This is a genomic window from Clostridioides sp. GD02377 (assembly GCF_045899875.1).
GTDB lineage: Bacteria > Bacillota > Clostridia > Peptostreptococcales > Peptostreptococcaceae > Clostridioides > Clostridioides difficile_A.
In genome coordinates this window covers 1-57,671 of record NZ_JBJODA010000016.1, presented here as the reverse complement: position 1 = coordinate 57,671, position 57,671 = coordinate 1, and the positions used below count along the sequence as shown (strand labels likewise).

49 protein-coding genes and 2 riboswitches (1 of these 51 running past the window's edge) are annotated in these 57,671 nt (G+C 29.4%); of the genes, 10 read left to right on the top strand and 39 right to left on the bottom strand.

What is annotated here, in order from left to right:
* The 9 genes from Q3304_RS14560 to Q3304_RS14520 all read right to left on the bottom strand — a co-directional run.
* Nucleotides 1-30, bottom strand: partial view of a TIGR04086 family membrane protein gene (locus tag Q3304_RS14560; protein ID WP_054271374.1) — the start only. 333 nt of this gene lie to the left of the window's left edge; only the first 30 of its 363 coding nucleotides appear in the window; it begins with the start codon at nucleotides 28-30; the stop codon falls past the left edge of the window.
* Nucleotides 31-88: 58 nt separating this feature from the next.
* Nucleotides 89-382 carry a preprotein translocase subunit YajC gene (yajC, locus tag Q3304_RS14555; protein WP_219672888.1) on the bottom strand — a complete coding sequence of 98 codons (294 nt, stop codon included), beginning with the start codon at nucleotides 380-382 and terminating at the stop codon, nucleotides 89-91.
* Nucleotides 383-514: 132 nt separating this feature from the next.
* Nucleotides 515-1,636: a tRNA guanosine(34) transglycosylase Tgt gene (tgt, locus tag Q3304_RS14550; RefSeq protein ID WP_054271376.1), complete on the bottom strand. Its 1,122-nt coding sequence runs from the start codon at nucleotides 1,634-1,636 to the stop codon at nucleotides 515-517.
* 78 nt (nucleotides 1,637-1,714) lie between these two features.
* Nucleotides 1,715-2,200 carry a phosphate-starvation-inducible PsiE family protein gene (locus Q3304_RS14545; protein ID WP_407811441.1) on the bottom strand — a complete coding sequence of 162 codons (486 nt, stop codon included), beginning with the start codon at nucleotides 2,198-2,200 and terminating at the stop codon, nucleotides 1,715-1,717.
* An 11-nt stretch (nucleotides 2,201-2,211) separates the two neighbouring features.
* Nucleotides 2,212-3,237 (bottom strand): tRNA preQ1(34) S-adenosylmethionine ribosyltransferase-isomerase QueA, encoded by a 1,026-nt coding sequence (gene queA / locus Q3304_RS14540; protein ID WP_219672886.1) that lies wholly within the window; start codon nucleotides 3,235-3,237, stop codon nucleotides 2,212-2,214.
* Nucleotides 3,238-3,554: 317 nt separating this feature from the next.
* Nucleotides 3,555-4,574, bottom strand: coding sequence for a Holliday junction branch migration DNA helicase RuvB (gene ruvB, locus Q3304_RS14535; protein WP_054277388.1), 1,020 nt, complete (start codon nucleotides 4,572-4,574; stop codon nucleotides 3,555-3,557).
* A gap of 89 nt (nucleotides 4,575-4,663) precedes the next feature.
* On the bottom strand, nucleotides 4,664-5,266 hold the full coding sequence (gene ruvA / locus Q3304_RS14530) for a Holliday junction branch migration protein RuvA (RefSeq protein ID WP_284182296.1): 603 nt from the start codon (nucleotides 5,264-5,266) through the stop codon (nucleotides 4,664-4,666).
* Nucleotides 5,259-5,768: a crossover junction endodeoxyribonuclease RuvC gene (gene ruvC, locus Q3304_RS14525; RefSeq protein WP_021385741.1), complete on the bottom strand. Its 510-nt coding sequence runs from the start codon at nucleotides 5,766-5,768 to the stop codon at nucleotides 5,259-5,261. The genes ruvA and ruvC overlap by 8 nt, the downstream gene beginning before the upstream one ends.
* Before the next feature lie 252 nt (nucleotides 5,769-6,020).
* Nucleotides 6,021-6,650, bottom strand: a complete 630-nt coding sequence (locus tag Q3304_RS14520) for a hypothetical protein (RefSeq protein WP_054271380.1) — start codon at nucleotides 6,648-6,650, stop codon at nucleotides 6,021-6,023.
* Between the two features lie 202 nt (nucleotides 6,651-6,852).
* On the opposite strand from Q3304_RS14520, the gene Q3304_RS14515 reads away from it, so the two are divergent.
* Together Q3304_RS14515 and Q3304_RS14510 are read left to right on the top strand one after the other, a co-directional pair.
* Complete coding sequence (locus tag Q3304_RS14515) at nucleotides 6,853-7,176, top strand: DUF1540 domain-containing protein (RefSeq protein WP_054271381.1); 324 nt, start codon at nucleotides 6,853-6,855, stop codon at nucleotides 7,174-7,176.
* A 271-nt stretch (nucleotides 7,177-7,447) separates the two neighbouring features.
* Nucleotides 7,448-8,302, top strand: a complete 855-nt coding sequence (locus tag Q3304_RS14510) for a putative ABC transporter permease (protein WP_407814246.1) — start codon at nucleotides 7,448-7,450, stop codon at nucleotides 8,300-8,302.
* Nucleotides 8,303-8,398: 96 nt separating this feature from the next.
* On the opposite strand, the gene Q3304_RS14505 is transcribed toward Q3304_RS14510, so the two are convergent.
* The 3 genes from Q3304_RS14505 to garR form a co-directional block, all read right to left on the bottom strand.
* Nucleotides 8,399-9,835 (bottom strand): four-carbon acid sugar kinase family protein, encoded by a 1,437-nt coding sequence (locus tag Q3304_RS14505; RefSeq protein ID WP_407814247.1) that lies wholly within the window; start codon nucleotides 9,833-9,835, stop codon nucleotides 8,399-8,401.
* A gap of 71 nt (nucleotides 9,836-9,906) precedes the next feature.
* On the bottom strand, nucleotides 9,907-11,289 hold the full coding sequence (locus tag Q3304_RS14500) for a GntP family permease (protein ID WP_054277391.1): 1,383 nt from the start codon (nucleotides 11,287-11,289) through the stop codon (nucleotides 9,907-9,909).
* A 137-nt stretch (nucleotides 11,290-11,426) separates the two neighbouring features.
* On the bottom strand, nucleotides 11,427-12,317 hold the full coding sequence (gene garR / locus Q3304_RS14495) for a 2-hydroxy-3-oxopropionate reductase (protein ID WP_407814248.1): 891 nt from the start codon (nucleotides 12,315-12,317) through the stop codon (nucleotides 11,427-11,429).
* A gap of 391 nt (nucleotides 12,318-12,708) precedes the next feature.
* Here garR and Q3304_RS14490 point away from each other — a divergent pair, with 391 nt between their 5' ends.
* The 3 genes from Q3304_RS14490 to Q3304_RS14480 all read left to right on the top strand — a co-directional run bounded on the left by Q3304_RS14490 (nucleotide 12,709) and on the right by Q3304_RS14480 (nucleotide 14,593).
* Nucleotides 12,709-13,380: a GntR family transcriptional regulator gene (locus tag Q3304_RS14490; RefSeq protein WP_407814249.1), complete on the top strand. Its 672-nt coding sequence runs from the start codon at nucleotides 12,709-12,711 to the stop codon at nucleotides 13,378-13,380.
* Nucleotides 13,381-13,474: 94 nt separating this feature from the next.
* Complete coding sequence (locus Q3304_RS14485) at nucleotides 13,475-14,023, top strand: hypothetical protein (RefSeq protein ID WP_176702559.1); 549 nt, start codon at nucleotides 13,475-13,477, stop codon at nucleotides 14,021-14,023.
* A 261-nt stretch (nucleotides 14,024-14,284) separates the two neighbouring features.
* Nucleotides 14,285-14,593: a hypothetical protein gene (locus tag Q3304_RS14480; RefSeq protein ID WP_021385744.1), complete on the top strand. Its 309-nt coding sequence runs from the start codon at nucleotides 14,285-14,287 to the stop codon at nucleotides 14,591-14,593.
* 145 nt (nucleotides 14,594-14,738) lie between these two features.
* On the opposite strand, the gene Q3304_RS14475 is transcribed toward Q3304_RS14480, so the two are convergent.
* The 3 genes from Q3304_RS14475 to Q3304_RS14465 all read right to left on the bottom strand — a co-directional run bounded on the left by Q3304_RS14475 (nucleotide 14,739) and on the right by Q3304_RS14465 (nucleotide 19,040).
* Entirely contained in the window at nucleotides 14,739-16,529 is a 1,791-nt protein-coding gene (locus tag Q3304_RS14475) for an ABC transporter ATP-binding protein (RefSeq protein ID WP_407814250.1), read from the bottom strand.
* Nucleotides 16,529-18,256 (bottom strand): ABC transporter ATP-binding protein, encoded by a 1,728-nt coding sequence (locus tag Q3304_RS14470; protein ID WP_054271389.1) that lies wholly within the window; start codon nucleotides 18,254-18,256, stop codon nucleotides 16,529-16,531. Before Q3304_RS14470 ends, Q3304_RS14475 begins: the two co-directional genes overlap by 1 nt.
* Nucleotides 18,257-18,506: 250 nt before the next feature.
* Nucleotides 18,507-19,040: a dihydrofolate reductase family protein gene (locus tag Q3304_RS14465; RefSeq protein WP_054271390.1), complete on the bottom strand. Its 534-nt coding sequence runs from the start codon at nucleotides 19,038-19,040 to the stop codon at nucleotides 18,507-18,509.
* 315 nt (nucleotides 19,041-19,355) lie between these two features.
* Here Q3304_RS14465 and Q3304_RS14460 point away from each other — a divergent pair, with 315 nt between their 5' ends.
* Nucleotides 19,356-20,468, top strand: coding sequence for an alanine racemase (locus Q3304_RS14460; protein WP_407814251.1), 1,113 nt, complete (start codon nucleotides 19,356-19,358; stop codon nucleotides 20,466-20,468).
* Between the two features lie 221 nt (nucleotides 20,469-20,689).
* Here Q3304_RS14460 and Q3304_RS14455 read toward each other — a convergent pair whose 3' ends face one another.
* Genes Q3304_RS14455 through Q3304_RS14445 form a run of 3 tightly spaced genes read right to left on the bottom strand, consistent with a single transcriptional unit; the run spans nucleotide 20,690 to nucleotide 23,034 of the window.
* Nucleotides 20,690-21,199, bottom strand: coding sequence for a nucleoside recognition domain-containing protein (locus tag Q3304_RS14455; protein ID WP_054271392.1), 510 nt, complete (start codon nucleotides 21,197-21,199; stop codon nucleotides 20,690-20,692).
* 1 nt (nucleotide 21,200) lies between these two features.
* A complete protein-coding gene (locus Q3304_RS14450; RefSeq protein ID WP_407814252.1) occupies nucleotides 21,201-21,848 on the bottom strand; it encodes a nucleoside recognition domain-containing protein in 648 nt (215 codons plus the stop codon).
* 13 nt (nucleotides 21,849-21,861) lie between these two features.
* Nucleotides 21,862-23,034, bottom strand: coding sequence for a M20 family metallopeptidase (locus tag Q3304_RS14445; RefSeq protein WP_407814253.1), 1,173 nt, complete (start codon nucleotides 23,032-23,034; stop codon nucleotides 21,862-21,864).
* A 261-nt stretch (nucleotides 23,035-23,295) separates the two neighbouring features.
* On the opposite strand from Q3304_RS14445, the gene Q3304_RS14440 reads away from it, so the two are divergent.
* Entirely contained in the window at nucleotides 23,296-24,657 is a 1,362-nt protein-coding gene (locus tag Q3304_RS14440) for a hypothetical protein (protein ID WP_219672881.1), read from the top strand.
* A 92-nt stretch (nucleotides 24,658-24,749) separates the two neighbouring features.
* Here Q3304_RS14440 and Q3304_RS14435 read toward each other — a convergent pair whose 3' ends face one another.
* The 4 genes from Q3304_RS14435 to bilQ all read right to left on the bottom strand — a co-directional run bounded on the left by Q3304_RS14435 (nucleotide 24,750) and on the right by bilQ (nucleotide 28,052).
* Nucleotides 24,750-25,583: a MerR family transcriptional regulator gene (locus tag Q3304_RS14435; protein WP_407814254.1), complete on the bottom strand. Its 834-nt coding sequence runs from the start codon at nucleotides 25,581-25,583 to the stop codon at nucleotides 24,750-24,752.
* Nucleotides 25,584-25,885: 302 nt separating this feature from the next.
* A complete protein-coding gene (gene bilS / locus Q3304_RS14430) occupies nucleotides 25,886-26,419 on the bottom strand; it encodes a flavodoxin family protein BilS (RefSeq protein ID WP_074180145.1) in 534 nt (177 codons plus the stop codon).
* Nucleotides 26,420-26,509: 90 nt separating this feature from the next.
* Nucleotides 26,510-27,604 carry a bilirubin reductase gene (bilR, locus tag Q3304_RS14425; protein ID WP_074180144.1) on the bottom strand — a complete coding sequence of 365 codons (1,095 nt, stop codon included), beginning with the start codon at nucleotides 27,602-27,604 and terminating at the stop codon, nucleotides 26,510-26,512.
* Between the two features lies 1 nt (nucleotide 27,605).
* Nucleotides 27,606-28,052: a bilirubin utilization transcriptional regulator BilQ gene (bilQ, locus tag Q3304_RS14420; RefSeq protein WP_054271398.1), complete on the bottom strand. Its 447-nt coding sequence runs from the start codon at nucleotides 28,050-28,052 to the stop codon at nucleotides 27,606-27,608.
* Between the two features lie 304 nt (nucleotides 28,053-28,356).
* On the opposite strand from bilQ, the gene Q3304_RS14415 reads away from it, so the two are divergent.
* On the top strand, nucleotides 28,357-29,547 hold the full coding sequence (locus tag Q3304_RS14415; protein ID WP_167639998.1) for a pyridoxal phosphate-dependent aminotransferase: 1,191 nt from the start codon (nucleotides 28,357-28,359) through the stop codon (nucleotides 29,545-29,547).
* A 166-nt stretch (nucleotides 29,548-29,713) separates the two neighbouring features.
* Nucleotides 29,714-30,676: a DMT family transporter gene (locus tag Q3304_RS14410; RefSeq protein WP_054277403.1), complete on the top strand. Its 963-nt coding sequence runs from the start codon at nucleotides 29,714-29,716 to the stop codon at nucleotides 30,674-30,676.
* A gap of 120 nt (nucleotides 30,677-30,796) precedes the next feature.
* On the opposite strand, the gene Q3304_RS14405 is transcribed toward Q3304_RS14410, so the two are convergent.
* The 5 genes from Q3304_RS14405 to Q3304_RS14385 all read right to left on the bottom strand — a co-directional run bounded on the left by Q3304_RS14405 (nucleotide 30,797) and on the right by Q3304_RS14385 (nucleotide 39,202).
* Nucleotides 30,797-31,459: an anthrax toxin lethal factor-related metalloendopeptidase gene (locus Q3304_RS14405; RefSeq protein ID WP_054271401.1), complete on the bottom strand. Its 663-nt coding sequence runs from the start codon at nucleotides 31,457-31,459 to the stop codon at nucleotides 30,797-30,799.
* Between the two features lie 99 nt (nucleotides 31,460-31,558).
* Nucleotides 31,559-31,644: riboswitch (cyclic di-GMP riboswitch) on the bottom strand.
* A gap of 184 nt (nucleotides 31,645-31,828) precedes the next feature.
* A complete protein-coding gene (locus Q3304_RS14400) occupies nucleotides 31,829-34,684 on the bottom strand; it encodes an SrtB-anchored collagen-binding adhesin (RefSeq protein WP_407814255.1) in 2,856 nt (951 codons plus the stop codon).
* 112 nt (nucleotides 34,685-34,796) lie between these two features.
* A riboswitch (cyclic di-GMP riboswitch) is annotated at nucleotides 34,797-34,882 on the bottom strand.
* A 125-nt stretch (nucleotides 34,883-35,007) separates the two neighbouring features.
* Nucleotides 35,008-36,186, bottom strand: a complete 1,179-nt coding sequence (locus Q3304_RS14395; protein WP_054271403.1) for a cation diffusion facilitator family transporter — start codon at nucleotides 36,184-36,186, stop codon at nucleotides 35,008-35,010.
* 223 nt (nucleotides 36,187-36,409) lie between these two features.
* Entirely contained in the window at nucleotides 36,410-38,029 is a 1,620-nt protein-coding gene (locus Q3304_RS14390; protein WP_407814256.1) for an alpha/beta hydrolase family protein, read from the bottom strand.
* Nucleotides 38,030-38,056: 27 nt separating this feature from the next.
* Complete coding sequence (locus Q3304_RS14385) at nucleotides 38,057-39,202, bottom strand: polysaccharide deacetylase family protein (RefSeq protein WP_407814257.1); 1,146 nt, start codon at nucleotides 39,200-39,202, stop codon at nucleotides 38,057-38,059.
* A 545-nt stretch (nucleotides 39,203-39,747) separates the two neighbouring features.
* Here Q3304_RS14385 and Q3304_RS14380 point away from each other — a divergent pair.
* The gene (locus Q3304_RS14380) at nucleotides 39,748-40,287 is read left to right on the top strand and encodes a prolyl-tRNA synthetase associated domain-containing protein (protein ID WP_167640007.1); all 540 of its coding nucleotides are present in this window, start codon (nucleotides 39,748-39,750) and stop codon (nucleotides 40,285-40,287) included.
* Between the two features lie 84 nt (nucleotides 40,288-40,371).
* Here Q3304_RS14380 and Q3304_RS14375 read toward each other — a convergent pair whose 3' ends face one another.
* The 12 genes from Q3304_RS14375 to Q3304_RS14320 all read right to left on the bottom strand — a co-directional run bounded on the left by Q3304_RS14375 (nucleotide 40,372) and on the right by Q3304_RS14320 (nucleotide 57,318).
* Complete coding sequence (locus tag Q3304_RS14375) at nucleotides 40,372-43,146, bottom strand: calcium-translocating P-type ATPase, PMCA-type (protein ID WP_054271407.1); 2,775 nt, start codon at nucleotides 43,144-43,146, stop codon at nucleotides 40,372-40,374.
* Between the two features lie 180 nt (nucleotides 43,147-43,326).
* Nucleotides 43,327-44,286, bottom strand: a complete 960-nt coding sequence (locus Q3304_RS14370; RefSeq protein WP_407814258.1) for an ABC transporter ATP-binding protein — start codon at nucleotides 44,284-44,286, stop codon at nucleotides 43,327-43,329.
* Nucleotides 44,270-45,274 carry an ABC transporter ATP-binding protein gene (locus tag Q3304_RS14365; protein ID WP_407814259.1) on the bottom strand — a complete coding sequence of 335 codons (1,005 nt, stop codon included), beginning with the start codon at nucleotides 45,272-45,274 and terminating at the stop codon, nucleotides 44,270-44,272. Before Q3304_RS14365 ends, Q3304_RS14370 begins: the two co-directional genes overlap by 17 nt.
* Entirely contained in the window at nucleotides 45,252-46,247 is a 996-nt protein-coding gene (locus tag Q3304_RS14360) for an ABC transporter permease (protein ID WP_407814260.1), read from the bottom strand. The genes Q3304_RS14365 and Q3304_RS14360 overlap by 23 nt, the downstream gene beginning before the upstream one ends.
* Nucleotides 46,231-47,175 carry an ABC transporter permease gene (locus tag Q3304_RS14355; protein WP_065388493.1) on the bottom strand — a complete coding sequence of 315 codons (945 nt, stop codon included), beginning with the start codon at nucleotides 47,173-47,175 and terminating at the stop codon, nucleotides 46,231-46,233. Before Q3304_RS14355 ends, Q3304_RS14360 begins: the two co-directional genes overlap by 17 nt.
* Before the next feature lie 35 nt (nucleotides 47,176-47,210).
* Nucleotides 47,211-48,857 carry a peptide ABC transporter substrate-binding protein gene (locus tag Q3304_RS14350; RefSeq protein WP_407814262.1) on the bottom strand — a complete coding sequence of 549 codons (1,647 nt, stop codon included), beginning with the start codon at nucleotides 48,855-48,857 and terminating at the stop codon, nucleotides 47,211-47,213.
* A gap of 49 nt (nucleotides 48,858-48,906) precedes the next feature.
* Nucleotides 48,907-50,175 carry an EAL domain-containing protein gene (locus Q3304_RS14345; protein WP_407814263.1) on the bottom strand — a complete coding sequence of 423 codons (1,269 nt, stop codon included), beginning with the start codon at nucleotides 50,173-50,175 and terminating at the stop codon, nucleotides 48,907-48,909.
* Nucleotides 50,176-50,180: 5 nt separating this feature from the next.
* Nucleotides 50,181-51,764 carry a tetratricopeptide repeat-containing diguanylate cyclase gene (locus Q3304_RS14340; RefSeq protein WP_407814264.1) on the bottom strand — a complete coding sequence of 528 codons (1,584 nt, stop codon included), beginning with the start codon at nucleotides 51,762-51,764 and terminating at the stop codon, nucleotides 50,181-50,183.
* Complete coding sequence (locus Q3304_RS14335; RefSeq protein ID WP_407814265.1) at nucleotides 51,757-53,358, bottom strand: GGDEF domain-containing protein; 1,602 nt, start codon at nucleotides 53,356-53,358, stop codon at nucleotides 51,757-51,759. Before Q3304_RS14335 ends, Q3304_RS14340 begins: the two co-directional genes overlap by 8 nt.
* Before the next feature lie 452 nt (nucleotides 53,359-53,810).
* Complete coding sequence (glyA, locus tag Q3304_RS14330; RefSeq protein ID WP_407814266.1) at nucleotides 53,811-55,067, bottom strand: serine hydroxymethyltransferase; 1,257 nt, start codon at nucleotides 55,065-55,067, stop codon at nucleotides 53,811-53,813.
* A gap of 183 nt (nucleotides 55,068-55,250) precedes the next feature.
* Nucleotides 55,251-56,339, bottom strand: coding sequence for a hypothetical protein (locus tag Q3304_RS14325; protein WP_054277418.1), 1,089 nt, complete (start codon nucleotides 56,337-56,339; stop codon nucleotides 55,251-55,253).
* A 280-nt stretch (nucleotides 56,340-56,619) separates the two neighbouring features.
* Complete coding sequence (locus tag Q3304_RS14320) at nucleotides 56,620-57,318, bottom strand: response regulator (protein ID WP_074180128.1); 699 nt, start codon at nucleotides 57,316-57,318, stop codon at nucleotides 56,620-56,622.
* Between the last annotated feature and the right edge of the window lie 353 nt (nucleotides 57,319-57,671).

Genomic DNA, 57,671 nt, shown 5'->3' with positions numbered 1-57,671 from the left:
ACCTTTAAAAATATAATTAGATTTTCCCATAAAAAAAACCTCCTCTCAAATTAATATATATTCGAGAAAAGGCTTTTAAATTACTAATTTACTCTTCTTCTATTTCTTCTTTTTTAGATTTAACTGTACCTATAGCCCATTTTTCAAATGGAACTTTAGTTCTATTTGGTCCTAACTCTAGTATTACAACATCATCTTCAACTTTAGCTACATTAGCTACTATTCCACCTATTGTAACGACCTTGTCTCCTACACTTAGGCTACCTCTCATTTCTTTTAATTGTTTGTCTTTTTTCTTTTGAGGTCTAATCATTAGGAAATAAAAGATTGCTATTACTACTACCCATAGACCTATACTCATCATTATTTGTTGCTGTGGCATTAATTTTTCACTCCTTCATAAATTATACTCTTTTGTAAAACACTGTAAATATCTATATAAGTATTTACTTTTTTAGTTTTGAGTACTATTGAATATTATATATTAAAATGATTATAATTAATAGTCCAAACTCTATATTTCATAGCCATATTTTGCAAAAAATTCATTTCTAAAATCCAGTAATCTATCTTCCATTATCGCTTGTCTTATTTGCTTCATTAAATTTAGTAAAAAATGAAGATTATGAGTAGTTATTAATCTAGCTCCTAATATTTCATTTGCTTTTATAAGATGTCTTATATAAGCTCTTGAATAGTTTTTACAAGCATAACAATCACACTCTGGGTCAAGTGGTGTAAAGTCTTCAGCATAAGTTGCATTTCTTACTACTACTTTACCTTGACTAGTCATTGCAGTCCCATTTCTAGCTATACGAGTAGGTAAAACACAATCAAACATGTCTACTCCTCTTATAACACCTTCCACTAAATCATCTGGGCTACCAACTCCCATTAGATATCTTGGTTTATCTTTTGGCATAAATGGAGTTGTATGTTCTAGTACATCATACATAAGTGGCTTTGGCTCTCCAACACTAAGTCCACCAATAGCATATCCTGGTAAATCAATGCTAGTTATCTCTTTTGCTGATTGCTCTCTTAAATCTTTATACATTCCACCTTGTATTATACCAAATAAAGCTTGCTTATCTGTATTATTATGGGCATCTTTACATCTTTTTAACCATCTTGTTGTTCTTTCTAACGAATTTTTTACATATTCTCTATCTGCTGGGTATGGTGCGCACTCATCAAATGCCATCATTATATCTGACCCCAACGCATTTTGTATTTCCATAGCCTTTTCTGGAGTTAGAAAATGTTTTGAACCATCTAAATGTGACCTAAATTCTACCCCTTCTTCTTTTATCTTTCTTAGAGGCCCTAAACTAAATACTTGGAACCCACCACTATCTGTAAGTATTGGCTTATCCCAGTTCATAAACTTATGAAGTCCACCTGCTCTTTTTATAAGCTCATGACCTGGTCTCATATATAAATGGTATGTGTTACTAAGTATTATTTGTGAGCCAATCTCTTTTAGTTCTTCTGGTGTCATAGATTTGACAGTTGCTTGAGTCCCAACTGGCATAAATATTGGTGTTTCTATTATTCCATGTGGAGTGTGTAATCTTCCTAACCTTGCACCACTCTGTTTGCAAGTTTTTATCAATTCGTATCTTACTGCGTACATAAAGTTCTCCTTAGTAATATTTATTTCTCATTATTTTTTAATATATTCTTGTAATAATCTATTTATCTAGTACATTTTCTAAATAGATTTATCTTTATCCTCTTTTTCTTGTTGTTCTTTAATTGCTTCTTCGTCATGTATACTCGTTATATTAAGAGCACTCTTGTCTTTTGTTACTAAAAACTTTTTTATAGCAAAAAGTCCTGCAATAGCTATAACACCTATTAAAACATCTATCATTCCTTCATTTTTAGGAAGTAACAACATTTTTCTAGCTATAGCATAAAGTAGTGCCTCAATAAATGCTCCTGGTATATGAAGTGATAGCATTACTACAAGTTCAACACCTATCACTAAAAGTAATATTTGTGCTAAGAAGTCATTAAGCTGACTGTATTGTACCGGATTTTGAAAGTCAACTATATATGCTCCCCACATAAGTCTTAATACATCTACAGTCCCTAGAAATACAGCTATTAAAACTACCACTGCTAACACACGTTCAAATATAAAAGCAATCTTTAATATAGGGTTATTCTTTTTTTGTTTTTGTAAACTATGCATCAATTACCTCCCTACTTTATAATCATAGCATCTCCAAAACTGAAGAATCTATATCTTTCTTTTACTGCCTCATTATATGCATTTAAAACATTATCTTTTCCACAAATAGCACTTACTAGCATTATCAATGTAGACTCTGGCAAATGAAAATTAGTAATAAGCTTATCTAGAACTTTAAACTTATAACCTGGATATATAAATATCTCTGTCCATCCACTAGTTTCTTCCATCTTTCCATCTTCATTACAGGCTGACTCTATAGTTCTACAACTAGTAGTTCCAACACAGATTACATTATTTCCATTTTCTTTTGCTCTATTTATTTTGTCAGCTGCTTCCTGACTAACCATATAATATTCTGAATGCATCTTATGATTTAAAACATCATCTACTTTTACTGGTCTAAAAGTACCTAAACCAACATGTAAAGTTACAAAGGCTATATCCACACCTTTTTCTTTTATTTTGCTTAATAGTTCTTCTGTAAAGTGTAATCCTGCTGTAGGTGCTGCTGCTGAACCATTATGTTTTGAATAAACAGTTTGATATCTCTCTTTTTCATCCAATCTAGCAGTTATATATGGAGGTAGTGGCATGTTTCCAAGTTCATCCAAGATTTCTTCAAAAATCCCATCATAATGGAACTTTATAATTCTTGAGCCTTCATCTGATAAATCCACAACTTCTCCAATTAACTTTCCATTTCCAAAAGAAAACTTAGTACCTACTTTTGCTCTTTTCCCTGGTTTTACTAGAGCTTGCCAAGTATCTTCCTCAGTCCTTTTTAATAATAGAAACTCAATTTTTCCTCCAGTTTCAAGCTTCTCACCTATCAATCTAGCTGGTATAACTCTAGTATTATTTAGAACTAAACAATCCCCTGGATTTAAATATTCTATTACATCTCTAAAGACTTTATGCTCAATATCTCCTGTCTCTTTATCCAGTACCATCAATCTTGAACTAGCTCTATCTTCTATAGGAACTTGAGCTATAAGTTCCTGTGGTAAGTCAAATTTAAAATCACTTGTTTTCAATGTTAAACTTCCTCTCTTAAAATTTCTCTAGCTACAATAATATCAAAAAAACAACTTATTTTCCACAATATTACCATAATCTATCAAGAAATTACTCTTTTTAGCATACATTATATCCACAATATATAGATATTTTTCCACGATATACACGTCTTATCCACAATATATAGATGCAGTACACACAATTTTCAGTGTATTTATCCACAGTATCTACAGGTGTAATTACCATTTTGTGGATATGTTTGAATTTTTACCCATTTTAGAAATATTTAAATTTAATGACTATTCTATTTTATAAGTATTTATATAATCTATTTTTATTTTTCATTAGGATATGGAATTTTTAGGTGTTCATATGCTAATGGCATAGCTACTCTCCCTCTAGGCCCTCTATTTATAAAGCCCAGCTGAAGCAAATATGGCTCATATACATCTTCTATAGTATTTCTATCTTCACCAATAGAAGCTGCTAATGTATCAAGACCAACTGGTCCCCCTCTAAATTTTTCTATTATAGTCATAAGAAGCTTCTCATCTACAAAATCAAGCCCTAAATTATCAACACCTAAAAGTTCTAGTGCATCTTTTGCTACCTCATCAGTTATTTTTCCATCAGCTCTAACTTGTGCAAAATCCCTAACTCTTTTTAATAATCTATTTGCTATTCTTGGAGTCCCTCTTGAACGTTTTGCAAGCTCTAAAGCACCATTAGATTGTATTTCTGCATCTAAGATATGTGATGACCTAAGGACTATTTTTGAAAGCTCATCAACTGTATAGTAATCCAATTTACAAATAACACCAAATCTATCTCTAAGTGGATTTGTAAGCATACCAGCTCTTGTTGTAGCCCCAATAAGCGTGAATTTAGGAAGGTCAAGCCTTATACTCCTTGCAGATGGCCCTTTTCCTATTATTATATCTAAACAAAAGTCTTCCATCGCTGGATACAAAACTTCTTCAACACTTCTGTTGATTCTGTGTATCTCATCTATAAATAAGACATCATTTTCATTTAAGTTTGTAAGTATGGCTGCCAAATCTCCAGCTCTTTCTATTGCAGGACCTGATGTAATCCTTAAATTTACACCCATCTCATTAGCTATTATGCTAGCTAGAGTAGTCTTTCCAAGACCTGGTGGTCCATATAAAAGCACATGGTCTAACTGCTCATTTCTTGATTTAGCTGCCTCTATAAATATGCTAAGTTGCTCTTTGGATTTTTCTTGACCTAAATAATCTTCTAGAGTCTTTGGTCTTAGACTATTTTCTATATCTATATCTTCTGTCTTCATTGTAGAAGTTATTATTCTATTTTCATCTTCAAAACCTTGCATTTATACCCCTCCTCTCGTACTTTTGGAAATCTACTTCGATATTTTGAAATCTACATGCATACTTTAAATATTATTTTAAGATGTAAATGTTATTTCAAAGATTTACTCATTATATATGTAAGTGCTTTCTTTATAATGGCTTCTGTATCCATGCCATCCTTTTTACACTTTTGAACTGCATCTTTTGACTCTGATAATGTATAACCTAAGGCTACAAGTGCATCCACAGACTCATCTTGAGATATTAAGGTAGGTTTTTGTGATAATAATGTTGGTTCAAATTCTATGTTGTTTTTGTCTACCTTGTCTTTAAGTTCTAAGACAATTCTTTCTGCTGTCTTTTTCCCAACACCAGGAGCTTTGGATAATTTTCCAATATCTTCACTTAAAATATACGCTCCTAACTGTGCTGGTGATGCAAATGATAGTATTGAAAGTGCCACCTTAGGCCCTATCTTAGATACAGATGTAAGTAACTCAAACATCTTAAGTTCCTCCCTACTTACAAAACCACAAAGGCTCATATCATCTTCTCTCACAATTAGTTTAGTATATATTTTTGCAGCTTCTCCCACTTGTAAATTCATGATTGTATTGGATGATACATTTACCTTATATCCTATACCATTATTTTCAATAACTATATTATCTATATAAATCTCTTCTATTGTACCTTTTATATAACTATACATATTTACCACCTATATTCTTTAGAGTTTTTTCAAGCTTATTTGAATGAGCATGGCAAATAGCCACAGCTAAGGCATCTGCAACATCATCTGGTTTTGGAACCTTTTTTAAACTCAAAAATGAAGTTACCATCTGTTGAACTTGTGCCTTATCTGCTCTTCCATATCCAACTACACCTTGTTTTACTTGAAGTGGAGTGTATTCATACACTGGCTTCCCATTATGAGCACATGCAAGCATAGTAACACCTCTAGCTTGTGCAACTGTTATAGCTGTTTTTACATTCTTGTTAAAGAATAATTCTTCCATTCCAACTTCATCTATATTGTAATTCTTTACGATTGTATCAATTCCTTTATATACAAGTTCCAATCTTCTCGATATATTCATGTGTGCAGGTGTTGTCACTGCTCCATAATCTATTACCTTAAACTTGCTATTTTTGTATTCAACTATACCATATCCAACTATAGCTATACCTGGGTCAATCCCCAATATTATCATTTTTTTAAATTCCCCCTAAAAATAAAAGAAATACCAAAATGTATTTCTCATAAAAACTTATGTTCTAAATTATTATACCATAAATAATATTAACAAATCATAAAATGGTATATGTAAAATATAAAATAAAATAAAAAAGTCATACCAAAGCAAGATTTTACTTCAGTATAACTTTTATATTTAGTACAAATAAATTATGGTATTTTATAGGAATTAAATGTGACTACAATTTTAATATTAACTTACTTAGTATTAACTTGCAAAGTCTTCTAATCTTGAATAAGCATCTTCTTCAGTATCCATAACTACTCCTTTTTTGATTTCATCTTGAACTGTCTTAGGAAGTGAATCTATTCTTATTTTTGTTTTTTCTACTAAGGTTTTATTTCCACTATTATCATATTTATATAATGCTATATTTCCATTATCATTTTCAATCGTATATTTACCTTTTATAGTGGCATTCATTGCTTGTACATCTTTAGTGTCACTATATTTAGATTCTACTAGTACGATTTCATTTTTATCCATACTCTTTATTTCTTTACTTGGATACTCTTTTTTAAAATATGATACTATTTCTGATTTTGTCTTATCTAATAATGATTCTGGAACTATCCCAGCCATTGTAAGTGTTCTCTTATAATTAGTTTCATTTTCGCCTTCACTTTGAAGCCAAACTTCACAATTTTTATTTAATCCAAAAGCTTCTTTTGACTTTTCATTCATATTCGCACTAGTACTTACAACTTCACCAGTTTGAACTCCATTATGTTTTAATCTTGTCCCTATATAAACTCCACTACTTAATACAAATACTCCTACTAGTATTAAGGCAGATATTTTCCAAGGAAATAATTCTTTTTTCTTCTTTTCAAACATTGATTACGCCTCCTTTTTCTATTATTTTCTCCAAGCTGTAAGTTTTTATACAATTTAGGTAAATTTTAGAAGAAAATATATTTACATTTCAAACTACTCTAAGAATAGATATTTTATAAAAGAGAGTTTTCTCTTAAAGGTTATATTCTTGTAATTATATGGACATAATTTATAATAAATAATCGTTTAGGAGGTAATAACTTTGGAAAGAATAAATTGTAATGTAACTAACTGCTCACATAATAATAGCCATATATGTTATGCAGATAAAATTTTTATAAATGGTGAAAAAGCTCACAATGATAGACATACTTGTTGTAGTTCATTTTTAGATGAGTCTATTTATAGCAATCTATCAAGTAATGTTAATAATAGAAATTGTGAAGAATTAGTTTGTAGTGTAAAAAACTGTGAATACAATAAAGATGGTAGTTTATGTACACTTGACAATATATTGGTTGCTCCTGAAACTGATAGAGTAAATCTTTATGTTGAAACATGTTGTTCTAGCTTTAAATGTAAATAATCACAATATAAATAAATATAAGGGTGTCAAATATGACTAAACTAACATAGTGTAGAGTATCTACAACTATTAGTTTGATTATACTTGACACCCTTATTTATTTTGAATAAAATCTCATTATTATAATCATATATAATATTATAACTGTAATTAAATTTGATAAATTTCTATAAATTGGTATAATCAATATGTAAATTGAATTTTAAATAAATTAGTCATAAAAATAAAATATCGAGTATATAGTGTTATATTAACTAGAAATGAGGTGCTTATGAGTATATTTTACATTCAATTTCTTTATTTTGTAATTTATAGTTTTATAGGATGGTGTTGTGAGACTACATATTGTTCAATTTTACAAAAGCAATTTGTAAATAGAGGTTTTTTAAATGGACCATTTTGTCCTATATACGGCTTTGGAGCATTAGCGATAGTTGCTACATTAACTCCTTTTGTACACAATATTCCCTTGTTGTTTTTATTTAGTATAATTATAACTAGTATAATGGAATATCTTACAAGCTTTACATTAGAAAAAATATTTAATATGACCTGGTGGGATTATTCTAAGCACAAATTTAATATTCATGGCAGAGTTTGTCTAGAAAATTCACTTATGTTTGGTGTATTATCATTAATTGTAATGCTTATAGTACATCCTATTGTAGTTGATTTAATTAACTCTATCCCTAAAAATATACTATTTATACTGGCTATATGTATAGAAGTTTACTTTATTTTAGATTTAGTAATTACAGTACATACAATCTTACAATTAAATGGCAAATTAAAACAAATCAATCTTATAATTAAAGAATTAAAAGATAAAAAAGAATACTACAAACTTATTACACAGGAAACTATTGAAAACAAACTTGAGTCTTTGATTGAAAATAGACTTGAGACTTTAGAAGATAGATTTGAAATACTTAAGGAAAAAGAAAACTATCGTTATGTTAGAAACCGTATTGATGAGCTTAAAAATAAACTTAATAATTTATTGTCTAACCACAAATTACTTCATAGACGTATTATCAAAGCATTCCCTAATATTAGATCTAATAAACATAAAGATATTTTGAATAAAATCAAAGAAGACATTAAATCAATAAAAAAAGATAAATAGTTTAATAAACATAATATAAATTCAATAATAAAAATATTAATACATAATAGTAAGGATTAGAGTATTTTTTATAAAATACTCTAATCCATTGATATTCTAATCCATCAGTATCTCAACAGATTCTTTAAGTGTACTAACCTCTCCAACATTACCAGGGAAAATTATATATGGCATATTAGGAAATTTACTTTCTTTACCTGTCATCCATACTGGTATACCAGGTTTTATTTGCCCCATTACTGTAGCTTTTTTTACTTTAAGTGCTTTAGTACCAACATCACTAGACGTAATCCCACCTTTAGCTATAATGAAATTAGGTCTTACATTAAGCATACCAATTATACTAGTAACAGCATCTGATATCTCTACAGAAATCATAAGTTGTTTATCTTTATCATTTGTATCTAAATCAAAACGCTCTCGCCTAGTATAAACAGCAACAGTTTTTCCACTACTTATTTTTTCTTCTACTACTTGTATAACTCTTTTCACTTCATTTTTTAGACCATTTTCCTGTAGAACTAAATGTTGATTAAACTCTATAAATTCTATCGGATATTTACAATTTTTAAGTTCTTCTAATTGCTGAGTGGTCTTATTTACATGTGAACCAACAAGTATAATCCCTCCATTAGTATTATCTTTTGAAACTAACTCATCTTTAGTAAGTAATGCCTTATCACTCACTCCTCCAAGAACCTTTGTTATAGCAGCAGCACTTCTAAACATAAACTCTTTCCCACTATTTACTGCACGTATAAATGCAATTGCAAATACCTTTACGTCTACATAGTCAGTTGCATTTACGATGACTTTATTGAAATCTTTAACCATTTTAAGTTTTTCTGTTATAGCTTCAATCTTTAGTCCTCTAAGCTCTTCAGAAGAAATGTATATCATATCATTAGACTTGTACTTTCCATTTGTCTTTTCTTCACACCACTCACCTATATCAGAAGCTTTATAACCAAAAGACTTGTCTTTTGCAAATTCAGTCATCCCTGCTGGTATAAGCATTTCTTCTTCTTTAACATAATGTATATTATCTATAGTGAATCTGCCACCTTCTTTAAAAAATGGCATTATTATTTCACCATCATACGTCTTTCTTGATAATTTATCTACTTCACTTTTTAACAAATCTGTTTCAAGAGGATAGTGTCCTCTCATTGTAGAATCACTACGACTTATAATTATAAAATCCTTATTAGTTTTTTTAGATACATCGACAATATTTTTTGATATTTCTCTATGTACTTCTGTTGTTTGATTAACAGTAAATCCCCTTGAATTAGTAAGTATAAAAAACATACTATTTTCTTCATTAAAACCTTGTTCTATACTATCTTTGTCCCAATCAGTATAAACAGAAATATCATGAACAGTCTGCACACCTGTTGGGTCATCATCTAATACGATTATCTTTCTATCTAAATTTTTAAGTTCAGTTGCAAGAAGTTCATTTAATTTATCCTCATCTACTTCTTTAAAAGTATTAAGTATATCTATGCTAATTGGTTTTACTTCTCTCATTTAAAACGCCCCTTTATGTAATTTATATAATCTGAATATAACCTATATAATATAACTCAATAGTTTATTATTTATAATCCTGGAAGTGGTATAATTCCATTTATAACACTAAGTAATAGAACCATTATAAATGCTACAACTCCAGCAATAGTCCCTCCAATTGTCCAAGAATTTAAAGTATCTTTAACTGATAACCCACTAAATCTTGAGAGTACCCAGAACCCAGAATCATTTGGAAGAGAAAAACCAACGCCTCCAGCACATATAGCAAGCCCTACTAAAACTGGTGACATACCAGTTGCCAAAATCGTAGGCCCTAAAATTGACGATGTCGTTACTAGGGCTACAGTAGCAGAACCTTGAGAAATCCTAAGTAGTGCACTTAACAAGAACCCAAGTACTATAACTGATATACTAAGACCAGACATAGTATCAACTAAGAAATTACCTATACCACTTGCATTTATAACACTACCAAATGCTCCCCCTGAGCCTGTTATTAATAGTATTAAACCAGCTGAATCAGCAGCCTCGATAACAACGTCTCCCATAGGTTTACTTATATATTTCTTTAAAAATACTATTGCTACTAATATCCCAAGAAGTATTGCTATGTTTTTATCTCCTATAAATGCAAGTATTCCACTAATTTTAGAACCTTTTTCCACAAACATACTAAACACATTTGATACAAGTATAAGAAGTATTGGAAATAATAAAGAGAACATAGAAATTCCAAAACCTGGTACTTCAGAAGAGTTATCATTTTCAAGCTTAATGCTATCTTCTCCCTGTTCTAAATTTTTTTCTCTATCATTCTCATCAATTGCATAGGACGGATATTTCTCAAAACGTTTTCCATAAAGCCATCCACCTACAAGAGCAGCTGGAAAAGCAACAATTATAGAATAAAGTATAAAACTACCCACATTCGCATTTACATTTGCTGCAACTGCCAAAGGTCCTGGTGTAGGTATTACAAGTGCATGTCCTACTATAGTCCCAACCCCTAATGCACATACAAAGACCATTAGAGATTTCTTAGTTACCCTTGAAACATACTTAATTATAGGCATCATTATAACGAAAGCTGCATCCATAAAAACTGGAATTGAGATTAAAAATCCTGCTGTAGTTACAGCTAATGCACTATTTTTTTCTCCTGTTTTAGCTAACAAACCTTTTGCGATAGATTCTGTAGCTCTTGACTCTGAAAGAATATTTCCAAATATTATTCCAAGTCCAATTACAATACCTATACTTCCTAATGTATTCCCAAACCCAGTCGATATTGTAGTTGAAATTTCATTTATAGGCATTCTAACCATAAAGCCTGTAATTATCGATGTTATAAGTAATGCTAAAAATGGATTTACTTTAAACTTAATAATCGATACAAGTAAAATTCCTATAGATATAACAAATGCTATCAAAAGTCCATATCCTGTAATCATAATTTTTACCCCTTTATCATTCTACTTTATTATTTTATCAATCTTATTTTTTCTTTACTATGATAACTTAACTTTACTGTATTTATATAATCTAATCTTAATAATATGTATTTACTACTACATCAATGTATTTAAAATTAATTATTATGTTTCTTTATTTCAACATCTGCTAATTTTTCAAAATACTGTGCTATTGCACCATGGTCATCTTCTAAATGTCCATGTACTTTTAGTGACTGCATGATTTCTAATAGTTGACTTGTCATAGGTAGTGGCACATCTAAATTGTGTGCTGTCTGCATTACATTCTTAATATCTTTTAGATTAATAGATATTTTACCACCTGGTTTAAAGTCACGATTCATAATCATTGGTATCTTTGCATCCAATATTGTACTGCCAGCTAGACCTCCTCTTATTGCCTTATAGACTTTTTCTGGGTCTGCTCCTGCTTTTGCTGCAAGTACAAATGCCTCAGATACTGCTGCTATTGTCAAATTAACTATTACTTGATTTGTAAGTTTTGTAACACTTCCACTTCCATTATCTCCAATTAAAATAGATGAACTCCCCATTATATTAAAAAATGGCTCTACTTTTTTATAGATTTCTTCCTTGCCACCAGCCATAAAAGCAAGTGTACCATCAATTGCTTTTGGCTCTCCTCCACTTACTGGAGAATCTATAAATTCGAAGTTCATTTCTTTTAACTTATTTGCACATAAAACAGATTCTCTAGGAGTAACTGAACTCATATCCACTATTATACTTCCTTCTTTTAGAGTCTTTGTCAAACCATCTACTCCAAATAATACATCTTGTACAATAGCTCCATTTGGAAGAATTGTAAATACTATCTCACACTCTTTACCCATTTCTAAAACACTTGCATATTTTGCTCCACATGATATAAGTTCATCCACAGCAGATTTATTAATATCATACACAAAAAGATTACATCCATCTTTCAATAAATTTTTTGCCATTGGTTTTCCCATTATTCCTAATCCAATAAATCCTAACTTCATTTTATCTTCCTCCATATCTTCACATTTTTGAAAACGATTTTTTATGATTTAGAGTATACTACACACCAGTATACCGGTCAATATAAATTCTAAAAGTATTTATTTTAACAATAAATTGTATTTTTTATACATTTATATTGTATTTAGTTATTCTATATAATATTTAATACACACTATTAATTTAAAATACTACACTCTACTTCTCATATAATTTATATATTTAAGTTAATCTAGTTCTAATATAAATCATATATCACTATCCAACAATTTTTCATATTTTGTCATCTTATATGTAATTTAGATTTCAAAAGATTGACCTTATTTTTACTATGTTGTATGCTTAAAATTATATAAGTTTTTGTATTTTTATATTGTTTAGGGGGTATTATATATGGCTACATTTAAAAGATTACAAGAACAAGCATATGACTACTTAAAAGAATTGATACTGTCTGGAGAAATAGTAGAAAATGAAATATATTCTGAGACAAAGCTTGCTAGTGAAATAGGTATCTCCAGAACGCCAATAAGAGATGCTCTTCAAAGACTTAGCCAAGATGGATTTATAGATATAATTCCAAGTAAAGGTTTTAGAATTCATCAAATTACAGCAAATGAAATTGTAGAGATATTCCAAATACGCTCTGCGATAGAAGGATTTTGTACTTTTTTAATTACAAGTCAATACAAAGAACCTAGAGCAATTGAAACTATAAGTAAATTAAAATTTCTTTTAGATAAACAAAAAGATATTTTATTAGGTGATAAAAACTTAAATTCATTTGCTGAATACGATACATTATTTCACACAACAATAGTCTCATATGCTCAAAATACTGAATTTGATAAGATGTTTAACAGTTATATGTACAGAATAAAAAAACTAGCTCTTGACTCATTGTCACATGACGGAAGACTTGAAACAACATTAAAAGAGCATACAGATATTTTTAATAATATAGCGAATGGATGTATTGAAGATGTTTACAGAACGACAATCGTTCATATGGAAACTCCTAAATACATTAATTTAGAAGATTTCTGCAACAATAAAATATTTTAATATCATCTTTGGTAAAATTATATTTATATTAAATTAATTTCCTAGTTATAAAAAATAATCTATAATTATAGTGTAACTAATATTATTTTAAGGAGTGATTTTTTTGAACGAAGATGTTGTAACTAATGAAACAATCGACAAAGATTATGCCATTGAAGAAGTTCGTATGGCATGTAAGCATTTTGGTGACTTATATTTTTATTTTTCCAAAGTGTTATTTGAAGAGCTTGGAGAAGATAAAACTAGCGAAATATTAAAGAAAGTTTTGTTTGAAAGGTCTGAAGAAAGAGCTATTGCTATGAGAGAAAGAGCTCATGAAAATGGAGAGGAATTAATTGCAGACAATATTATTAGCACAACTGATGTTCCATTCTTAGGCTGGGTTCCTGAATTTGAAGAGTTGCATTGCCCTTATGGTGCTTCCTGGCTTTCAAGATTTGAGGAAAATCCTTGGTTTAAAAAATTTGCATCTCTTTATTGTGATGTTACAGATACTACTGTCGCTGAAGTATTTACAGGAGATACATCCCACAAAATAACAAAAAACATTCTATGGGGAGATAAAAGCTGTGAAAGAATATATTTCCATGATGATAAGGTATCTGAAGGTAAGTACACATATGGAAATAAAAATTGTAAATAAATAAATTAAATTTTCTATATTCTTATACTATATTTTGTACTTTTTCATATAAATATTATAACTAGTCTTTTATTTTACTTTGGTTTAACTTAAAGATAATTTAATTTTAATCTATATGTATTATCATATAAGTAATAAGAAAATTATCTTTATAAATTATAGTTTTAGTTTTATAATTTATAAAATATTTATGTTCTTTGTAAAATTTTTTAGGAGCTTCTAATGTTATGCTATAAAACTATCTTGAGAAGGGCTGATTGAATGTTTAATAAAATATATGAAAAGAAAGAATTTATAGTTTTTCAAGTTAAAAAAGGTTATGTAGTTTATAATACTAGAAAGAGTTTTGAAGAAGGTCACACACATTTAAAGCATTTTGAAGCAGCAAAGACAGCTATTGATTTAGCAATAAATAAAAAGATTCCTAGAAGTAAAGATGGTTATTATCTGACTAGTTTAATTCGCATAAGTGATGATTGTTATTACATTGATAAGTTAAGCGAATTATTATATGTCAGAGAACAAAAAGGTAAAAAAGAAAAGTACTGTAATTCTGGTTATCAGATGTAGCAAGACTAGTTGTGAATTATAAGTACCTTTAGTCTTAAAACCAAAGAGTATCAGTAAATTTACAAAATAACTTACTGATACTCTTTTTAATTATATTATTAATATTTAAATTTATTACAAAATTCTATAAAAATTTTTATGCTATCTATTCAGATTCTGTATCTGCAAATTGACTATTATAAAGCTTCTCATAAAATCCACCTTTTTCCATAAGTTCTTCATGATTCCCCTGCTCTATAATACTTCCATTATTCATAACTAAAATCAAGTCAGCATTACGAATCGTAGAAAGTCTATGTGCTATAACAAAACTAGTTCTACCATTCATAAGATTTCTCATTGCTTTTTGAAGCATAAGTTCTAATCTAGTATCAACAGAACTAGTAGCTTCATCAAGTATCAATATTGAAGGGTCTGATATAAAAGCTCTAGCTATGGTTAAAAGCTGTTTTTCTCCCAAAGATATATTAGATGCTTCTTCATTTAAGAACATATTATATCCATCTGGAAGAGTAGTTATAAAATGATGCACATTTGCTACTTTTGCTGCCTGTATAATTTCTTCTTTAGTAGCTCCAAATCTACCATATTCTATATTTTCAAAAATGGTTCCATTAAATAGCCATGTATCTTGAAGTACCATACCAAACATCGAACGTAAATCTTTACGTTTCATATCCCTTATGTCTACCCCATCAATTTTAATAGCCCCCTTCTTAACATCATAAAACCTCATCAATAAGTTTATTAATGTTGTTTTACCTGCTCCAGTAGGTCCAACAATAGCTACCATCTGACCACTTTTTATTTCTGCATTTAAATCTTCTATTAAGGTTGCATCTTCTCCATAACCAAAATTGACATGCTCAAATGTAACATTACCTTTTACATCTTCTATCTTAATTGAATTTTCAGCATCTGGTATTTCCTCTTCTTCATCCAAGATTTCAAACACACGCTCTATTGCTGCAAAAGAAGATTGTATTACAGTGGACAATTGTGTCATTTGTGAAAGAGGCTGATTTATCTGCCATATATAACGTACAAATGCCTGTAAATTTCCGACTGTTATTCCTCCACTTACTGCATATATAGAACCAACAACTGCTACTGCTGCAGTTCCAAAATAAGTTACTAATGAAACCATTGGATTCATCATACTTGATATAAATTGAGCCTTAAATCCATTTTCACAAAGTTCTTGATTTACTTTTTTAAATTCTTTTATAGAGTCTTCTTCTTTTCCATATAATTTTATCTCATTAAACCCTGTATACATTTCTTGTACTTTTCCATTTAATTTTCCAAGAGCATTTTGTTGTAATGAAAACCTATTTTGTGATTTTTTCACTATAAACTTGGATACAAAATAACTAATTGGAATTATAAAAAGAGCTATAATTGCCATATATGTGTTAATTGTAAACATCATTGAAAGTGCTAAGATTATTACTAAGATTGAATTTACAATTTGCATGAAGCTCTGTTGTAGGGCATTTGATATTGTATCTACGTCGTTTGATATACGGCTTAACACATCTCCAAAGCTATTACTATCAAAGTAACTAATTGGCAATCTTCTTATCTTATTTTCTACTTCATTTCTTAAATCTCTCATCGTATTTTGGATAGCATTTGTAAGTAAAAAACTTGAAACATAAGTGAAAATTGCATTGGCAACATATATACATGCTAAAAGCACCAATATTTTTATTACATAATTAAAATTTACAGATGCTCCAGGTATTCCTTTCGCTATACGAATTACGTCTTTAGTTAATTGTGTTATTATTAATCCCTCTGTTTTAGGAGCAATTGCATTCATAGTGGCTGCTGAAATTATACATATAATAGCTATAATAAAGGAAAATTTATATCGTTTTACAAATGGAAGAAGTCTACCAATTGTTTTTTTAAAACCTTTAGACTTTTTCATTATTCCAATTCCTCCTTTTTCAACTGAGATGTTGCAATTTCATAGTATATTTCACAATTCTTTAATAGTTCCTTATGAGTTCCCATTCCGACAACTTGCCCCTCATTGAGTACTATAATCTTATCAGCATCAATAATAGAACTAATTCTCTGTGCAACAATCAATACAATTGCCTCTTTTGTTTCTTTCTTTAACTTAGAACGAAGTATCGCATCAGTTTTAAAATCAAGTGCAGAAAAACTATCATCAAAAATATATATTTCAGGTCTTCTTATAATAGCTCTTGCAATAGAAAGTCTCTGTTTTTGACCTCCTGATACATTTGCTCCACCTTCACTAATTAATTCATCGAATTTTCTAGGTTTTTTTGATATAAATTCATATGCTTGCGCAACTTTTGCTGAATATTCTAGTTCTGATTCTCCTGCCTTATGTTTACCAAATCTAATATTGTTTGCTATACTACCAGTAAATAGTAATGATTTTTGAGGTATAAATCCTATCTTCTTTCTTAAAGCCTTCAAATCATATTCTCTTATATCTACTCCATTTATCCTAATACTACCTTCTGTTACATCATAAAATCTAGGTATCAAGTTAATAAGAGTACTTTTTCCACTACCAGTACTTCCTATAAAAGCAACTGTTTCACCTGTTTTTGCAGTAAATGAAATATCCTTAAGTACTGAAGCCTCTCCATCTGGATAAGTAAAAGTTACATCATCAAATTCTATAATGCCTTTATTTTCAGTATCTTTTATTCCATTTTCAGGATTTTTTATAAGTGGTTCCTCATTTAAAAGTTCCTTTATTCTATTTGCAGACACTTCTGCTCTTGGATACATAATAAATACCATCGAGAAAAGCATAATTGAAAACATAGCATGAAAAAGATATTCCAAAAATGCAACCAATTGTCCAACTTGAAGTTCTCCAATATTTATCTTCTCACTTGAAATCCAAAATACAACCAAAACGGCTATATTTAATAGTAAAAAGAATGCTGGTTGAGTAATTGACATAAGCTTGAATAATTTTTTAGAAACATTAGCATAATATGTATTTGTTTTTTCAAACCTTTCTGTTTCATAATCATCATTTCCAAAAGCTCTAATTACTCTTATTCCTGTTAAATTTTCCCTTGATATAAGGTTTAATTTATCCAATCCTTTTTGTTGTTTTAAAGATATAGCTTGAGATACCTTTGCTATTATTGCTACCCCAATAATTATAAAAGGTACTGATATAGCTAATACCATTGAAAGTTCTACACTTGTTCTAATAGTCATTATTATACTTATAATAAACATGACTGGTGTTAATAAAGCGGTTCTTAGTAGTATATTCACAAATTGCTGAATTTGAAATGCATCGTTTGTTGTTCTTGTAATCATTGAAGAAACTCCAAACTTATTATATTCAGTATGTGAAAATTCTTGTGATTTTTTAAATATGTCATTTCTTATATCTCTAGTTACACTTGTTGACACCTTTGCAGAACAATAACCCAACAATATACTACCCACAACTCCTATAACAGAAATAATAACAATCACTATTCCCATTTGTTTTATGTAAGCTATATTTTGATTTGCTATACCATTATCAATTATTTTAGCTATTATTGTTGGAATACCCAATTCAACTAATGCAAAACTAAATATAGCCAGTATATTTAATACTATTAACAACTTATAATTCTTTAAATAACTTAAAATTAATTTCATATGTTTCTCCTTTCTTAGTTTTTGAGGTAGTGTAATTACATAATAATACCAAATTTATAAATACTTAATTTTATAAAAAAAGGAGAAAAGAGTTAACGCACTCTCTTCTCCAGCATATTCTTTTTAATACACCCTCCGACAAGTCGCTTATATGTTAACACATTTGGCAAGTAATGTCAATTCATATAGCCAAAAGTCTTTTAAATGCTTTATTTCATAACGTTATAACAAATTGGCATGCACTTTATTCTTATTTTTTACTGTACTCTAATTTTACAAGTTCTCCAATATTACTAAGTCTCTTAAAGTTTAAATTCGTCTTGTTTATACCAGATTTAAACAATGGAATCCCTTTACCCAATATTATTGGCATTATATAGATATAATAATCATCAATTAGATTATCTTTCATAAATAATTTTACTATGTCACTTCCTCCAACTATCCAAATATCTTTTTTATTATTCTCTTTCCCAAGTTGCTCAATTAGTTTTTGGGGTTCTAAATTTGTATACTTTACATTTTCAGTTGTTCCATTAACTGTATTTGAGTATACATAACATTCTTTACCTTTATAATACCACTGAGCAGGACTAAGTTCATTTACAATCTGTGTATATGTTGAATTTCCCATAATAATAGTATCAATTGTATTGTAGAAAGTATTATAATCTTCCTCCTGTTGAAAATCTGGATATATCTCATCTAAAAAACCTACACTACCATTTTCCTCAGCTATATATCCATCTAAACTCATTGCAATGTAAAGTACTACTTTTCTCATATTTAATACCTCCAATATTTATAGTGTGATTATTCTATGTAAATATCACTTTTTTACTCATTCAATGATACCCTATTAATATTTCCTAAAACAAATTTAAATAAAGTTGGCATTAATTTTAAAAATTATTATATAAATAATTTAAAAACGCAATAATTTATTGAAAATTCCAATTAGTCTAAATAAACATTGCTCTCACTTAATACTGGTTCTATAATATAATTATAAGCTATTAATATTGTAAAGCTATTATTTTAACATAATGACTTTAATACTTATAGTTAATTTTACTTTTGTTGAAAGGTGGTAAATGACATGAAAATTTCAGAAATTGCTACTCCAAGTTTTTTACTAGATTTAGACCAGTTAGAAAAGAATATTGATACAGTTCAACAAATTTGTTCAAAGAATAATAAGCAACTTTGGCCTATGCTTAAGACGCATAAAAGTACCTATATTGCAAAACTTCAAAAAGATGCAGGAGCCACTGGATTTCTAGTTGGAACACTTGATGAGGCTGAATGTTTAATGAAATCTGGCCTTGAAGATATTATGTTGGCTTACCCTTACATGGGAGATGCAAATATAAATAGAATCTTATCTATGGCATCAAAAATAAATTTAATATGTGCTACAGATAATCTAGAGTGTGCTAAAGCTTACAGTGAAGCTTTTTCTAAGGCTAAAGTTGAATGTAAATTACTTATTATCGTAGATTGTGGCTTACATCGTTTTGGAATTGAGCCAGAAAAAGTAGTTGAACTTGCTACTGCAATTTCAAAACTAGAAAACATAAAAATCGTTGGTATAAGCTCACATCCAGGACAAGTCTATGGCTGTAGTTCCCCAGAAGGAGTTCCAGATGTGTGTATTCAAGAAGATTCTTCTTTAGAGAAAGCATGCAAGGCTTTAACTGATAATGGATTCAATGTAGAAATTGTAGCTTCTGGTAGTACTCCAACAGTTGAAGCTGAAGCTGCTTCTAAAACTATAACTGCTGTAAGACCTGGAAACTATGTATACTACGATGCTATACAAATAGGTCTAGGTTGTGCTACTGAAGATATGTGTGCTCTTACTGTTATGTGCACTGTAATCTCAAAAAATAGCAGTGGATATTATTTAGTAGATTGTGGAAGCAAGTGTCTTGGACTTGATAAAGGTGCACATGGAAATAGTAGTATTGTTGGCTATGGCAGAGTTTGTGGACATCCAGAACTTACTATTGATTCACTTTCAGAAGAAGTTGGAAAAATTAAAGTAAATGGTGAAACTAATATAAAAATTGGTGATAGAATAAGAATCATACCTAATCATTCTTGTTCTACTGCAAACTTGACAAGTAATTTGCTAGGTTTTAGAGGAGATACAATAGAAAAAGTTATCAAAGTGGATATACGTGGAAATTCACAACAAATTCTACTTTAAAAACATATTTATATTAATTTCAAAATGTATTTATTATAATATCGTCATTAAAAATGTAAAAAGAAAATATGTTTTCATCATTTCAACAATGAAGAAGAGGTTTATCTCTATTTTGAGATAACCTCTTCTTTTTTAATTAGTATATAATTACTATATTTGTCAATTTCTGCATATATAGATTCTCATACATACTTTATAATTAGGTTATAATTTTATTTTATCTACATTAATCCCATAACAGTAAGTAAAACTCTTACTATCAACATTCCCACTACTGCATCAAATATTGGAACTGCCAGCAATAACACTCTATACTTAGTACTAGCATTTGCTACAAGTACTATTCTTGCATAATGACCAACTAGAGTACCCATTAACATACATGGCATAATTAATATAGTTGCTTGTGGTGCAGTAATTAGACCTTGTGCAAATAAGTTTGCTGCTGTAGCTGCTCCTGCTGCCTTAGCAAAAAACGCTGCTATCAAAACTACAACTGATTCTCCAGGTAGTCCAAAAATACCCATTACTGGTCCAAAAACACTTCCTAAAATATCAACTAGTCCAGTTAATTGTAAAAACTGTACTATTACATAACCCATTATCATAGCTGGTAATATTTGTTCAACACCTATGTAGAAACCTTTTTTTGCTCCCCCCATAAATGTTTCAACAGCAGTTTTCTTAGGTTTACTATTTACAATTGCATTTCCATTAGTTTGTTGACTCATACTACACAGCCTCCTTAGTCTTAGTCTTTTTATTTTTTATACTTATAATTAATCTAACTAGATTGGCACCAAGTATCTTACAGAATATCTCTATAAGGATTATTGGGCCTAATGCCAATAATGCTATTGGTAAAAGTGGAGCTTGAGTATTTATTGTGTTTAATATAACAGCTGAACCAGCATATTGATATGCTACAAATATAGTTCTTTCATCATCAGTTATTTCTCCACTTTCATACAATTCTTTTGTCATTATTGAAGCAACATCTGAACTAGTAAATGAAGATACAAATGCTATACCTGCTATACCAGATATACCAAGTATAGGTCTAAGCAATGGATTGAATATTTTTGATGCTGCTTTCATTCCTCCCATAGATTCAACTACATCTATAAGACCTACAGCAAAACAGACAGTTGGTATTAAAGTCAGTGCAAATAAGAATCCATCTTTTGCTCCAGTTCCTCCTTTCCCCATAAAATCTACACCATCTGAGATAGTACCAAATGAACCTGTAAGATTTGCAAAATCTAGTGCTTTAAGAAATCCTTGACTATCCTTAAATATTCCTGAAAATAATACTATCAATATAAATAAAGACAGATACCCTTTCCATGTTACCTTATTATCTCCAGTTGTTTTATCCATATAAAATCCCCCTTTATACCTCAAATTTATCTAAATTTAAAATAATTGTAGAAATTAATTTCACCCTCTCAAACATCGAATTTACTAATGCGTATTCTCTTGATGTATGATTCCATTCTCCTCTTACACCAAAAGAGCAGATTGTGGGAACGTTTGCAATTGTCAAATAACTAGCATCTGAACTACCTCCAAGTCTCTTAGCATTTAATTCTCCAAACCCATTTTCTTTAGATACTGTATTTACAAATTTATGAAATCTCATAACATCTTCTGTAGTCTCAAATGCCATCATTTCGCTTATAAAGTCAACTTCTGTAGAAGTTCCATCTATATAAGTTTCTTTACATATTTCTCTAATTCTTTCTTTAACATTCTCCATTTCTTCCACTTTTTCAAATCTAAGGTCTACTTCTATATTACAATCTTCTGGAATAGAGTTTGACACTCTTCCTCCTTTAATTACACTTACACTTGCTGTAGTTCCAACCTCAAGATTGGTCAATTTCTGTATGCATAATATCTTATTTGCCATTTCTTCTATGGCATTTCTTCCACCTTCAAAGTCATTACCTGCATGTGTCTCTACACCTTTTACATGTATATTACATCCTATTCTTCCTTTTCTACCTACACACAAGCTATTGTCTACTAATCCAGTTTCCATATTAAAAGCACAAAGACCACCTTTTGCTTCTTTTAATATAACTTCCCCACCAGTTGAATACTTATGTCCTATCTCTTCATCCCCAGAAAATACTATTTTTATTGGTCTTTCTTTATACCCTATTTTATTTAAAGCTTTGATAACATATAAAGCAATTATTATTCCACCTTTCATATCTAAGACACCTGGTCCATATGCTTTTCCCTCTATTATTTTAAATGGATTTTTACCAAATGTACCTGTTTCAAACACAGTGTCCATATGTCCTGAAAAAATTATTGGCTTTTTATCTATATTAGAACCAAGTGTTCCTATAAGTGTGCTACCATTATCTCCAACATCCACTAGCTCACAATCTAAACCTTCCTTTTCAAACTCAAGCTTTAATCTATCAGCCAACTTATTTACGCTTTCTTTGCAATGTGTATAGCTTTCCATATTGACAATCTCTTTCCATATTGAAACTATTTCTTCTTTATTCTCATCAACAAACTCAGAAATCTCATTTAAATATGTATTCATAATAATCTCCTTCATTCTTTAATAAAATATACTTATTTCCTAAAACTAAGCTTATTTTAGGAAATTTTAAAAGACTAGTCCTTAAATACAAAATATCACAATTATTTTTATCAGTCAACATTTTTTCTGTATTTTTTATATTTTCTGATTTTTCTTTCAATTTTCGTTTTGTAAAATAAATTGACGCGTTTTATCTACTATTATAAAATGAGGATATAAATTGATTGATTATAATACTCTCAAAATCTTAAAGGAGGTTTTATGAAATATAAAATTGGATTTTTAACAACATCTTATTTTATGTCAGACAAGTACAAACAAGCTCTTAAAGAACTAAAAAATATTTGTGAAATTACATTTATTGAACTCAAAGGAGAAAATCCTTTTAGTAATTTACCTAATATATACAATGAGCAAGTAGACAATTTCGATGGATTTGTATGTAGTGGTATAGTTCCATATAGTGAACTTGTAATAAACATAAAGGACATAAAAGTACCATTGAACTTTTTAAAACTTGATGAAAGAGATTTTTATAAATACTTATTTAAGCTATTAAATAGCCATAAAGATATTGATTTTACAAAATCATTCATGGATTTTTTAAGAGAAGACAATAATTATTATGATATCTATTCATTAATAGATTCTAATAAATGTCCATATACAATTAAAGATTTTAAAATCCCTCAACCTGTGTATGACTTTAAGAAATTAAATGATAAGTTACTGGAGATACACTTGGATTTATTGAAAAATAATAAGATTAACCTTTCTTTTACTAGAAATTACATCATTAGTTGTGAACTTAATAAACTTGGACACGATTGTATTTATATGGTTCCATCTACAGAATCAATCTTAAATACATTTAAATCTTTAGTAAACGAAATAACATTACAGAACTTAGACAAAAATAAATCTGCAACTTGCATAGTTACAGTAAACAGTTCAGAGTATATAAATGAAGATTTGATATTTAAAAATGATGAGATACAAAACCAAATATATAACACTATCTTAGATTCGCTATCAAGAAATGGTTTTTACGGTGTTCAAGTCAAAAAAAATGATATGAAAATAGAGATACATACCACTAAAGAAATGTTAAATAATATGACCAATAATTATACAGACTTTTTTATTTCAGAAGATTTAAAAGAAATTAAGTATAGCTTAAATATTGGTTGGGGTATTGGAAATACAAATATTCATGCAGAACAGAATGCTCGTCAAGCTAATGGTAAATCTTCTTCTTTAGGTGGAAACTGTACTTTTATAGTAAATGATACTAATAATACAATAGGACCTTTATATTCAAATAAGAATTATCATGATATTGAAGAAAGCTCATTAGCTAATAAGGTTGCTTCTTTTATACCTCTATCTAATACTAATGTATCTAAAATTATGTGCATGATTAATGATAGAAATTCAAATAATGTCTCAGCAGAAATACTATCAGACTATATGAATATAACCCTTAGAAGTGCAAATAGAATATTGAATATCTTATATAAAGCTGGAATTGCTACTATTGTAAATACAAAACTTGATAACCAAAGAGGAAGACCAAAAAAAATATATAAAATTGACTTCTTGTCTTTTTTAAATAATATGTAGATATTTAATTTAGTTAATAAAAAATAGCCACTACAAACTATAATTTGTAGTGGCTATTTTTTATATCATTACTTGTTACTAATTTTTTAAATTTAATTATTTTTTTTAAACAGTTTATACCATCCTATTATCAGTAGAACAATAAATACAAGTGCATCTATAAAGAGAATTACTGTAACATGTTCGACAATATTATATATAAAAAGTATAGAGAATACTTCTACAGACAAAGCTACAAAACACACAAAATTCGTTAAATAATCTGCAATAATATCAATATGAAAAGTATGCATTTGTAACCATCTCCATATAAATGGACGTAAAAGAAATCTAAACACAACACAAACAACAGGATATGCATAAATAAATTTTTTATCTACATAATTAGCCACTCCATTATTCCATTGCACAGGAATCTGGGATGGCAACTTTGGAAATACTATTATTGCAATCAGCAAACATGCAAGAGTAATAACTCCCCATGTAAATTTTCCTCCCCACATATATAAGAAGCTTACAGAATCTAGTTTGAAAATAGGTCTGTTTTTATTCCAGTATTCTGGCAACTTAGTTATGTATTCTTCTACTTTTAAATTTAAATAAGTTAATTCCTCAGACTTTAACATTTTCTCACACATACTCTTAGCATTTTCTAAATCGGATATTTGAGTTTTAAGAACTTGCTCTTGTTTTTCAAGAACTTCATATAAAGATACTTTCTGTAATATAATATTACGGATATCCTCAATAGAGATTCCCAATGTACGTAAATATGCAATTTTTTTGATGTCCTCCACATTTTCATCTGAATATTCCCTATATCCATTATTTTCATTACGAATTGGTTTAATTAAAAACTCTTTCTCATAAAAACGAATATTAGAACGAGCCAATCCTGTTTTTTCTTCAACTTCTTTAATTGTCATTTTTAAACATCTCCTTCCTATTCTGCTAAACTATAACTATACTCTAGTTTTATATCCATTCATTTTTTATGTAGAAGTATTTATGATATCTTAAAAGCAAGTTCCTTATCTACTATAAATTTTTATACAATACTCTATTTTTCTATATTTAAAACTATATTATTTTCTATAAAGTACTCTATAAACAAGGTTTATAGTCAAATATTTTTATTATTTTTTTGATTTCATAAAAAAAAGCATAACAAATCATTTGCCATGCTTTTTTATTAGACTATAGATTCTATAAACTTAGAGTGTAACTATTACATAATAGTATTAACCTTACTCATCACATCTTTTGCAAATATGATAGCTTCACTTATCTCTTGCTCATCTGGATGACTTTGAGACTCTTCATGATTATTTAACTGTTCACGAATATGCTCATTCTCAGGATGAAGCTTTAACAGCTCTTCATATTTTACTTTTAACTCTTTTGCTATCTTCCCTTGGCATATAAATGAACCTAAATTTTCATTATCTTTTGAAACGATTGATTCAACCTTTTCTATAATACTAGCACCATAACTTCCCTTTGTACTAGCTCCCATTGTTCCAAATAGAGCTATCTTTTTGTTATGAATATTTTCAAGTACCTGTTTTGAATTTTTATCACAAATTCCTTTATCCACCCAATACCCTAGGAATACTATATCATAATTTTCATAGTTAATACTCTCATCAACTAATTCACTTATGTTTTTAATGTCTTTTTCTCCTTGTATTGCATCATATATAGAATAAGCAATTTTTTTAGTATTTCCAGTTAAACTTGAATATAAAATTAAACTTTTCATGATATATCCTCCTCTTTATCTATACACTTATCTCATCTTAGCGAAAACATATTAATTATGAATATGTTTTTTAATTTCTATAAACATAGTCTAATCTAATATACATCCAAACTGGGAACGTGTTTGTAATGCATCTGCACATTTTTTATTACAATAACAGCATTTTTTAATATCCTCTACTCTTCCATCTTTTACTTTTTGTAACCACTTACTATCTGCCAATAATTGTCTTGACATAGAAACCATATCTACCCTATCATTTGAGATAATATTTTCTATAAAATCTGGACTAGATAATTTTCCAACTCCACACACTGGAAGATTTGTATGTTTTTTTACTTCATCAGCCAAATATAAAAAACATCCTTCATCTTTAAAATAAGGATGATTCTTAGTTGGTATAGTATCTTCTAATTTTGAATGATTTGCAAGTGTTACATGAAAACTATTTACGCCTGATGATTCAAATTTCTTCACAAAATACTCAACCTCTGAAAGTAGCACTCCTGCATTACCATAATGAGGGCTTTCTTGTCTTATTGCAAGTTTGTAGTCTATTGGAATATCCTTAATCTCATTTCGTATACTCCTGATTATCTCACTTGCAAGTCTACTTCTATTATCACATGTCCCACCATATTCATCGTTTCTATTATTAAATATACTTGAAGAAAAACTTCCTATCAATCTATCTCCATGAATCTGAATCATATCAAAACCAGCTTTTTTTGCATTCAATGCTGCTACTTTAAACAAATCTATAATATTCTTAATTTCTTCTTTTGACATATTTGTTATGTAATCTTTTACTCCATCACTCATTATTCTTTTAATATCATCATGTGAAGTAATTCCTGTCTTCATAGTATCTTTAATTAAATTAATATCATAATCTGAACAAAACAACTGTGCAGATACCTTTGCACCAGAATTGTGTATTTCATCCACAATTTTCTTATACTTCATTACTCCTTCTTCATCTGATAAACTCAAAGCCATCTTATGAAAGCTAGGTCTAACAGATACATCTCCCAAAGTAATCAGAGCTACACCTGATTTGGCAATATCACAAAGTTTTTTAATTTTTTCTTCAAATTTAAGACTCATACTTGTAGGTGCAAATGATACTCTATTTTTTAATTCCAAATTTCCAATTTTAATTGGCTTTAAAAGATTGCAATACATCCTATTCTTCCTCCACTGTTGTCTTTATATCCTTTACTATATGTAATTTCTTAACTAATTCTCTATACTCTTCATCCGAAAATTCTTTTTTTATATTATTATCCCATTTTGAAAATATATTTTTTATATCTCCTAAGACTTCCTCACCCTTATCTGTTACTCTCAGCTGAAAAGCTCTGCTATCATTGGGATTTTGGATTTTTTCTATGTATCCATCTTGCTCTAATCTAGATATAGTTCTTGTTGTATGCGCTTTGTCAACTTCAAATTCTGTTGAAATATCATTCAAAGAGCAGTTTCTATTCTTATTGATATAAATTAAATAGAAATACAAACCATTCGTAAGTTTGTATGGCTTTAAACATTTCTCACAATAAAGTTTAAAGTTTTTTTGTAAATTACATATAACATACGATAAACTTTCATACTGTAAATTCCTAAAATCCATCTTAAATTTCCCCTCTATAATTTCAATTTATTTGACTATATCAACTATATTATATTAAACAATTAATCTAGTCAAGAATATTTTACTTTATTAACATAACTTTTATTAATTTTTTATAAAACTCTTTTGCTAAATAATTATGATTAAGTTGAAACTGGAATTTTTAATACTTAGCACACATAAATATATTTTATATAAAAGTTTATATTTTCAAATAAATAATTTTTCGAAAATTGTCTAAATTCTGTAAAAATATGGTACTATATACATAGGCAATATAAATCTATAAAAAGGAGTGTTACATATGATATCTAATAAAATGCAAACTTTAGTTGCAAATAGCTCTGTTATAAGAGCTATGTTTGAAGAAGGAAAAAAACTTTCTGATATTTATGGAGAAGAAAATGTTTTTGATTTTAGTATAGGAAATCCAAGTGTTGAACCTCCAGAAACTATTAAAGCAGTTATAAATGATATTTTAAATGAAGAATCTCCAAATCTAGTTCATGGATACATGAATAATTCAGGATATGAAGATGTAAGAGATGCTATTGCTGAACATATAAATAAAAAAGACGGGTTAAACCTTACAAGAGAAAATTTAATTATGACTTGTGGTGCTGCTGGTGGTCTAAATATTATTTTAAAAACTCTTTTGAATCCTGATGATGAAGTTATTGCTTTTGCTCCATATTTTGGTGAGTATAAAAACTATACAGAGAACTATGATGGAAAATTAATAGAAGTACCTACAAATATAGAAACTTTTGAACCAGATTTAGATGCGTTGAAAAATGCCATTACTTCAAAAACAAGAGCTTTAATAATAAACACTCCAAATAATCCTACTGGTGTTATCTATTCTGAAGAATTATTAAAAGACCTTGGAGAACTATTAGACTCAAAGCAAAAAGAATTAAATACAAACATATATCTAATCTCTGATGAACCATATAGAGAAATAATTTATGATGGTGCTAAAGTACCTTGTGTACTAAAATACTATAGAAATTCATTTATAGGATACTCTTATAGTAAATCATTATCTCTACCTGGTGAACGTATTGGATATATTGTTGCTAATGGACAAATGGATGATTTTGATGATGTTATGTCTTCATTAAATGTTGCAAATAGAATACTTGGATTTGTAAATGCTCCTTCTCTTTTCCAAAGAGTTATTGCAAGAAGTTTAGATGCTGAAGTTGATGTAAATATTTATAAAAAGAATTTTGACCTTTTATATAATAGCTTAATAGATATGGGATTTTCTTGTGTTAAACCTAGTGGTACATTCTATTTATTCCCAAAAGCTCCAATTGAAGATGATAAAAAATTCTGCAATGATGCAAAACAGTTTAATTTATTATTAGTACCAGGTTCTTCTTTTGGTTGTCCAGGCCACTTTAGAGTATCATATTGTGTGTCTTATGACAAAGTTAAAAGCTCTTTGCCAGCATTTGAAAAATTAGCTAAACTTTATAATTTAAAATAATTAAATAAGGTAATTCAAATAATTAACTACCTTAGTTTAGAATCTAAGTATTCTATACTAAGGTAGTTTATAATTTTATGTACTATATTTTATATACCATATTATACCAATATACTTGAATATTGTAATCTATAGTACTAATATAAATTACAAGGAGGTGTTTGACTTGAAAAAAGGTTATGTTTATATCATACTGACTACCCTATTTTTTAGTTCAATGGAAATTAGTCTAAAAACTGTTACTAATGACTTTAATCCCTTACAAATAACTTTATCAAGATTTTTTGTTGGTGGTTTAGTCTTACTACCTTTTGCCATAAAAAGATTAAAATCTCTTAATCTTTCTATTACAAAATCAGACCTAAAATACTTTGCATTTCTAGGTTTTATGTGTGTAGTTGTGAGTATGTCATTGTACCAGCTGGCTGTTCTAAACACAAAAGCATCTGTAGTTGCTGTTTTGTTTAGTTGTAATCCAGTATTTGTAATGCTTTTAGCTTACTTAATTTTAAAGGAAAAAATATATAGGCACAATGTAATTTCACTTATATTAGAAGTGCTTGGAATTATAGTTATCATAAATCCATTGCATACAAAATTAACTCTTAGTGGAATATTCCTGACATTATCTTCTGCTATCATTTTTTCAATGTATACTGTATTTGGTAAAAGGAAAACGTTAAAATTTGGTGGGATAGTTGTAACTTGCTTTAGTTTTATATTTGGAAGTTTAGAAATGTTAATATTAGTTTTGCTTACTAAAATTAATTTTATAGCAGATATTTTAAATAAAAATAAACTCCATGTATTTGCAAATATCCCTATTTTTAGTGGCTATACTTTACACAATATGCCTATTATGATTTATGTATTTGTATTCGTCACAGGTGTTGGTTATGCACTTTACTTTATGGCAATGGAGGCTACATCTACTAGTCTTACGTCTTTAGTATTCTTCTTTAAGCCAGTAATCTCTCCAATACTAGCATTATTAATACTTAAAGAAATTATCCCCATTAACATGATTATAGGAATTTTGTTGATAGTAATTGGTTCAATAATTTCTATTATACCTACGATAATTACTCAAGCACATAATAAGCACGTTGAAGCCTTGTATAAGGAGTAGTAACTTATAATCTATCATAATATACATAAGACAAATTTATTAGTCTTAAACGAAATATAAAAGAGATGCTATCATAATAGCATCTCTTAATTTATATTTATTTTAAATTTTTTAAATTCTCTATTTAGCTAAGTTTTGTAAAAAACTATAAGTTTGTGGACAAGCTGCTTTTAATTTACTATTTGTATCTTGATTTAAATAATAATATGCAAATGCTTCTGCGAAGAATTCTTCTGGATATACGCCTAAGTAATTTACATTACCTAAAGAACGTCCTTCTTTAGCAAATATTTGTTTAAATTGTGCTGATTTAGAAATATCATTTAATGCTATATGGTCTACTGCATGTGCTGTTTCATGTAATTCTAAGTTTATTGCATCATGACCTTTACCTTTGTTACTAAATCCTATTCTAAGAGCTACTGAACTTCCACCTAAACCAGGAACATCATCCCAAGTTTTTCCAGTGCCTTCCCAACCCTTAGGAACTACACCTTTTAAATAAGCGTATTCTTTTTCATCTGTTAACTTTCCACTTAATAATTTTATTTTTAAATTATCTTGTTTTAAAGCACTTAAATATTTTCCATCTATATTTGCTAATCTACTTACCATAGCGTTAGCTTCATTTTTATTGTAATTTCCAGCTGGAAGAACCACTATTTGATTAAGTGTTTCTTTATTTTTTTGTACATTTACATTATCTGCATGTGCACTTACTGGAACTGAACTTATTAAGAATATTGACATTATAGCGATTAATAACTTTTTACTTGTTTTCATATTATTCCCTCCTTTGAGTTAGGCCGGGAGTAATAAATTTCAAAATAAAAAAGATACCCAAGAGTATCTTTGTATATACAAAAAGAAATTTTTACTCTTTTCGGCAACTGGCTGGCGTAGTTTACTAAACTTTAGCCCCTATAGCTTTGCGTGACTAGGTTTCCCTAGTTTTGCCTCATTTAATTTTATATTTATATTATAGCTTATATATTTCTAATTGTCTATAGTTTTTTGGATTTTTTTTCTAAAACATTATTATTTTTTTACATAATCTTTCAAAAAAAAATATCTTCTAACAATATTTTCACTCTTAAATATTGTTTTAGAAGATATTTTTTAATATTACTTATATTTTAATAATGTTAGGGTCTAATTTGTGTTTTTGTTTCTTCTTAATATAATAAGCCCCACAATAGCTCCTAAACCTAATAGTATTTCTCCAGTAATTGTAGTGTTATCTCCTGTCTTTGGTGGTACTGGAGGATTTACTACAGCGTCATCTTTCACTTTATTATTCTTTTCTTCTGATACTGATGGTTTTACTACTTCTGGTATTGGAACAATTGGTTTAACAGGATTTTCTATTACCTCATCTGATGGTGGTATTGGTGGATTTACTACCTCTGGTATTGGTGGATTTACTACCTCATCTGATGGTGGTACTGGTGGATTTACTACTATTTCATCTGTGTCAGATGGTTTTGATGGTTTTTTTGGTTTATCTGTGTTTGGTGGTACTGGTGGATTTACTACTGGTTTATCTGGATTCGGTGGTGTTGGTGGATTTACTGGTGGATTTTCTTGTTTTATATTTTCTATATTTCCAATATCCACAATACTACCAATATCTTTCTTATCAATATTAACTTTGACTTTATCCTTTAGTTTTTCATATCCACTTGGAGCTATTATTTCCACTAAATAATATGTTCCTGGTTTTTTTACACTAGACTGAATTATACCATCTTCATCACTAACTAAATCTTTAACTACTACATTTCCATATACATCTTCTAAATTAAACTTAGCACCTGAAAGTGCCTTTTTATCTAAAGAATCTACTTTTTTAGCTTCAAAAGCATAACCTTGCTTAGTAGTTTCTACTCCAGGAGGACTTGAGCCATTAATCTGAGCTACATTTTGTATAGTCTCTCCAACTTTTACATCTGTAAAATCTGCATCGAATGTAACCCAACTTTGTACAGGTTCGCCTTCTTTTATCTGCTTAAATTCATATTTATTCACTAATCTTATAGTATTTTCTCCATCTCCAGCTTCTTTTTTAAGCTCAAGGTTATCAGAATATTTTATATTAGATATTTTTAGAGCTGGGTTTACTTCATCTAAAAGATTTACTTGCCCTGCATCATAAACTCCATAAGTTGACATATTTATTTTGTATTTAACAATTTGACTATCATTGTTATTTAAAACTTTTTTATCAACTTCTTTTTTTGCACTTATTAATCCAGAGTTTTTCTTAAAACTTATCTCATCACTTTTATCAACTTGACTGTTATTTGCATCAAGAACAGCTCTATTTGTATAACTATCTTCAATACTAATAACCTTTAATGTATAAGCTATATAAAACTTTGATTCTACTTCTTCTTTACTAAGATTAATCGTAAATCCAGTTATAACTTTATCTACTTGACCGCTTTCATTTCTTTTCTCTTCTATTTTATATGAAATATTGTTTGCGATTTTTTCTTTACTCCAAGGAGTCCAGTTACCATTCATTGGAATTTCTACTACTCTAAAATCATGTCCAGCTTCTCCTGCTGTAGTTAATCTCATACCCTCTGGTATATTATCTGTTATAACAACATTACTTATTAGCGACTTATCATCATTTACTGAAATCTGATAGTTTATTACTTGGCCAACTTGAGTAATATTTGTTACTCCTGAATGCCCTTTAGTCAAAAGATAATCGCTACCTCTATCAAAGATACTTACAGTAGCATCATCTTCTTGTACCTTCTTACCATCAGATTCTATCCTAGCTACATTTTTATATTTATTATCATGTTTTGCATTTTCATCACTAATTCTAGCTTTGTATTTAACAGTATATGCTTTATCTATATTTCCAAAATTAACTGATATAGAATTTGCACTTTGTTCAATATTAAAATCACTTACTTCTTTCCCATCACTTGTTACTACACTTACAGAATCATTTACTAGTGTCAATCCTTCAGGAAGCTCATCATACAAAGTAATATCCTTCAATTCTTCCTGTTTCTCATTTACTAGTATGCTATAATTTATATCTTTATTTTTAACTGGCATAAATACTGTAGTTGATTTTTTTCCTTCAACAAGTTTCTTAAGTGTTCCTTTAGACTCTTCTTCCTCGCCCTTATCTCCAGGCTTTATTTCTACATCCACATCTCCACTTCCACTTTCTATTTTTCCAGTAGTCTCAATATGAATTTTTGTATTTGTCTCTTCATCAACCCTTTTAACGTATGCTTCTAGACCTATTTTTCCTTGCATTACACTTTGACCATTAGGAAGTTCTCTAAATGTAAGTGTATATTCTCCATTACTTTCTGTTTTGTCGAAACATTCACTTGTATAATCTAAATTAACTTTATTAAATACATCTGGCACCTTGAAAGTTATTGAATCACCTGCTTGTATTCCCTTTGATGTTGGAGTATAAGTTAAATTAAATGATATCTTTTTCATTGATTCAGTTTCTATTGTACTATTATTAATTTTTATAATAAATCCATAATCTTCATTCTCTTCATTAAGTTCTTCTTCTAACGTTTTCAGCAAATTCTCATCTTCTAGCAGCTTTTCTTCTTTTGGAGTCTGCTCTATATTTTTATTATCTAGTGGCTTTTCCTCTTCTGGAGTCTGCTCTGGTTTTTTGTTATCTGATGGCTTCTCTCCTTCTGGAGTCTGTTCTGGTTTTTTGTTGTCTGATGGCTTCTCCTCTTCTGGAATCTGCTCTGGTTTTTTGTTGTCTGATGGCTTCTCCTCTTCTGGAGTCTGCTCTGGTTTTTTGTTGTCTGATGGAGTCTGCTCTGGTTTTTTGTTATCTGATGGCTTCTCTTCTCCACTTGATGAACTAGTTGAATTATTTTGAATCTGACTGTTATCTCCTAATTCTGAAGCATAAGATAAGGTTGGATAGATTGTAGATACTACCATACTTAAAATCATAATTAAACTTATTAATAATGCCTTTTTATTCTTCTTCCCCATATAGATTTCTCCCCTCTACGCTATCTATAATTTATAAACTTCTATTTATATCCCATTAAAATTAATTCTAAGCAAAAAATTATATAAAAAAAGCCATGAAAATAAATAAATTTATATCCATAGCCGGTTGCACCACTGACTCAGTATGTCCATAAGGTGCCCAATGATAGAACATACATCAACATCTCTATAATATTTTATAAAAAACAATTAAAATTGTTATATTCATACTAGATACAATTACATATCTATATTATATTATGCCAACATCTTCCTGTCTATATATTTTACATTTTTTTCCTTACAATAATTTTAATTAATCATTAAATAAAATCCTTATCTACAACAATTACACAATTATATTCAGGATTCATCTCCTTAACCAATTTAGTTATATCTTCTTTTAATTCTTCCTCTGACATATTCTTAGAGAATTCAGAAGGATTAACTACTATATCAAACACTAAATTTTTCTTACTTCCCTTTCCAACTATTCTGAAATCATGCATAGATTTTACAAGACTATTTTTCTTAAGTATTTCTTCAAGTTCTTTTTTTGCTGACATAACTTCTTCATCTTCGAGACATATAGGGTCCATATGAATTACTAAATACATATCTAATTTTTCAGATATTTCTCTCTCAGCATTATCTATAATTTCATGAATCTCCATTATATCTATATTTGATGGAATTTCTGCATGTATAGATGCTATACATCGTCCAACTCCATAGTTATGAATTATTAAATCATGTGTACCTATAATATGTTCATAAGATAATAATGATTCTATAATAGATTTTACCATTTCTTCATCTGGTGCTTCTCCTAGAAGAGGATTTATAGTATCTTTTACAAGAGAAAATCCAGCATAAAGTATTACTAGTGATACTACAATACCAACATATCCATCTATAGGTAAACTAGTAAATCTAGCTATGACAAATGATATAACTACGCAACTCGATGTAAATACATCTCCTAAAGCATCAAGTGAAACTGCTTTTAAGGCTGAGGAGTCAATTTTATTTCCCATAAATTTATTAAATTTACTTAACCAAATTTTAATCATTATAGATGCAATTAAAAGTATAAGTGGTATTACTTCAAATTTTATAGGTACTGGATTTACTATCCTTTCCACAGATGACTTTATAAATTGAAGTCCTACCAACATTACCATGAACGCCACAATTAACGCCGATAAATATTCTATTCTTCCATGTCCAAAAGGATGCTCTTTATCAGCTGGCTTACTTGCTAATTTAAAACCTATCATAGTTATCGCTGAGGATGCCATATCAGAAAGATTGTTAAATGCATCAGCCATTATAGCTATACTTGATGTAAGCATACCTATAGACACTTTTACTACAAATAAAAGTAAATTAGATAATATACCTACTACTCCAGCTACATACCCATACTTATTTCTAACATCTTTATTTTGAACGTTTTCACTATCTTTGATAAATGTTTTGACCAGGATTTTTGAAAACATAAAATTTACCTCCTTGTCTTCTGTTTTACTGACAAATTTTAGAATTTATATCTTTATTTATGATAACATAATTCGTCTATAAAATTCTTAAAAGTTCATATATCAATAAGATATTACTAATTTTATACATTTATTATAAATGCAATGTATTCTTAGCTTAAATTATTGGATTCTAATAAAACTAGTCCTAGATATTTTATAATTTCATCTAGGACTTGTATTACTATTTTATACCAACTATTTTATTTAACATAATCGAACCTGTTTCTGGATTTTCAAATTCAATTTTAACACCCTTTATATTAGATAAATCTATATTTTTAAACTTATCAATAGGTATTATTGTATCACTTATTGGAGTATACCTTGACCAAAACTCCATAAATTTACCTTCTACATATTCGTCTCTCACAGCTTTACCCTCAAAATACTTCATAGCAGACACTTTATCATTATCCAAAGTCACACTACTTTCTTTTCCTTTAGAATCGACTAAGCTAAGTTTAAATGAAACTATTTTATCTTTACTATTTAACTCACTAGGAGAATTTAACGCCCATCTAAATTTTAATGCAGAATAATCTTTTAAATTTTTATTATTTAAGGGCAATTCTATTTTTCCATCTTTAGATTTCCAATCAACTTGCAATAAATCTAAATTTTCACTTGAACTTATATTACTAAAAAGTTTTGCAGTATCTTTATCTAATCGTTCTGACTCAACTAACTCTTTTGTATCAACATTACTTGAGTCTATATTTTCAAATGACTTTTTGTTGAATAATTCTAAAGAACCGCTATATTTAACTTTATTTAATGTCTGATACCCATACATTTTAGATGGCAATCCATTTTTACTAAAAATAGGAGATTCACTATCATCAAAATCAAAAATAGATTTCATATAGTCAACTGCATAATTAGAAAAGAACTCTCTATGTTCTTCTTTTCCTAATTTTTCAGGATAAGTGCCATCTGTATCTCGTGGTGGAGAAAATTCTTTTTCTCCTAAAACTGAGTTATATGCATTGTGATTTCCACCTACTAAATAAGTTAGTCCTAGTGGACTTTTTCTATTTTTATCGAAGGATATATCATAAAAAACATCATCCCCACTATGGATAACATCTCCATCATACTCTGATACTATTATTGCTGTTGGTACATCTGGAAACTTTTCTATTGGACTATTATAGGCTGGTGTAAGTGATATAATTCCTTTTATCCCTTTAAATCCTTTTTGTATTTGGTCTTGTGCTATTTTTAATACCCCAGAACCAGCTACAGAATGACCTATAAGACCAATATTATCTAAATCAACTTTGTCTTTAAGATATATTCCAAATCCATTTTTACTGCCATCATATGCATCTTGAAAAGCTTTTATATAAGCTTGAGTCAGATATGTTATCCTTTCATTTTCTACAGGTTCTCCATACTGAAAAGTATAGTTTACTGAAGTATCAATAGACACTCCTATAATACCATTTTTAGCTAAATCCTCAGTAAGATATTTAAATCCATTTTCAAAATCATTTTCTCCATCTCCATGTTGCCCATGAAAAATTAACACTATAGGTGCTTTTTCTTTTATATCTTTAGGAGCTGATATTATACCTTCTATCTTAAAAGGTATGGTCTTCCCCCTTACAACCATTTCTGATGTTCCCAAACTAAACTTATTAGATTCAATTTCGTTGTCATTATTTTTTGTCGACTTTATCTCATATGTTATTTTTTCATTTGAAACTACACTAGAATTAGAATTACTTGTACAACCTACAAAAAGAGCACTTATTACTGCTATAGATAAAATCATACTAATCCATTTTTTCGATTTCATAAATTTATTCCTTTCTATCATATCTGTTTAAATACTATTTATTGGATTTCTAGTAAACTTTCTTTCTACCTTCATACTTATATTATTAACCTTTCTAGCATTATAATCTATAACCTTATCTGCATTGTATAAATCTAAAAATTTTTCTTTCTTATTTAGTAGAGTAATACCATCTATGTTTCTTCTATCAGTAATAACTAAATTTTTATCCTTATAAATTTTTTCATATGATATTGGACCTACACCTGCAAAAATCGTAAATCCTTTTGACTGAAGATACTCCAACCCTTTAGATGACTCATTAGGAAACTCACCATATGGAGGTATATATATTTTTGTTTTTCCAACGACTGACTGAACTTCTTTTTCCCATTTAATAGTATCATCTCTAAGCTTTTCTAGAGAAATTTTTTTGAGATTTGGATGTCCATAACTATGGCTAGCAAATTCCCATCCATTTTCTTTTAGCTTATAGACTACTCTCTTACATTGTTTTAATTCTTCATTTCTATTTGGATAATCTCTTTGAATTCTATAACCCAAAATACCTTCAAATCCAGTTACTGCTAAAACTCCCTTTGCATTATTATGAGAAAAATCAGGATGTAGTTTTACAAAATCTTCAATTAAAGGAACCATTTCTGTTTCTGTACTAATAAGATATTTACCATTTGGTTTTTTAATATATCCAGCTAACTCATTATTTCTATCTAGAACAATTTTTTCTGTTATTCCATTACCTAACATATATTGATTATAATTTATATCATCTATAGATATAATAATTGGTCTTTTTCCTTCTGGTAACAATAATTTTTTTCTTACTGTTAACTTCTTACCACCAACTTCTTTTTCCTCATATACATCTTTGTATGATACAAGTATAAAGTTCCTTTGATATAAGTTATCCAATATTTTTTTAAATTCTTTTGTAGTAACAAACCATTTAGAAAATGTTTTAGATTCATAATCACCATCAAATGCCATTTCTGGATATACGATTAATGGATGTACAAATATATGTTCAATTTTACCTTCATAATACTTACTTGTATTTTCACTTATTTTTGAATTATTTTTTTCATATTCTAAATTTGTATCATAAAAAGCATATGAAAAATTACTGATGGACATAATTATAACTATAGATAATATTATAACCAAATTTTTCATAATATTTCTCCTTCAACATGCTTATAAATAATAAAGCTTATTATATTAAAATAAAAACTTATTACTTACATTCTTTTTATTTATTATGTTTAATTTGTTTATCACTATACACCATATTAATAGTAACATTAATCTAAATTTGTATTTATAAACAAGTTAATACATTTATATCAAGCTTTGTACATACTATTTAGAATTATGATATTATTTTTCCCAAGTATTATTTATAATATGATTTTTTATTTATAATATATTTTAATTTAAAACTTTGAATAAGTATCTTTTTATAAGTATTTTTTCAACTAATTGTTTTTATATTTTATTCTGATAATTTATCTTGTTCTAAAAAAATAGTCTCAAACTCTGTAAGTATTGGAAGTCTTAACAAATGTCATATATTTTTGAATATTCATATCCATACTATGTACACCTCACCTCCATCTGATTTTATCATATTTTATATGATAAACATTCGCTTTTATAATTTATAACCTTATGATACACTATGCACATAGGATTTTAAACGGAAAGGAATGAAATAAATCATGTTTTTTGTAAGTGATATTTATACAGAAGCACCTATTAAATTTGATACTCCATTACAAAAAGAGGTATATAAAATATTACAAAATTTGAATATTGAATTTGAACGTGTTGACACAGATGAAGCAATTACAATGGAGGATTGTATTCAGATTGATAAAAAATTAGATATGAAGATGGTAAAGACTCTATTTCTTTGCAATAGACAAAAAACAGCTTTTTATCTATTTATTATGCCAGGTGATAAACCCTTTAAGTCAGCTAATTTTAGCAATGCATTAGGAGTATCTAGAGTTTCTTTTGCTCCTGCTGAATTGATGGAAAAGATGTTAGGTACTAAAATTGGCGCAGCTACTATTTTCAGTGCTATACTTGACAATGATAATATTATACAAATTGTTTTTGATAAGGATGTTGTCAATGAAGAATGGTATGGATGTAGTGATGGGACTACTACTAGTTATATGAAAATTAAAACAAATCAAGTCATTCACGATTTTTTACCTTTTGTATGTCATACACCATCTATAATTGAATTGTAATATAAAGAAACATTAAAGAAAGATACTTGTATAAAACACAAAACCGCAAAGTCATGATATATTCTACTTTGCGGTCTTATAAAATTAACTTTTGATACTAAGATTCCTAGTTCTGCTATTTTTTAGCGTTCTAAGGACTAATTTTACAAATTCATTCGATATTAAAATAGTTGATGCAAATAGTATTATTTTTATCCACATATTAAAATCTAAAGAAACAGAGTTAAAGAAACTCTGGAACACTTGTGTAAATATTATCTGGATTATACCTGTAACGACTATTATTTGTAATGCCAACTTATTCTTAAAGAAATTAGGTATTGTACTATTAAAGCCAAACTCCCTACAATTCAATGCATTAAAAAGGGCACTGAATGCAAATAAAGAAAATATAACAGTACCTTGTTCATCTGGTGTGGCTCCCAATATATTAAAAGCTGATTGTGTAAATACAATTGTAATTATAAGGATAGCATTTATAATAATGTTTATAGACATAGACCTAGCTATTATTCCAGAGTGTCTATTTATTGGTTTTCTTTTCAACACATAATCTCTAACAGGTTCTAATCCTAATGCAAGAGCTGGAGGACCATCCATTATTATATTTACCCATAATAATTGTATCGTAGTAAATGGCATATCTTTACCAGTAAGTTGAGATATTATAGCAATTATAAATGCTACTATATTTACAGTAAGCTGGAACTGTATAAATCTTTGGAAGTTTTCATAAATACCTCTTCCCCATTTTATTCCCTCTACTATTGTACTAAAACTATCATCAGTCAATATTATATCTGCTGCATTTTTAGATACTTCTGTACCTGAGATTCCCATAGCAATACCAACATCTGCTTGACTAAGAGCTGGAGCATCATTTATACCATCACCTGTTACGGCTACAACCTCACCACTTTTTTGAAGTGCAGAAACTATTCTCATCTTTGTATCTGGTTTACTTCTTGCTACAATAGATATTCCTTTTATTTCTTCTCTTAACTCTTCATCTGTCAGCACATCTATATAGGTTGCTTCAACTGCCTTCTTGCCATCATTCAATAATCCTAATTCATCTCCAATAGCAGTTGCTGTATTGATATTATCACCTGTAAGCATTTTTACATCTACACCTGCATTAAATGCCTTATCAATAGACTCTTTAACTCCTGCTCTCAATGGGTCTACTATTCCTACAAATCCACTAAACACTAAATTTTCTTCCTTCTCATACCCTCTTGGGTTTCCGATTAAATTCAATTCTCCTTCTGAGGTTATTGCAACTTCTGTTCTAGATTTAGTCATCTTTTTATAAGCAAACCCCAATGTTCTCATAGATTTAATTTGTAGTTTTTTAATTTCATCGAGAATACCTTTTTCTATTTTGGGAGTTATTGGGACAATACTTTTTCCTTGTTGTACATAAGAACATCTCTTTAATAATACTTCTGGAGCTCCTTTTGAAAGCAGTATATCCGAATCCTCTTGACGAATTAATGTTGACATTTTCTTTTCCTCTGAGCTAAAGGGGATTTGTGATATTAAATAAGTTTGTTTTCTCATTTCATTATAGTTTTTATCGTTATGATATAAAAGTAATGCACACTCTGTTGCACTTCCAATATATTTAAATGAATTGTCTTCCTTTTCTATATCTGCTGTTGAATTTACTATACAGTTTTGTTCAAAATAACTATTGCTCTGATATTCTCCACTACTTATATATTTACCATCAACATATGCTACTTCTACCATCATCTTATTTTGTGTTAAAGTACCTGTCTTATCAGAACATATTACAGAAACAGAACCTATAGTTTCACAAGCCTCTTTCTTAGTTACTAAAGCATTTATCTTTGCCATCTTTTGCATTGTTATAGCTAAAGTAATATTTATCATGGTTGGCAGACCCTCTGGAACAGTAGCAACTATTAAAGCAATACAAACCATATACGCATTCTTAGCAGGTTCTAATGATTGTAAAAAGGACAAGATACTGCTTGTATCCAAAATTAACAGTCCTTTTCTTTGCATTTGTATAATCATAAACATACACAATAAAGTAGCTATTACCCCTGATATTCCTGCTATTTTAGCACCTAACTTACCCAATTTAATTTGAAGTGGAGTTTGCTGGTCATCATTCGATAAGTTCTGTGCTATCTTACCCATTTCTGTCTTATCACCAATGTGAGTAACAACCATTATCCCTCTACCATATGCTACAAGAGTTCCACCAAATACCATATTGATTTGTTTTGCAGGTATTGTATCTTGTTCGATTATTTCTGTTTTAGAATAAACTACCTCCATATCCAATATAGCATCAGCATTTTTAGCTACATCATCAGATTCTCCTGTTAACATATCTTCTCTAAGTTTTAGATTTATAGATTGTATAAGCCTTCCATCTGCTGGTATCATATCTCCTGTTTCTATATATACAATATCTCCTGGTACTAAATCATTTTTTGATATTTTAACTATCTTTCCATTTCTAAGTACCTTTACCTCTATATTCTCTGTTAATTTTGATAGAGCATGAGCAGCTTTTTTAGATTTCCCTTCAGTTATTATACCTATGGAAATACCAATAAAGATAGCTCCTAAGATACCTAATGCATCATGCAATTCTCCCACAAATGAACTTATCACTGCTGCTCCTATAAGAATTAATATCATAGGTTCTGTCAGACTTTCCCCCAACTCGTCCCAAAATGTTCGGCCTTCCTTTATTGTAAATTCATTTAATCCATATCTAAGCTTCCTCTCTTCCACCTCATTATCATCAAGTCCAACTTCTGGATTTGTCTTTAAGTATTTTAATACTTCTTTGGTAGGTTTATTATAATACCTCATAACTTTATCCCCCTTGTTAATTATCTATAGAGAATTATATGCTTATGATAGCTTGTATATTACTTCTCAAAAAAAATAAGGAGTTGTCTTAAAATTGATTTTTTCTAATCAAATTTTAAGTTCAACTCCTCTTTTAAATTTTCATATGTTATTCTTTATTACTTCTTTATAATAGCTAAATCATTCACTTGTCATGTGACAAGCAACTAGATGATTCTTCTTGTGTTCAAATAATTCTGGCATTTCTTTCCCACAACGTTCTGTTGATACTTTACAACGTTTCACAAAAGGACATCCTTTTTCACAACTTGAAAAACTTTCAACTTCATCTTGTACATCCATTTCTTCCTCTAGTATATTTCTATTATTAGGATTCGTAGTCAAAACTGCACGCAAGAGCATCTGTGTATATGGATGTAAAGGTGTATTGTAAACCTCCTCAGCATTTCCAATTTCCACAATTCTACCAGCATACATCACAGCAATCCTATCAGAAATGTAACGTACCATGCTCAGGTCATGTGAAATAAATAGATAAGTAAGACCAAGCTCCATCTTTAGTTTATATAAAAGATTTATAATCTGACTCTGAATAGAATTATCAAGCGCTGACACTGGTTCATCACATATAATGAAATTCGGCTGAACTACAAGTGCACGTGCTATACTAATCCTTTGTCTTTGCCCTCCTGAAAATTCATGTAGAAAACGTCCTGCATATTCTCGTGAAAGCCCAGTCATTTCTAACAATTCATATACTTTTTGTGTCCTTGCATTTTTATCCAGCATGCCATGAACTTTCAAATTCTCTGCAATAATAGATTCTATGGTCATATATGGGTCTAAAGACATGTATGGGTCTTGAAATATCATTTGTGTATGTTGTGCAAATTCTTTTCTTGCACTCTGTCGATGTAGTTCTAGCTTTTTGCCTTGAAATAATATTTCACCTTCACTTGACGGATATACACCCATAATGATTCTTGCAAGAGTTGATTTCCCACAACCAGATTCTCCAACAAGACCTAAAGTCTCACCTTTATAAATAGTTAGGTTCACATGATTAACAACAATATTCTTGCGCTTTTTTCCTAAAGAGAAGCTCTTGGATACATTATTTAATTCAAGTAATTTTTCCATCACCCAATACCTCCTTTGGAAAACTTTCATGCAGACGCCAACAAGAAGCACTATGGCTATTTGACACTTTAAACAAAGGTGGCTCTTCTTTTAAACAAATCTGCATACAATATGGACATCTCTTTGAAAAAGAACAGCCTACTGGCAAATCAGATAAATTAGGTGGACTTCCCAATATAGATATCCTTTTACCTATATCTCCTGATGTAGGAAGTGTTCTTAATAATGCCTGTGTATATGGATGTGTTGCTCTATTGAAAATATCTTTTACATTACCTTCTTCCACAATCTTTCCAGCATACATTACTGCTACACGTTCTGCTAAATTTGCCACAACTCCAAAGTCATGAGTAATCAAAAGCACAGCTGTTCCCATCTCTTTTCTAATTTTTGCAATAAGTTTCAAGATTTGCAGTTGTGTGGTAACATCAAGGGCTGTTGTAGGTTCATCTGCGATAAGTAGTTTAGGATTACATGCCAAAGCCATAGCAATCATCACACGTTGTCGCATTCCTCCTGAAAATTGATGAGGATACTGTTCTGCTTGTAGAGCGGCCTTTGGTATCTGTACCATTTCAAGTAATCTAACTGCCTCTTGCTTGCAATCAGATAATGACATTTTTTCTTTTCGGTATAGAGATTCAGTAATCTGCTTACCTACTTTCATAGTAGGATTCAAACAAGTTAAAGGGTCTTGAAAAACCATACTTGCTAAGTTACCTCTTATTTGCTCCATATCTTTTTCTGATGCATTCAAAATATCAAAGTTCATAAGTTTCAATTCTTCACCCATAATCTTAGCTGGTGGTGAAGGATTCAACTTCAAAATGGATTGTGCCATTACACTCTTACCACAACCACTTTCACCCACCAATGCAAGAATCTCTCCTCTATTCATAGTAAGTGAAACACCTCGAACTGCACTTACTGTTCCATTATATATCTCAAAAGATACATTTAAATTCCTAATTCTTAGAATATCGTCCATAATCAGCAAATCTCCTTAATCTAGGATTTATGGCATCTTGAAGTTGGTCTCCTAAGAGATTAAAAGAAAGCATTATCAAACAAATGAAGAGTCCTGGCACTGCAAACCTTACTGGATAAGTCTGAAAAACAGCAACACCTTCATTTGCCATGATTCCCAGTGATGGATATGGTGGTGGAACTCCCATTCCCAACATTGATAAGAATGCTTCTGTAAATATAATTTCTGGAATACTCAATGTCATGTGGACAATTATTATCCCTAACATATTAGGAATTAGATGGCAGAAAATAATTCGTCTCATACTTGCTCCCATAGTTTTTGCAGCAATTATAAATTCTCTCTCCATAAGAGAAACTACTTGCACCCTCACCAATCGTGCCATACTAGTCCATCCCACAAGTGTATAGGCTATAATCAAGGTTCCAATTCCTTGTGGAAGCACTGCCATAAGTAAAAGAACAACAACAAGATATGGAATCCCACTAATGATTTCCAATATACGCATCATTACATTATCAACAGTTCCACCTATATATCCAGAAATACTACCATATACTACTCCTACTATTCCATCTATAATAACTACAACTCCTGCTACTAAAAGTGATACTCGTGTCCCATACCAAATACGTACAAAAATATCACGCCCGAGATTATCTGTACCAAAGATATGAGTAAGACCACTAGTTGGGTCTTTGCTAAAAAAAGGTTTATTTGCATATGCCACATTCTGAGATGCAAAATCAAAATTACAAAATATCGTAATACACACTGAACCTATAATCAAAATAAGCATCATTATAAACGATACTACTGCAATTTTATTGTGACACAATATGAATATAGTCTCTCTTGCAAAGCTCATAGATGGGCGTACCAGCTTGTTATTACCCATATCTGAATTGCAACCATCAGCAAAAGCAAAATCTTCATTAACAAGTATTCTTTTATTACTATCTATTTTCCTCACCTCCTAATTTCACACGGGGGTCTATATAACTATTTAAAATATCCACGATTAGGTTACACAACACAAGAAACACACCAAAGAACAATGTTGTTCCTATAATTACTGGATAGTCATTGGCCTGCACTGAGTCTACAAAGTATTTTCCAAGACCTGGAATAGAAAATACATACTCCACAGCAAATGTCCCAGTCAATAGGACTGCTGTCATAGGACCAAGAACTGTTATTACTGGCATTAATGCATTACGTAAACAATGATGAAGAACAATATCTTTTTTCTTAATTCCTTTCACCTTTGCTGTACGAATATAGTCTTGACTAAGTACATCAAGCATACTAGAACGCATTAATCTTCCAATACTCGCCATAGAGCCAAAAGCTAGCGCAAATGCAGGTAAAATCTTACTATTTTCACTTCCCCATCCTATAATTGCAAAAAAACGAATACCTGTAAATTGAAATAACACGATTCCAAAAAAATATTGTAATAGCGCACCCATAATAAATGATGGAACAGACACTCCAAGAAGTACCAAAATCATCGTCAACGTGTCCCACTTTGTTCTATGCTTCAAAGCTGCTGCTATCCCTGACAAAATACCCAAAATGATTGCAAAAATCAAAGCCCGTATTCCCAGTTCCAAAGAAACTGGGAATGCCTGGGCTATGATATCTGTTACTTGACGACCAGATACAATTGAGGAACCAAGGTCTCCATGTATCAAGTTGTTCACATATATTCCATACTGCTCCAATATAGGCTTATCTAAACCATACTTTGTAGCTAAAGCAGCTTTTACATCAGGATTAAGTACCTTAACCCCAGAGAAAGGGTCTCCTGGAAGCATCTGCATCAGTAAAAATGTAATGGAAATTAAAACCCAAACAGTAAGTACCGAATAAAGAAGGCGCTTACCGATATATCTCATCTGTAAAGACATATTGTCTACTCCTGTCCCATTTTTTATTTAATATGTGCATTCAAAACGTTAAAGAATTGAAATGGTGTACGTACTAGACCAACTAATTTATCAGAAACAGCATAAGTAGTACATGTAAAATACATTGGTCCTATAACCATATCATCTATTAGAATTTTTTCTGCCTGTATCAGTATCTCTTGACGTTTTCTAGGGTCACTCTCATTAATAGAATCCTCAATCAACTTATCATACTTTGGATTGGAATACTTTACATGATTATTCATATTTTCTGTTGTATAGTTTTCCAAAAATGTAATTGCATCATTTTCAGAAGGTCCCCATCCATCCATCGCAAAGCTATAATCACCATTTGTCATTGCTTCAGACAAAGCTTTCACTGCTGTAAATTTAAGTTCTACATCCAGCCCAAGATTTTCCTTCCATTGTTGTTGCAGATAGGCAGCCTGATTCTGATTATATGTTGTATCTGATGCCCAAAATACAAGTTTAATATCTTTTTTATCTTTACCAAGTTCTTGTAATGCCTTATTAAGGTGTTCATTTGCTTTACCTTTATCGTACTTAAATAGGCTACCACGTTTTTCTGCATAACTTGTGCCCTCGACACCTTTTATAACATCTGGTACAAAACCATCAGCTGCTATGGAACCGTCATTAATTACATTATCAAGCAGACTCTGTACATCAACAGAATATGAAAGTGCTTTTCTTAAATTTATGTTAGAGAGATACTTATCTTGTGTATTAAAGCTTAAATACCAAGACCCTCCATCTATATATGATTGAACAGCATCTTTACTTTTTTCTTTCACAAGTTTAATTTGCTCATTATATAGGCTACAAAGGTCAATTTCTCCAGCAGTAAATGCATTCAAACTAGTATTTGCATCTCCTATCATAACCAACTTCATTTTAGGAATATTAATTTTTGATGCATTATAATATTCCTCAGATTTTTCCATTGTAATATGGTCATCATGTACCCATTCTGTTATTTTATATGCTCCATTTGTCACCATTTTATCAGCGTCCTTAGCATACTGTTTATCACCAATTTTCTCATATGCCTTCTGATTTATTGGCAAGAAGTATGGCTGTGACAAATAAAACAAACCATTAGGCATTGGATGAGACCATTGAATTTCTAATGTATAGTCATCTAGCACCTTTAATCCAAGCTGTGATTCGTCAACCTCTCCTTTATAGAAAGCTTCTCCATTTTTAATATTCTTATATAGATATGCAGCAAATATGCTTCCAGTAGAAGGTTTCATCTGTGTAATCCAAGAATAGTAAAAATCGTTTGCAGTTACTGAGTCTCCATTTGACCATTTTGCATCTTTTTTCAAGTGCATTGTATAAGTTGTATCAGTATCATTTATATCCCAACTTTCTGCTAAATCAGCTACTGGCTCATCCTTGTCATTCAACTTTGTAAACCCAGACATACAATGATAGAGAATACTTTGGGCAATAGTATCACTCATTCTCATTGGATTCAATTCTGTAGGCTCTGATGTAACATTTAATGTTACCATATCCTTTCCTTGAGTCCCCTGAAACACTGAACCTTGTGTTGTATCTCCTGGCTTAGATGTAGCACATGCAGCCAAATTAAGTGCAAGCATAGCTACTACTAATAGAGTTATAATCTTTTTGAATCTCATATTTCTCCCCCTCACAAATAATTAATTTTTATAATTCCTTAAAGTCACTCTATGAATCCAATATCATATTGAATGAATCAATTGACATAGGTTTATAGTAATAATAGCCTTGAACCATATCACACCCATATTCTTTTAAACACTCTATATGTTCTTCAGACTCTACACCTTCAGCAATAACTTTCATATTTAAAGAATGAATTAAATCTATAATGGTCTTTATTACTAAACTGCTATTACCATTTAAGTTGTTTAAAAAAAACTGACGGTCCATCTTGATAATATCAAAACGAGCATTAAGCAATACATTAAAAGAAGAATATCCATCTCCAAAATCATCTAGTGAACATGTAAACCCATATTCCTTGAAATCTGATACTATTTTTTTCAAACGCTCAGTATCATTTAAAGAAATTGACTCCATAAATTCGATTTCAATATATTTCTTTGGAATATTATATTTTTCAAACACATCAATGTAGTCTTTAACAATCCTTGGATCATAAAAGTGTGACTTTGAAATATTAAAACTTATTGGCACAACCTTCTGATTGTTTTTTATTCTTGTATCCAGATACTGACACATCTGTTCAAAAGTATCAATATCAATTAATATAATGTAGCTATTTTGGTTCAAAATAGGAAGAAATTTATATAATGGAATACTATTTCCATCCTTATCAAACCAACGAAGTAGTGCCTCCGCACCTATGACTTCTCCACTTATTAAACTAACTTTTGGTTGTAGATATGTAACAAATTCATAATCTTTATATGCATTGGCTGTATCTATTTCCAGTTTCATACGATTCATATAACTCTTATAAAAAGATTCCTCATAAAGTTCTACACAGGAACTTCTATTAAATAAAGTTTCACTTTCTTTTCTACACAGATTTGCATAATTTAATGCATCATAAAATGTGACTTTTGGGTCAACAATCACATAAACCCCCATAGACATAAAAAGATTTCTATAAATTCGCTCATCATCTATGCGGTACAATATGTCTATTAGTGGTATCAATCGTTCATATATAAGATAATTAGAATCATCGCACTTTAACAAAAGAACAAAGTTATCTGCATATAGGTATCCAGTATATTCTTTTTCTTCCAAAAACATCATTATTTTTTGAAAGACCAATGTCAGGATTTCATCTCCTGCTTTACTTCCATAATTTGTATTAAAATAACGAAAATTTTTAATGTTTAGTTGTATTAATGCATATTTTTCCTCGCTACCTTTTATATCACAATATTTTTCCAAAATATATGAAGTATCATATTTTAAGGTGATATTATTTTCCATTTCCATCACGATTAACTCCTTTGTTTATAAATTGTATATACATTTCTTCCCTTCTTTTTAGATTGGTATAAAGCTAAGTCAGCTTTTTTAATAAGAGTTAATTCATCACAACCATGCACATGCATCTCATTATATATCCCAAAAGATAAAGTAAGTTGTTTGGAATTTTTACTTTTTAAATGTACAATGTTTTTGTCTTTCAGTTCTTTTTGAACTGACTTAACAAATGTAATAATTTCATCATCACTTCTATCTACAAATATGCATGTGAATTCATCTCCTCCATATCGTGCAGTAAAAGCATTGTCTGGCAAGTTCTTCTTTAATAAATTAGCAACTTCTTTTATTACCTCATCGCCTTTTGAATGACCATAGTAGTCATTATATTCTTTAAAAAAATCTATATCAACCATAACATATCCAATAGATAAAGTCCCATCATCTTGGATTAATTTACTGATAACTTTACTGCTGTATCTTCGATTATAAATTTTTGTAAGTTCATCTATATCTGCTACTACTTGTAAACTAGCTTGCTTTTTCAACATGAGATTCTGTTCTTTTTCTGTTTCATATAGAGAAATAAGGCTTTTAAAGCTTTCTCTTGTTGATATTTTACTTGCCATTTCCCCTTTTAATATAGTCTCGTAAAAAGTTTCATAAAGTTCATCAGTTTCATGACCAAATAAAATTGCATATTGGACATGTAATTCTTGAATCTTTATCATTATATCCTGATCTGCATTTTTATACAGTGTATCTAATTGTTTTAAACACCATGTTGCATTTTCTTCTCTCTTCAACAAAAGTAAAAATTCCATCAGATTTAAATAAATAGATTTCAGTAAAAACGCATCCTCTTTACTTTTAATCAACTTTTTTATCAAATTATCTATTTTATGTAATGCTTCTATTTCCTTATTTTCTAATAATAAGAGACGTATTTCCCCTTCCATAAATAACAAAGGTAAAATGCCAACTTCACATTTTACACTTAAACATTCCTCATGATATTTTCTAGCTTTATCCAATTCTCCTTGGACACAATAAAGATGTAATAGGTTGACAAGTATAGATTTATAATAAAAGACCACATTTTTCATAGGAACCTCTTTTATAACATCTAATGCTCTTGTATAGAATTGTTCTGCAACTGTATATACACCACTTGTGTAAAGTATGTCTGCAATATTGTTATAGAAAATAGCACATGATTTTTTATCTTTAATTTTATAAGCAGTTTGAATACCTTTTAAATATATAGTAAGTGCTGCTATTTCATCACAAATAGTAATATTTCGCAAACCCTCTATTTTAAAATATTCAATTAAAACATCAAAATAGTTTTTATTCTCAGCGAGTTCTCTTGCCTTCTCTGAATGAAAATTATAAGCATCTACATCCCATTTCATTTGAAAATATTGTGCTAAATACACATGAGCTAATGCTTGTCCATAGAAACAGTTTAACTGTTCTGATATCGTCAATAATCTATCACAATCATGTTTATTAAATCTAAGACTATGTTCGAAACGGTGCTGAATTCGCTCAATTATCAATTGAATTTGTTCAAATAGTACATTATAGTTATTCATTATGCACCCCTTCCATAGAAATTATTGATTTAGAGTTATTTCTACCATTATTCTTTACAACATATAGTGCTTTGTCCACTTCATCAAATAAATTAAGTAAATCCACTTTAGTTGAAACGGTCTTATTTCCATAGCCAATTGACAATGTTATTATTTTTGAACATCGTGAATGTATATGTTCAATATTTTTTTCTTTTATTGCTTCTTTTATTTGATTCACATATTCATCCATTTGTTCAAAGTTCAAATCCCAACTAAGGCAGATAAATTCGTCACCACCATAGCGAAAGATGGCCATTTGTTCATTTGCCTTCTCTTTTAAGGTACTAGCTACTTGTTTTAATATTTCATCTCCTGCTAAATGCCCATAATAATCATTGTATTCTTTAAAGTAATCAATATCAAATATTGCAAGACCGATATTTGTATATTTATTGCTATTGATAATTTCATCTTGCTTAATATTAAAATAATAACGATTATATATATTAGTCAATTCATCATAATTTACAAGGTCATACAATTCTTTTAATACTTTTTTTGATTGATTATACTTAGTATAGGTATCATTTAATTCAATTTTTGCAACTAAACCTTCGATTTTTAATAGATTTACTTGAGCCTGTGCTTTTAAATATAAATCGTAGTACTCACGATAATGGTAATATAGTTCTTGTTTTGTCTCAAACCTCTGTGAGTACTGAATATTCAACTTACACAACTTCAATAAAGGCTCTGGCTCATCTTCTTTTATTAGCTCTCGTAAGGCTTGTAATAATTCACTTGATTTGATTTGATTTTTAATATGTATCATTGATTCCAATGCATTCATCAAAAACTCTATGATATAAATTCGATTTGGAAAAGTCATAATTCCATCATTGAACATTTCCTGTAAATAATATAAACTCTTTTCTTCATCCTTTATCTCTGAATAATAAAGCAAATATGCATAATCAACATATAATTTTAAATCTTTATCTTCAAAGGGAAGTGAACTCAATTCTTCAATAGTTGATTTCATAAGTTCAAGTTTACCTAATTTTAAATATACATTAATGAAATTAATTAATAGTATTCTCAGAAAGCGTGGTTTTGTATTTGGCAAAGAACGTAATACTTCCATCGCTTTATCTAAATAAAGCAATGCTTCATCATATAGTTCATAGTCCAAATAATGAGCACTAATATTTCCATAATTCATACCAATTCGGTATTTGATATCTAATTTTTCAGAAACATCCAGAGCTTTTAAAGTGTATTTAAATGCAGATTGTTTATCATATGAATTTGAAAAAAGTAAACTATATAATGAATAAAACTTTTCTAATAACTCACTTGGATTCTTTTCATTGATATACTCTTGTGCATACTCCAATTCTTTTGATACACATTTCATATTTGATTCTACATAGAAATAATAATCGGCACGCCATATATATCCAAAAGCCACACTTTGCCAATCTTTACTTTCTTTTGCAAGCGAAATCAGTTTATCACAAAGCCCACAAACAACATCATCGTTTACATTAATGTTTTCATGTATTTTTCTCTTTAATTCCTCAATTTCACACAAAGTATAGTTTTCAATCATGACATTACTCCAAATTCATTTTTTATAACATTATAACACGCAAGCATAGCTTTCCACAATGAGATATCAATTTGTGTCTCATAAGTATTAAACAGATATATGATTATCTCTTGTAGTAATTAATATACCTTTTTTGCCTTAGATATCAATAACTTATAGATTCTTATAAGAACTGTATTGGTATAATAATTATTTTAGTTTATAATTATAGTACCATGTGTTTATAATACCTTTATTTGCCACAATTATAATCTAGTTTTTGCTTTTTTACAGAGCAAGTATCACATAAATTAAAAGTAATCAATAAGCATGTTTTTATTTTTTGTACAAATTTTATACAAAAAAAGGAGATGATTCAAATTTTATTTTGAGGCATCCCCTTATAGTAATTATATATTATTAGGTTTTATGTTATAGGCTTTATAAGTTGTGGGTTATATAAATCAATATACTTAATCTTCAAAATACCCTTCTGGATATAATGGGAACTTAGATATAAGCTCCTGAGCTTCCTCTTTACAATCATCTAATACTTCTTTATTATCAATATTTTCTGCTACCTTATTCATTATTCCTGCTATCTGTATAACTTCTTTCTCTTTAAGGCCTCTTTGAGATATTGATGTAAGACCTATACGAACACCACTAGTTACAAATGGTGACTGTGGGTCATCAGGTATAACATTTTTATTAACTGTTATTCCTACATATTCAAGAGCTTTTTCAAATTGTTTTCCTGTAAGATTTTTGCTTCTTAAATCAACCATAACTATATGGTTATCAGTTCCTCCACTTACAATGCTAAAACCATGTGAAATAAGTTCAGATGCTAAGGTTTGAGCATTTACTACCACTTGTTCCATTATTTGTTTAAATTTATCTGTACTCAAGTATAATAGTGAAAAGGCTTTCGCTGCAACTGTATTAAGATGTATAGAACCTAATGTTCCTGGAAAAACACCTTTATCAAGTTTCTTTGCATGTTCAGCTTTGCAAAGTACAATACCACTTCTTGGTCCACAGAAAGTTTTTGTTGTAGATGAAGAAACAAAATCTGCATAAGGTACAGGACTAGGAATTACTTTTGCAGCTACCAATCCTGCAACATGTGCCATATCTACCATAAAGTAAGCCCCTACTTCTTTTGCAACCTTTGATATTCTTTCATAGTCTATTAATCTTGGATATGAACTTGCTCCTGCAATTATCAACTTTGGTTTACATTCTTTTGCCTTTGCTTCAAGAGCATCATAATCTATACGTCCAGTACCTGGGTCTACTCCATAAAACTCATATTTATAAATATCATGTAAAAAGTTAACTGTACTACCATGTGTTAAGTGTCCACCTTGGTCAAGACGCATACTTAAAACAGTATCATTTGGTTTTAATATTGATGAATATACACAATAATTGGCTGTAGAGCCTGAATATGGCTGTACATTTACATGTTCTGCTCCAAATACTTCTTTTGCACGTTTGATTGCTAGAGTTTCAAGTTTATCTGCTTCTTCAGAACCTGCTTGAAAACGAGCACCTGGATAACCTTCTTCAGTTTTATTTGTAAATACACATCCACTTAATTCAAGTACTTCTGTTGGTGCTGTGCTTTCAGAAGCTATCATTTCAATATTATGCTCTTGTCTAACTAACTCCCCAGCCACAATGTTATATAACTCTGGGTCTGAAATTTTTGTTGTTTTTAACATAATAACACCCCTTTTTAATTTAATTATTTTTATAAATTTAATTTAACTTTGTTTATATTTATATTTTACTACATTATTTAAATTAAATATATTATCATATCTTGCAATTTATTTAACTATTTTGACTTTTTAAGTTTAGATTATATAAAAATTTCTTTAACTAGAAACTATTCATTAGTGCCTCTATTCCTGACTTTGTGTTGATTTTTCTCTACATGTGACTGCTTTATATACCATACAAACTAAAATCAAAAGTCCCATATAACCTGTATATGGATATAAAATATTTACAAGTTTACCAAATGGTAAAAAACCACCTATACAAGCCAAAATAGCTATTACTGTTGTTACAAGTTTAAATTTAGGGTGTTCATCTTCAACTATTCTATTAGTTACAGACCATAAAAGTGGAACAGCTGTTGTATAAATACCTAATATAAGTGCAACTGAGAAAAGCACACCCACAATAGGGGATATATTATCTGCTAAATAAAGTGATGGTATTTCTTTCATATATAGATTTCCTATATCTGAAATCATAGCTAAATACATAACAATTCCAGCAGTCATAAATACTACTCCACCTAATAGACCTCCCCAGAAAGCATCCTTTTTACTTTCAATAGAAGCCCCCATACCTGTTAAAAAAACAATCATTACAATAATATTTAATGTATTATATATTACACCTGAAACTATTGGACTTCCTGATGCTTTTGTAACTTCAATATTCTTCATAGCTTCTCCAACCATAGATAACCCATCGAAATGTTTGAATAAGCTTATTAACCCAACAGCAATTGTAAATACTGCTATTACTGGTCCAATACGACCAAGTATACCTACTAATTTTTCTAGACCCATAGATACTGTAATTAATGTAGCTACTGCCATTAAAACTCTTCCCAAATAAGGATTTATGCCATAGTATTCAGTTAAAGTTGAACCTGCACCTGAAATCATTACTATAAGAATTCCAAATAAAAATATTGGGCTAAACCATTCATAAAATTTTCCTAAAATTTTTCCACAATAAAAAGTGTAAATTCTAGTTGGTTCCTTAAGTTTTAACTCTCTACCTCTAGTTATAACTTCAGCACCAAGAAATGAAAATAATACCATTGATATTAATGCTCCAACTAGACCCATATACCCTTGAGAGGCAAAAAATTGGAGTATTTCTTGACCTGTTGCAAATCCAGAACCAATTGCCGTTGCTAAATAAGCTCCTGCAATACAGATAATATTTTTCACATTCACTTTGTCTGACATATTAAATTACCTCCATTATAAAGTTACCTTCTTCAACAAATATAAATCCTTAGTAAATTAAATGAAAATTCTGTCTTTTCGGAACAGTATTTGATTTACTTTCTTATTTTATATATCTTTTTTTTTATTTATATATATTTTTTTATATAAATAGGTATAGCTTTTATAAGGTTTAATATTATTAAATATGTTTAAAGCGCTTTAATTTTTACTATAATTAAAGTATACTTATTCAGACACTCTCAAACAATTATCTATATTGACTTTTTATTTATCAATTTCAATTTTTAGTATTTAATTTATAGACCTTTGGAGTCATTCCTTTTTCTATCTTAAAATTTTTATAGAAATTATTTAGACTATTATAACCAACCATTTCTGCAATCTCATTTATACTTTTTGTAGTATTTTCAAGTAACTCAATTGACTTCTCTATTCTTATATGATTTAGATATGATATAAAAGTTGTATTCAAATTACTTTTAAAAATCCTAGATATATTAGATGGATTAGTTAAAAATAACTTAGCACAATCATTTAGTTTTAAATCCTTACTATAATTTAAATTTATATACTCTAGTATCTCATTTAATAAATTATTATTAGTATATTGATAGCCAATAATATTTTCTATAGTCTTATTAAACTCGTCCATGTCTAATGGTTTAAGAAGTATATCTTTCACATTTAATCTCAAGGCTTTTTGCGCATATTCAAAATAATCAAAAGCAGTTATTACCACAAAGTTTATTTTTTTAGATAGGTGAGATGTTTTTTCTATTACTTCTAACCCATTATATATGGGCATCTGAATATCTATAAACACTATGTCTGGCTCTAAATCAATTATTTTATCTACTGCTTCATCACCAGATGTTGCTTTACCAACAATCTTTATCGGCATATCTTTCATTTCTATAAAATGTGTTATTATTTTTAAAACAGCTTCTTCATCATCTATTATTAGTGCTCTTCTCATGAGAATTCCTCCCTTTTAGCTTAATAATATAAAAAAGTAAGATATATAAAACAACATAAAAACATCTAATATATTTCTTAACATTTATAAAACTCATTAACTTTAAACAAGCTCTATTCATATTCCTTACAATTTTCAATAGGAATTTTAATCATTATGTAAGTACCCTCTTTATCACTTGACTTTATGTCCATCTGAACCTCCCATGACTAAAGTCACAGGATTCCTGCTTCATAGAATTTTGCATACTAAAATATGTCTTACCAATTCTCCACAGGCTATCCCCGTAGTTCCTACGGTTCTTACATAAGTTATTTATTTTAAACTGTTATTAGTCTTAATCCTTCTTTTAG

Bases quoted from the DNA above. Each gene is read 5' to 3' on its own strand.
- Q3304_RS14350 (WP_407814262.1), bottom strand. From the start codon at position 48,857: ATGAGATTCAAAAAGATTATAACTCTATTAGTAGTAGCTATGCTTGCA.
- Q3304_RS14405 (WP_054271401.1), bottom strand. From the start codon at position 31,459: ATGAAAACAAGTAAAAAGTTATTAATCGCTATAATGTCAATATTCTTA.
- Q3304_RS14435 (WP_407814254.1), bottom strand. From the start codon at position 25,583: ATGACAATTAAAGAAGTTGAAGAAAAAACAGGATTGGCTCGTTCTAAT.
- Q3304_RS14395 (WP_054271403.1), bottom strand. From the start codon at position 36,186: ATGTTTTCAAAAATCCTGGTCAAAACATTTATCAAAGATAGTGAAAAC.
- Q3304_RS14470 (WP_054271389.1), bottom strand. From the start codon at position 18,256: ATGAAATTAATTTTAAGTTATTTAAAGAATTATAAGTTGTTAATAGTA.
- Q3304_RS14370 (WP_407814258.1), bottom strand. From the start codon at position 44,286: ATGGAAAAATTACTTGAATTAAATAATGTATCCAAGAGCTTCTCTTTA.
- bilR (WP_074180144.1), bottom strand. From the start codon at position 27,604: ATGTATTGCAATCTTTTAAAGCCAATTAAAATTGGAAATTTGGAATTA.
- Q3304_RS14390 (WP_407814256.1), bottom strand. From the start codon at position 38,029: ATGAAATCGAAAAAATGGATTAGTATGATTTTATCTATAGCAGTAATA.
- Q3304_RS14375 (WP_054271407.1), bottom strand. From the start codon at position 43,146: ATGAGGTATTATAATAAACCTACCAAAGAAGTATTAAAATACTTAAAG.
- Q3304_RS14460 (WP_407814251.1), top strand. From the start codon at position 19,356: ATGAAAATTTCAGAAATTGCTACTCCAAGTTTTTTACTAGATTTAGAC.
- Q3304_RS14340 (WP_407814264.1), bottom strand. From the start codon at position 51,764: ATGAATAACTATAATGTACTATTTGAACAAATTCAATTGATAATTGAG.
- Q3304_RS14320 (WP_074180128.1), bottom strand. From the start codon at position 57,318: ATGAGAAGAGCACTAATAATAGATGATGAAGAAGCTGTTTTAAAAATA.
- ruvB (WP_054277388.1), bottom strand. From the start codon at position 4,574: ATGCAAGGTTTTGAAGATGAAAATAGAATAATAACTTCTACAATGAAG.
- Q3304_RS14505 (WP_407814247.1), bottom strand. From the start codon at position 9,835: ATGAGAGAAGTAAAACCAATTAGCATAGATATACTTAATACTTTTAAA.
- Q3304_RS14400 (WP_407814255.1), bottom strand. From the start codon at position 34,684: ATGGGGAAGAAGAATAAAAAGGCATTATTAATAAGTTTAATTATGATT.
- Q3304_RS14475 (WP_407814250.1), bottom strand. From the start codon at position 16,529: ATGAAAAAGTCTAAAGGTTTTAAAAAAACAATTGGTAGACTTCTTCCA.
- bilQ (WP_054271398.1), bottom strand. From the start codon at position 28,052: ATGGATTTTAGGAATTTACAGTATGAAAGTTTATCGTATGTTATATGT.
- Q3304_RS14355 (WP_065388493.1), bottom strand. From the start codon at position 47,175: ATGAGATATATCGGTAAGCGCCTTCTTTATTCGGTACTTACTGTTTGG.
- Q3304_RS14465 (WP_054271390.1), bottom strand. From the start codon at position 19,040: ATGAGAAAAGTAGTACTTTACATTGCAATGAGTTTAGATGGATATATA.
- Q3304_RS14455 (WP_054271392.1), bottom strand. From the start codon at position 21,199: ATGAGTCAACAAACTAATGGAAATGCAATTGTAAATAGTAAACCTAAG.
- Q3304_RS14335 (WP_407814265.1), bottom strand. From the start codon at position 53,358: ATGATTGAAAACTATACTTTGTGTGAAATTGAGGAATTAAAGAGAAAA.
- Q3304_RS14380 (WP_167640007.1), top strand. From the start codon at position 39,748: ATGTTTTTTGTAAGTGATATTTATACAGAAGCACCTATTAAATTTGAT.
- Q3304_RS14325 (WP_054277418.1), bottom strand. From the start codon at position 56,339: ATGTCAGACAAAGTGAATGTGAAAAATATTATCTGTATTGCAGGAGCT.
- Q3304_RS14450 (WP_407814252.1), bottom strand. From the start codon at position 21,848: ATGGATAAAACAACTGGAGATAATAAGGTAACATGGAAAGGGTATCTG.
- Q3304_RS14520 (WP_054271380.1), bottom strand. From the start codon at position 6,650: ATGTTTGAAAAGAAGAAAAAAGAATTATTTCCTTGGAAAATATCTGCC.
- ruvA (WP_284182296.1), bottom strand. From the start codon at position 5,266: ATGTATAGTTATATAAAAGGTACAATAGAAGAGATTTATATAGATAAT.
- Q3304_RS14345 (WP_407814263.1), bottom strand. From the start codon at position 50,175: ATGGAAATGGAAAATAATATCACCTTAAAATATGATACTTCATATATT.
- ruvC (WP_021385741.1), bottom strand. From the start codon at position 5,768: ATGATAATATTGGGGATTGACCCAGGTATAGCTATAGTTGGATATGGT.
- Q3304_RS14445 (WP_407814253.1), bottom strand. From the start codon at position 23,034: ATGAATACATATTTAAATGAGATTTCTGAGTTTGTTGATGAGAATAAA.
- Q3304_RS14510 (WP_407814246.1), top strand. From the start codon at position 7,448: ATGAGTATATTTTACATTCAATTTCTTTATTTTGTAATTTATAGTTTT.
- Q3304_RS14385 (WP_407814257.1), bottom strand. From the start codon at position 39,202: ATGAAAAATTTGGTTATAATATTATCTATAGTTATAATTATGTCCATC.
- tgt (WP_054271376.1), bottom strand. From the start codon at position 1,636: ATGTACGCAGTAAGATACGAATTGATAAAAACTTGCAAACAGAGTGGT.
- Q3304_RS14440 (WP_219672881.1), top strand. From the start codon at position 23,296: ATGAAATATAAAATTGGATTTTTAACAACATCTTATTTTATGTCAGAC.
- Q3304_RS14365 (WP_407814259.1), bottom strand. From the start codon at position 45,274: ATGGACGATATTCTAAGAATTAGGAATTTAAATGTATCTTTTGAGATA.
- garR (WP_407814248.1), bottom strand. From the start codon at position 12,317: ATGAAGTTAGGATTTATTGGATTAGGAATAATGGGAAAACCAATGGCA.
- Q3304_RS14415 (WP_167639998.1), top strand. From the start codon at position 28,357: ATGATATCTAATAAAATGCAAACTTTAGTTGCAAATAGCTCTGTTATA.
- Q3304_RS14480 (WP_021385744.1), top strand. From the start codon at position 14,285: ATGTTTAATAAAATATATGAAAAGAAAGAATTTATAGTTTTTCAAGTT.
- bilS (WP_074180145.1), bottom strand. From the start codon at position 26,419: ATGAAAAGTTTAATTTTATATTCAAGTTTAACTGGAAATACTAAAAAA.
- Q3304_RS14545 (WP_407811441.1), bottom strand. From the start codon at position 2,200: ATGCATAGTTTACAAAAACAAAAAAAGAATAACCCTATATTAAAGATT.
- yajC (WP_219672888.1), bottom strand. From the start codon at position 382: ATGCCACAGCAACAAATAATGATGAGTATAGGTCTATGGGTAGTAGTA.
- Q3304_RS14500 (WP_054277391.1), bottom strand. From the start codon at position 11,289: ATGATTACAGGATATGGACTTTTGATAGCATTTGTTATATCTATAGGA.
- Q3304_RS14490 (WP_407814249.1), top strand. From the start codon at position 12,709: ATGGCTACATTTAAAAGATTACAAGAACAAGCATATGACTACTTAAAA.
- glyA (WP_407814266.1), bottom strand. From the start codon at position 55,067: ATGTTAAAAACAACAAAAATTTCAGACCCAGAGTTATATAACATTGTG.